Origin of the sequence: [Bacillus] caldolyticus (assembly GCF_003595605.1) — a bacterium.
Classification (GTDB): Bacteria; Bacillota; Bacilli; order Bacillales; family Anoxybacillaceae; genus Geobacillus; species Geobacillus thermoleovorans.
The window spans coordinates 2047844-2105514 of record NZ_CP025074.1 but is presented as its reverse complement, the minus strand read 5'-3'; the positions used below and the strand labels follow the sequence as shown (position 1 = coordinate 2105514).

Annotated in this window: 54 protein-coding genes and 2 pseudogenes (2 of these 56 running past the window's edge); 23 read left to right on the top strand and 33 right to left on the bottom strand. The window is 51.5% G+C overall.

Annotated elements, in window-relative coordinates:
- Positions 1-131 carry the 5' end (the start) of a phosphate acetyltransferase gene (gene pta, locus CWI35_RS10970; protein ID WP_119877728.1) on the bottom strand. The gene continues 850 nt to the left of window position 1, outside the view, so 131 of the gene's 981 nt are visible here — the first part of the coding sequence; it begins with the start codon at positions 129-131; its stop codon lies beyond the left edge, outside the window.
- Between the two features lie 257 nt (positions 132-388).
- Here pta and hemQ point away from each other — a divergent pair, with 257 nt between their 5' ends.
- From hemQ to gerQ, 3 genes are all read left to right on the top strand, one after another.
- On the top strand, positions 389-1135 hold the full coding sequence (hemQ, locus tag CWI35_RS10965; protein WP_021321327.1) for a hydrogen peroxide-dependent heme synthase: 747 nt from the start codon (positions 389-391) through the stop codon (positions 1133-1135).
- A 205-nt stretch (positions 1136-1340) separates the two neighbouring features.
- A complete protein-coding gene (locus CWI35_RS10960; RefSeq protein ID WP_011232884.1) occupies positions 1341-1787 on the top strand; it encodes a cell wall hydrolase in 447 nt (148 codons plus the stop codon).
- An 18-nt stretch (positions 1788-1805) separates the two neighbouring features.
- Positions 1806-2390: a spore coat protein GerQ gene (gerQ, locus tag CWI35_RS10955; protein ID WP_020753868.1), complete on the top strand. Its 585-nt coding sequence runs from the start codon at positions 1806-1808 to the stop codon at positions 2388-2390.
- A gap of 195 nt (positions 2391-2585) precedes the next feature.
- Here the strand turns inward: gerQ and CWI35_RS10950 are convergent, their stop codons facing one another.
- The 3 genes from CWI35_RS10950 to CWI35_RS10940 all read right to left on the bottom strand — a co-directional run bounded on the left by CWI35_RS10950 (position 2586) and on the right by CWI35_RS10940 (position 4230).
- The gene (locus tag CWI35_RS10950; RefSeq protein ID WP_015376087.1) at positions 2586-2957 is read right to left on the bottom strand and encodes a DUF423 domain-containing protein; all 372 of its coding nucleotides are present in this window, start codon (positions 2955-2957) and stop codon (positions 2586-2588) included.
- Between the two features lie 265 nt (positions 2958-3222).
- A complete protein-coding gene (locus tag CWI35_RS10945; RefSeq protein ID WP_119877727.1) occupies positions 3223-3522 on the bottom strand; it encodes a YwdI family protein in 300 nt (99 codons plus the stop codon).
- Between the two features lie 18 nt (positions 3523-3540).
- A complete protein-coding gene (locus tag CWI35_RS10940; RefSeq protein ID WP_119877726.1) occupies positions 3541-4230 on the bottom strand; it encodes a uracil-DNA glycosylase in 690 nt (229 codons plus the stop codon).
- Between the two features lie 387 nt (positions 4231-4617).
- On the opposite strand from CWI35_RS10940, the gene CWI35_RS10935 reads away from it, so the two are divergent.
- Genes CWI35_RS10935 through CWI35_RS10925 form a run of 3 tightly spaced genes read left to right on the top strand, consistent with a single transcriptional unit; the run spans position 4618 to position 6186 of the window.
- On the top strand, positions 4618-4968 hold the full coding sequence (locus tag CWI35_RS10935; protein ID WP_033011022.1) for an STAS domain-containing protein: 351 nt from the start codon (positions 4618-4620) through the stop codon (positions 4966-4968).
- Positions 4965-5453 carry an anti-sigma B factor RsbW gene (gene rsbW, locus CWI35_RS10930; RefSeq protein ID WP_011232890.1) on the top strand — a complete coding sequence of 163 codons (489 nt, stop codon included), beginning with the start codon at positions 4965-4967 and terminating at the stop codon, positions 5451-5453. Before CWI35_RS10935 ends, rsbW begins: the two co-directional genes overlap by 4 nt.
- On the top strand, positions 5413-6186 hold the full coding sequence (locus CWI35_RS10925) for a sigma-70 family RNA polymerase sigma factor (protein WP_033011024.1): 774 nt from the start codon (positions 5413-5415) through the stop codon (positions 6184-6186). Before rsbW ends, CWI35_RS10925 begins: the two co-directional genes overlap by 41 nt.
- Before the next feature lie 37 nt (positions 6187-6223).
- Here CWI35_RS10925 and CWI35_RS10920 read toward each other — a convergent pair whose 3' ends face one another.
- The 6 genes from CWI35_RS10920 to CWI35_RS10900 all read right to left on the bottom strand — a co-directional run bounded on the left by CWI35_RS10920 (position 6224) and on the right by CWI35_RS10900 (position 13441).
- On the bottom strand, positions 6224-8134 hold the full coding sequence (locus CWI35_RS10920) for a SpoIIE family protein phosphatase (RefSeq protein WP_119878012.1): 1911 nt from the start codon (positions 8132-8134) through the stop codon (positions 6224-6226).
- A 174-nt stretch (positions 8135-8308) separates the two neighbouring features.
- Complete coding sequence (locus tag CWI35_RS10915) at positions 8309-8944, bottom strand: FMN-dependent NADH-azoreductase (RefSeq protein WP_033015399.1); 636 nt, start codon at positions 8942-8944, stop codon at positions 8309-8311.
- 174 nt (positions 8945-9118) lie between these two features.
- Positions 9119-9265 (bottom strand): hypothetical protein, encoded by a 147-nt coding sequence (locus tag CWI35_RS18280; protein WP_162924016.1) that lies wholly within the window; start codon positions 9263-9265, stop codon positions 9119-9121.
- A gap of 399 nt (positions 9266-9664) precedes the next feature.
- Entirely contained in the window at positions 9665-11047 is a 1383-nt protein-coding gene (locus CWI35_RS10910) for a glycine--tRNA ligase (protein ID WP_011232897.1), read from the bottom strand.
- Positions 11048-11334: 287 nt separating this feature from the next.
- Complete coding sequence (locus CWI35_RS10905; protein ID WP_119877725.1) at positions 11335-12165, bottom strand: glycosyltransferase family 2 protein; 831 nt, start codon at positions 12163-12165, stop codon at positions 11335-11337.
- 79 nt (positions 12166-12244) lie between these two features.
- On the bottom strand, positions 12245-13441 hold the full coding sequence (locus CWI35_RS10900) for an MFS transporter (RefSeq protein WP_095860139.1): 1197 nt from the start codon (positions 13439-13441) through the stop codon (positions 12245-12247).
- A gap of 122 nt (positions 13442-13563) precedes the next feature.
- Between CWI35_RS10900 and CWI35_RS10895 the strand changes: the two genes are divergently transcribed.
- The 5 genes from CWI35_RS10895 to pstA all read left to right on the top strand — a co-directional run bounded on the left by CWI35_RS10895 (position 13564) and on the right by pstA (position 18812).
- Entirely contained in the window at positions 13564-13881 is a 318-nt protein-coding gene (locus CWI35_RS10895; protein WP_011232900.1) for a hypothetical protein, read from the top strand.
- Positions 13882-14275: 394 nt separating this feature from the next.
- Positions 14276-16033 (top strand): stalk domain-containing protein, encoded by a 1758-nt coding sequence (locus CWI35_RS10890; RefSeq protein WP_119877724.1) that lies wholly within the window; start codon positions 14276-14278, stop codon positions 16031-16033.
- 16 nt (positions 16034-16049) lie between these two features.
- Positions 16050-16910, top strand: coding sequence for a phosphate ABC transporter substrate-binding protein (locus CWI35_RS10885; RefSeq protein WP_011232902.1), 861 nt, complete (start codon positions 16050-16052; stop codon positions 16908-16910).
- Positions 16911-16983: 73 nt separating this feature from the next.
- Entirely contained in the window at positions 16984-17919 is a 936-nt protein-coding gene (gene pstC, locus CWI35_RS10880; RefSeq protein ID WP_011232903.1) for a phosphate ABC transporter permease subunit PstC, read from the top strand.
- Positions 17916-18812, top strand: coding sequence for a phosphate ABC transporter permease PstA (gene pstA / locus CWI35_RS10875; RefSeq protein ID WP_011232904.1), 897 nt, complete (start codon positions 17916-17918; stop codon positions 18810-18812). The genes pstC and pstA overlap by 4 nt, the downstream gene beginning before the upstream one ends.
- 192 nt (positions 18813-19004) lie before the next feature.
- On the opposite strand, the pseudogene CWI35_RS10870 reads toward pstA, so the two are convergent.
- From CWI35_RS10870 to CWI35_RS10845, 6 genes and pseudogenes are all read right to left on the bottom strand, one after another.
- Positions 19005-20180: pseudogene (locus CWI35_RS10870) on the bottom strand (ISL3 family transposase).
- A 264-nt stretch (positions 20181-20444) separates the two neighbouring features.
- Positions 20445-21890, bottom strand: a complete 1446-nt coding sequence (locus CWI35_RS10865) for a glycoside hydrolase family 32 protein (protein WP_011232907.1) — start codon at positions 21888-21890, stop codon at positions 20445-20447.
- A 12-nt stretch (positions 21891-21902) separates the two neighbouring features.
- The gene (locus CWI35_RS10860; RefSeq protein ID WP_119877723.1) at positions 21903-23279 is read right to left on the bottom strand and encodes a sucrose-specific PTS transporter subunit IIBC; all 1377 of its coding nucleotides are present in this window, start codon (positions 23277-23279) and stop codon (positions 21903-21905) included.
- 193 nt (positions 23280-23472) lie between these two features.
- Positions 23473-24303 (bottom strand): PRD domain-containing protein, encoded by an 831-nt coding sequence (locus CWI35_RS10855; protein ID WP_033015391.1) that lies wholly within the window; start codon positions 24301-24303, stop codon positions 23473-23475.
- Positions 24304-24321: 18 nt separating this feature from the next.
- Positions 24322-24816, bottom strand: a complete 495-nt coding sequence (locus CWI35_RS10850; protein WP_064213669.1) for a PTS sugar transporter subunit IIA — start codon at positions 24814-24816, stop codon at positions 24322-24324.
- Positions 24817-24907: 91 nt separating this feature from the next.
- Entirely contained in the window at positions 24908-25969 is a 1062-nt protein-coding gene (locus CWI35_RS10845; protein WP_063330615.1) for a tartrate dehydrogenase, read from the bottom strand.
- Between the two features lie 152 nt (positions 25970-26121).
- On the opposite strand from CWI35_RS10845, the gene CWI35_RS10840 reads away from it, so the two are divergent.
- The 5 genes from CWI35_RS10840 (at position 26122) to CWI35_RS10820 (ending at position 31292) form a co-directional block, all read left to right on the top strand.
- Positions 26122-27357 (top strand): PucR family transcriptional regulator, encoded by a 1236-nt coding sequence (locus tag CWI35_RS10840; RefSeq protein WP_119877722.1) that lies wholly within the window; start codon positions 26122-26124, stop codon positions 27355-27357.
- 117 nt (positions 27358-27474) lie between these two features.
- A complete protein-coding gene (gene ald / locus CWI35_RS10835) occupies positions 27475-28608 on the top strand; it encodes an alanine dehydrogenase (protein ID WP_094239385.1) in 1134 nt (377 codons plus the stop codon).
- Between the two features lie 208 nt (positions 28609-28816).
- Positions 28817-29416, top strand: coding sequence for a Uma2 family endonuclease (locus CWI35_RS10830; RefSeq protein ID WP_119877721.1), 600 nt, complete (start codon positions 28817-28819; stop codon positions 29414-29416).
- Between the two features lie 45 nt (positions 29417-29461).
- Complete coding sequence (pdxK, locus tag CWI35_RS10825) at positions 29462-30277, top strand: pyridoxine/pyridoxal/pyridoxamine kinase (RefSeq protein ID WP_100659932.1); 816 nt, start codon at positions 29462-29464, stop codon at positions 30275-30277.
- Positions 30278-30431: 154 nt separating this feature from the next.
- Positions 30432-31292, top strand: a complete 861-nt coding sequence (locus tag CWI35_RS10820; RefSeq protein ID WP_095860151.1) for a carbon-nitrogen hydrolase family protein — start codon at positions 30432-30434, stop codon at positions 31290-31292.
- A gap of 54 nt (positions 31293-31346) precedes the next feature.
- On the opposite strand, the gene putP is transcribed toward CWI35_RS10820, so the two are convergent.
- Positions 31347-32804: a sodium/proline symporter PutP gene (putP, locus tag CWI35_RS10815; RefSeq protein ID WP_119877720.1), complete on the bottom strand. Its 1458-nt coding sequence runs from the start codon at positions 32802-32804 to the stop codon at positions 31347-31349.
- Positions 32805-33211: 407 nt separating this feature from the next.
- On the opposite strand from putP, the gene CWI35_RS10810 reads away from it, so the two are divergent.
- The 3 genes from CWI35_RS10810 (at position 33212) to CWI35_RS10800 (ending at position 35475) form a co-directional block, all read left to right on the top strand.
- Positions 33212-34030 carry a basic amino acid ABC transporter substrate-binding protein gene (locus CWI35_RS10810; protein WP_119877719.1) on the top strand — a complete coding sequence of 273 codons (819 nt, stop codon included), beginning with the start codon at positions 33212-33214 and terminating at the stop codon, positions 34028-34030.
- 69 nt (positions 34031-34099) lie between these two features.
- On the top strand, positions 34100-34756 hold the full coding sequence (locus CWI35_RS10805) for an amino acid ABC transporter permease (protein ID WP_047819165.1): 657 nt from the start codon (positions 34100-34102) through the stop codon (positions 34754-34756).
- Positions 34753-35475 (top strand): amino acid ABC transporter ATP-binding protein, encoded by a 723-nt coding sequence (locus CWI35_RS10800; protein ID WP_033009164.1) that lies wholly within the window; start codon positions 34753-34755, stop codon positions 35473-35475. Before CWI35_RS10805 ends, CWI35_RS10800 begins: the two co-directional genes overlap by 4 nt.
- A gap of 187 nt (positions 35476-35662) precedes the next feature.
- Here CWI35_RS10800 and qoxD read toward each other — a convergent pair whose 3' ends face one another.
- The 5 genes from qoxD to CWI35_RS10770 all read right to left on the bottom strand — a co-directional run bounded on the left by qoxD (position 35663) and on the right by CWI35_RS10770 (position 40688).
- Entirely contained in the window at positions 35663-35962 is a 300-nt protein-coding gene (qoxD, locus tag CWI35_RS10795; RefSeq protein WP_011232920.1) for a cytochrome aa3 quinol oxidase subunit IV, read from the bottom strand.
- A 1-nt stretch (position 35963) separates the two neighbouring features.
- A complete protein-coding gene (gene qoxC / locus CWI35_RS10790) occupies positions 35964-36578 on the bottom strand; it encodes a cytochrome aa3 quinol oxidase subunit III (protein ID WP_015376112.1) in 615 nt (204 codons plus the stop codon).
- A 3-nt stretch (positions 36579-36581) separates the two neighbouring features.
- A complete protein-coding gene (gene qoxB / locus CWI35_RS10785) occupies positions 36582-38528 on the bottom strand; it encodes a cytochrome aa3 quinol oxidase subunit I (RefSeq protein WP_119877718.1) in 1947 nt (648 codons plus the stop codon).
- A 17-nt stretch (positions 38529-38545) separates the two neighbouring features.
- A complete protein-coding gene (qoxA, locus tag CWI35_RS10780) occupies positions 38546-39451 on the bottom strand; it encodes a cytochrome aa3 quinol oxidase subunit II (protein WP_100659936.1) in 906 nt (301 codons plus the stop codon).
- 526 nt (positions 39452-39977) lie between these two features.
- Positions 39978-40688 (bottom strand): TrmH family RNA methyltransferase, encoded by a 711-nt coding sequence (locus CWI35_RS10770; protein WP_033008879.1) that lies wholly within the window; start codon positions 40686-40688, stop codon positions 39978-39980.
- Positions 40689-40834: 146 nt separating this feature from the next.
- On the opposite strand from CWI35_RS10770, the pseudogene CWI35_RS10765 reads away from it, so the two are divergent.
- A pseudogene (locus CWI35_RS10765) lies at positions 40835-40957 on the top strand (hypothetical protein); the annotation flags it as partial.
- Positions 40958-41132: 175 nt separating this feature from the next.
- On the opposite strand, the gene CWI35_RS10760 reads toward CWI35_RS10765, so the two are convergent.
- Positions 41133-42521 (bottom strand): ATP-binding protein, encoded by a 1389-nt coding sequence (locus tag CWI35_RS10760; RefSeq protein WP_119877717.1) that lies wholly within the window; start codon positions 42519-42521, stop codon positions 41133-41135.
- 186 nt (positions 42522-42707) lie between these two features.
- Here CWI35_RS10760 and CWI35_RS10755 point away from each other — a divergent pair, with 186 nt between their 5' ends.
- Both CWI35_RS10755 and manA read left to right on the top strand, forming a co-directional pair.
- Positions 42708-44234: an FAD-dependent oxidoreductase gene (locus CWI35_RS10755; protein WP_060788909.1), complete on the top strand. Its 1527-nt coding sequence runs from the start codon at positions 42708-42710 to the stop codon at positions 44232-44234.
- 191 nt (positions 44235-44425) lie between these two features.
- Complete coding sequence (manA, locus tag CWI35_RS10750; RefSeq protein ID WP_033008876.1) at positions 44426-45388, top strand: mannose-6-phosphate isomerase, class I; 963 nt, start codon at positions 44426-44428, stop codon at positions 45386-45388.
- Positions 45389-45952: 564 nt separating this feature from the next.
- Here the strand turns inward: manA and CWI35_RS10740 are convergent.
- Positions 45953-47107 (bottom strand): glycerate kinase, encoded by a 1155-nt coding sequence (locus CWI35_RS10740; RefSeq protein ID WP_081132750.1) that lies wholly within the window; start codon positions 47105-47107, stop codon positions 45953-45955.
- 710 nt (positions 47108-47817) lie between these two features.
- Here CWI35_RS10740 and CWI35_RS10735 point away from each other — a divergent pair.
- Positions 47818-49056 (top strand): GGDEF domain-containing protein, encoded by a 1239-nt coding sequence (locus CWI35_RS10735; protein ID WP_119877716.1) that lies wholly within the window; start codon positions 47818-47820, stop codon positions 49054-49056.
- A gap of 80 nt (positions 49057-49136) precedes the next feature.
- Here the strand turns inward: CWI35_RS10735 and rlmH are convergent, their stop codons facing one another.
- The 9 genes from rlmH to CWI35_RS10690 form a co-directional block, all read right to left on the bottom strand.
- Positions 49137-49616: a 23S rRNA (pseudouridine(1915)-N(3))-methyltransferase RlmH gene (gene rlmH, locus CWI35_RS10730; protein ID WP_041468625.1), complete on the bottom strand. Its 480-nt coding sequence runs from the start codon at positions 49614-49616 to the stop codon at positions 49137-49139.
- An 84-nt stretch (positions 49617-49700) separates the two neighbouring features.
- Positions 49701-49853, bottom strand: coding sequence for a CxxH/CxxC protein (locus CWI35_RS10725; protein WP_083509335.1), 153 nt, complete (start codon positions 49851-49853; stop codon positions 49701-49703).
- Positions 49854-49914: 61 nt separating this feature from the next.
- Complete coding sequence (locus CWI35_RS10720; RefSeq protein WP_060788975.1) at positions 49915-51135, bottom strand: S1C family serine protease; 1221 nt, start codon at positions 51133-51135, stop codon at positions 49915-49917.
- Between the two features lie 101 nt (positions 51136-51236).
- Entirely contained in the window at positions 51237-52031 is a 795-nt protein-coding gene (locus CWI35_RS10715) for an MBL fold metallo-hydrolase (RefSeq protein ID WP_011232934.1), read from the bottom strand.
- 6 nt (positions 52032-52037) lie between these two features.
- On the bottom strand, positions 52038-52820 hold the full coding sequence (locus tag CWI35_RS10710; RefSeq protein ID WP_011232935.1) for a two-component system regulatory protein YycI: 783 nt from the start codon (positions 52818-52820) through the stop codon (positions 52038-52040).
- Complete coding sequence (locus CWI35_RS10705) at positions 52807-54135, bottom strand: YycH family regulatory protein (RefSeq protein WP_119877715.1); 1329 nt, start codon at positions 54133-54135, stop codon at positions 52807-52809. The genes CWI35_RS10710 and CWI35_RS10705 overlap by 14 nt, the downstream gene beginning before the upstream one ends.
- Entirely contained in the window at positions 54128-55957 is a 1830-nt protein-coding gene (walK, locus tag CWI35_RS10700) for a cell wall metabolism sensor histidine kinase WalK (RefSeq protein ID WP_011232937.1), read from the bottom strand. Before walK ends, CWI35_RS10705 begins: the two co-directional genes overlap by 8 nt.
- Positions 55958-55963: 6 nt before the next feature.
- A complete protein-coding gene (gene yycF / locus CWI35_RS10695; RefSeq protein ID WP_011232938.1) occupies positions 55964-56677 on the bottom strand; it encodes a response regulator YycF in 714 nt (237 codons plus the stop codon).
- Positions 56678-56865: 188 nt separating this feature from the next.
- A protein-coding gene (locus tag CWI35_RS10690; RefSeq protein ID WP_063193887.1) for an adenylosuccinate synthase crosses the window boundary here: on the bottom strand, positions 56866-57671 show its 3' portion. The gene runs 481 nt beyond the window's last position; only the last 806 of its 1287 coding nucleotides appear in the window; its start codon lies off the right edge, out of view — the gene reads right to left on this strand; it ends in the stop codon at positions 56866-56868.

Genomic DNA, 57671 nt, shown 5'->3' with positions numbered 1-57671 from the left:
TGAAGCACTTGCTCCGTCGCCAAACGGCTCGCCGCCGTTAAGATGCGGTCATCGGTTCCCTCGGGAAACACGATTTTTCGACCCGTACCGGTTACTTTCGCTTTTAATGCCGTAAATAAATCGGTTGTCACGATCCAATCCTCCTTATGCTAGGGCCAGCCTGCCCCGGTTAAGGCACGCCCGGCTCATTTCGGCATCCACAAGCCATTTCCACTATTAAGCATACCGCTTCTCGCCAGAAACGCAACGCAGGTAAGCCCTTACAACAAATAATTCACCTTTTGCCACAATTCAGTCTACTTCCACTTTGATGCGCTGACACCCGCTTTTTTGGCCAAACTATGATATAGTGGTACTGTACAATTGATTGAATAAAGGAGTGACGATGATGAGCGAAGCGGCCCAAACGTTGGACGGTTGGTATTGTTTGCACGATTTCCGCACGATCGACTGGAGCGCGTGGAAAACACTTCCAAACGAAGAGCGCGAGGCAGCGATCAGTGAGTTTTTAGCGCTTGTCGACCAATGGGAGACGACGGAAAGCGAGAAGCAAGGAAGCCATGCCGTCTACACGATCGTCGGGCAAAAAGCCGATATTTTGTTCATGATTTTGCGGCCGACGCTGGATGAACTGCATGAAATCGAAACAGCGCTTAACAAAACGAAACTCGCCGACTATTTATTACCTGCGTATTCGTACGTTTCGGTCGTGGAGTTGAGCAACTACTTGGCGTCCGGCAGCGAAGATCCGTACCAAATTCCAGAGGTGCGCCGCCGTTTGTATCCAATTTTGCCGAAAACGAACTACATTTGCTTCTATCCGATGGACAAGCGGCGCCAAGGCAACGACAACTGGTACATGTTGTCGATGGAACAGCGGCGCGAACTCATGCGCGCCCACGGCATGACCGGCCGAAAATACGCCGGCAAAGTGACGCAAATCATCACCGGCTCCGTCGGCTTGGATGATTTTGAATGGGGCGTCACCTTGTTTTCAGATGATGCACTCCAGTTCAAAAAGCTCGTCTATGAAATGCGCTTTGATGAAGTGAGCGCCCGCTTTGGCGAGTTTGGTTCATTTTTCGTCGGCACCCGGCTGCCAGTGGAAAAGGTGCCTTCTTTCCTCCATGTATGAAGCAAAGCCCCGAACGATACGGGGCTTTGCTTCGTTTTCGCTGCTTTTTGGACAATCATCCCGCTTTTCTGTCATATGCGGCCTGACCGCTCCATACACATAAAAACAGAAAATCTCTTCAGAAACATTCTATTCGTGTGTCACCATTTTCCTGTTCCATCAATAGCCTATTACTGTCGAAATTCACAACGACTGAGGTGACGATATGGGTCAGATCGCTCCCTCCATTGTAGCCCACACAGAAGAGGAAGTGAAGTTGTTGGCTCGGCTCATGCGAGCCGAAGCGGAAGGAGACGGGCGGCTTGGGATGCTCATGGTCGGCAACGTCGGCGTCAACCGCGTCATCGCCGACTGCCTTGACTTCCGCGGCATCCGCTCTATCCGGCAAATGGTGTTTCAAAGCCCGGGCGGCTTTGAGGCGGTGCAAAAAGGGTACTTTTACCAACGGGCGCGCGAAGTGGACATCGGCCTAGCCCGCCAAGTGCTCCGCGGTTGGCGCTACCACCCAGCGACAAACGCCCTTTGGTTTTTTAAACCACCTGAAGGCCAACCGTGCCCACCGCAATGGTTTGGCCAGTGGAACGTCGGCCGCTACAAATCGCATTGCTTTTTTGCACCGACTCCATCCGACTGCCCACGCGTCTATTCTTAATATTGAGGAGGGTTCTTTATGCCGAACAATCCAGAAAATCAATTTTATCCACCTGATGAGGAGCAACAATCATTTTATTATTCGCCGTTCGGTCAAGAACGGCAACAACCGTATGCATCCTATCCATACGGCTATCCGTATCCGCAGCCGTACTATCCGGCGGCGTACCCGTATTATTACTATCCGCAAGCGGCTGCCGCTCCAACCGTGACGCCGGCGACAGCCGCCGCTCCGACGTTCGGTTTGCAGGCGCCGACGTTTACGGCCCCGACACCGATGCCGACCACCACCGGCCCATCGATTCCAGGGATGCTGCCGATTGAAGAATCGTACATTGAAAACATTTTACGGTTAAACAAAGGAAAAGTCGCCACTATCTATGCGACGTTTGAAAACAACCGTGAGTGGAATGCCAAGGTGTTTCGCGGCGTCATTGAAGCGGCTGGACGTGACCATGTCATTTTAAGCGACCCACAAACAGGCACACGCTATTTGATCCCGATGATTTACCTCGATTACGTCACGTTTGAAGGAGAAATCGCCTACGAATATCCGTTTGCCGGTGCCTCCGCCACGCCGCTCGCCTCCTATTCGCCGCGCTGAGTGCAAGCGCAAAACCGATGTTCGATGAGCAGGCTGCCCCAGGGTAGCCTGCTTTTTTTCATCCGATGCGACGTCCATCACAAGTTGCTGACGCCCAGTTGTCTATCATGGTGGCAAACGAAACAAAAAAGGTGCCTTCTATGATTGGGACGGCGCGTGATTTCCTGTTCGGGGTACACCTTGCCCGCGCTTCGCTTACAGCCATTTCAACGCCGCATAGCCGATCATCACCCAGGCGACCAAAAAAGCGACGCCGCCAAACGGAGTGATCGCGCCAAGCGGCTTAATCTGCGTTACACTTAATACGTACAAGCTCCCGGAAAACAACACGATGCCGGCGAACATCACCCAGCCCGCCGCACCGATCAGCCCGACATTTGGCGCCTTGCCAGCGAGCAATCCGACAACAAGCAGCCCTAATGCGTGGAACATCTGATATTGGACCGCCGTTTTCCAAATCTCCAAATAACGATCCGGAATCTTCCCTTCAAGCCCGTGCGCGCCAAACGCTCCCAATGCGACGGCTAAAAACGCATTGAGCGCGCCGAGAAGGACGAATGTTTTCATAGCTGTTCCGCCTTTCTAATTAAAGATTGTTTTCCCTCATTCATTAATATAATGGGAATGTTCCCCGACAACAAATTACTAATGAATGTCAGCCACTTCACTCGACAGAACCGGTCAATCGGGAGCGCCACCGGCAAGACCCGCATCCAAGCCGGTGAACCGCTTCTTGTTTTTTGGCGCAAACAAAGGCAAGCGATTCAACGGAGTTCTGTTGATCAACATTCCCCGTGGAGAAGACCGTTTTCCACGGTGTTTCGTTGCCCCCTCAAAAATCCAACAACGACTCCCCGTTCGCCTCATCGTCAATGTCGGGAGAACGTCCTCCGACGGAAACACCCCCAAGCGAAAGCCCGCCAGCAACCGAAATCGGCCCGCCGACGGCAAGCGACTCTGTCGAGACAGACGGAACGGACGGCTGCGGCTGGCCTGTCGTTTCCAGCATCAAATCGCATAAAACGCGAATGGCGGCGACGTGTTCACGCACCCGCTGCGGGTCATGGGCCGCCTTTGCCTTGCGCAATTCGTCTTCCATTTTGGCGACAACCGCCGCCAAAGAGATCGTCATGATGTCTTCCCCCTTTCTTCATTCAGCGCGGGCGCCGATGTTCTCGATTTGCCAATCGATCGGTTCGCGTCCGTGCTTGGTTAAAAACGCGTTCGTCCGCGAAAACGGGCGATGGCCGAAAAAGCCGCGCGCGGCGGAAAACGGGCTCGGGTGCGGCGCTTCAATAATCAGATGGCGCGGATTCGTAATCCGTTCTTTTTTCTCCTGAGCGTTCCGGCCCCAAAGCAAAAAGACGACCGGATCGTCTTTTTGATTGACGAGTTCAATGACGCGGTCGGTGAATTGTTCCCACCCTTTGCCGCGGTGGGAGTTCGCCTGGCCGCGGCGGACGGTCAGCACCGTGTTTAACAATAACACCCCTTGCTCGGCCCATTTCACGAGATAGCCGTTATCTGGTATGTAGCAGCCAAGGTCATCATGCAGCTCTTTGAAGATGTTGACTAATGACGGCGGCACCGGTACGCCGGGCTTGACGGAAAAACTCAACCCGTGCGCCTGCCCCGGGCCGTGGTACGGATCTTGCCCGAGCAGCACGACTTTGACGTTTGCATACGGTGTATAATGAAGGGCGTTGAAAATATCGTGCATATCCGGATAAATCGTCCGCGTTCGGTACTCCACTTTTAAAAATTCGCGCAGCTTTAAGTAGTACGGCTTTTGAAACTCCTCTTCAAGCAGCGGAGCCCAGTCGTTTTTGAGAATCGGCATTGCGAGCAACTCCTTTGCCATCGGCTTTTTCCCTTTTATCATTGTAGCCCAAAAGACACCAGCGTCAAAGCGAAGTGAATGTTCAGATTGAGGCAACCATAGCGAAACCTGTTTCCCCAACAGGAAATGCGCCAATCCCCTGCCGCAGCCAAACCGGAACACGCCGGTCGCGGCAGGCGGAATAGAGGACAAAAATCTCCTTTTTTATTCTCTTCGCCCATTGTTTCCATCTTTCCATCATCATGTCCCCTTTTCATTCGACATTCCCTGTTTCAACAAGTATAAAATATGGGTATAGAAAGCGTAAACGCCAAAGGCCGGACAAGCTAAGCCGTCGGCGCCAACGCAACACGGGATATCCATCAAACGCACAGTGGGGTGAAAGAAATGGATCAGAAACGATTCCGTCTTGTTCATGACGAACAGCCGGATCGGCACGTTGTATACATAAAAGGCGAACTGGACCTGGCGGCAGCCGAGCAATTTCAACGCACCGTCGAACCGCTCGCCGGCGATGCGTCCAAACCGCTCGTTCTTCGTCTCGAAGATTTAACGTATATTGACAGCACCGGGATCGGCATGTTTGTAGCGCTGTTAAAAACGCGGCATCAACTCGGGGCGCCGTTTGCCATTGAAAACGTGCCGCCGAAAGTGCGGCGTCTGTTCGATTTAACTGGAGTATCCTACTTTTTTTCCGAAATGAACGATGCGTCAGAAAGGATCGGAGGCCAATCATGAAAGAGCACGAAACGATCGTACAGCTGTCGATTCCAGCCGATGCACAGTTTCTTGACATCGTGCGTTTGACGTTATACGGGCTGGCTGCCAAAATGGGATTTTCCTATGAAGAAATCGAAGATATGAAAGTCGCCGTCTCCGAAGCGTGCAACAACGTCGTGCTTCACGCCTACAACGGAAGAAGCGGCGATATTCACCTCCGTTTTGAGATGAGCGCCGATGCGCTTTCCATCGTCATTAAAGATGAGGGAAAAGGGTTTGACTACAAACGGGCGATCAAACAGGCGGCGTCGCTGTCCGGCAAGCCACTCCAAGATGTGAAAGTCGGCGGCCTCGGCCTCTTTTTAATGGAAGCGCTCATGGATGACGTCCGCGTCACGACCAAAGGCGGAACGGAAGTCCGCCTGACGAAATTCCGCCTTCACGGCGAAGGAGAGCATGCCCATGACTGTATATCCCCCTCCTCTGTCCAAGAGCAAGCTTGACGCCCTTATTTCCGCCTATCAACAAACGAAGACGGAAGAAGCGGCGACAGCGTTGCTCGTGCGTTTTGAGCCGCTCATTGCGGCCGCAGCGAAAAAAATGGCGCGCAGCCGCCCTGATTTTTACGAAGACTTGTTTCAAGTCGGCCGGCTGTCGTTTTTGCGCCTTCTTGACCATTACGACCCGAACCAAGGAACAAACTTTGAATCGTATGCGATGAAAAGCTTGATCGGCTATATGAAAAACTATTTGCGCGACAAAGCGTGGTATATCCAAGTGCCGCGCCGGGTGAAAGAGAAAGGAAGCAAAGTGCAGCAAGCCATCGACGAACTGACCGTCAAGCTCGAGCGGTCGCCGAACATAGATGAAATTGCCGCCCATTTAGGCTTATCGGTGGAAGAGACGATCGAGATTTTAGCCGGCCGCGACCATTACCAGGCGATTTCGCTCGACGCCCCGGTGCAAGACGGGGAAAAGGATGCGACGACGATCGGTGAATTCGTCGCGGATGAAGCGAACGAAATCGAGTCGCTGATCGAGCGAATGGATTTAGAGCAGGCGATCGGCAAACTGAGCGAGCAAGAACAAATCGTCATCGACGCCGTCTTCCGCCGCGGCGAGACGCAACGGTCGCTCGCTGAACGGCTTGGCGTCTCGCAAATGACGATCAGCCGCATTCAAAAGCGGGCGATCGAAAAGCTGAAACGGCAGCTGGCCGCTGCCTACCCGTCGTAACAGCCAAAAACGCCGCCGCCGGCCGGCTAGGGCGGCATCAGCGGCGGCGGAGCAACAACAACGTCTGGTCGTCTTTTTGTGCGTATTGGTGGTACGCCTTGATATGCTCGTACAAATCGCGGACGATTTGCGCTGCCGGCTGGTCCAAATTGACGCGGGCAACCATCGAGGCGAGGACGGAAAAATCATCGTCCGCCTCTTCGCCGCGTTTTTCGGTCACCCCATCGGTGTACAGCAGCACAAAATCACCCGGCTCGAGCACTACCGACTTCGTCTCAAACGAAAATTGCGGAAACAACCCGAGCGCGCACCCTTTCGCGTGAAGCGGCACGCATTGTTTCGTTTTCGCCCGGTACCAAAGCGCCGGTTCGTGCCCAGCGCACGCGTACGAGAACGTATGCGTCTTTTCGTTGTAATTGCCGACAAACATCGTGACAAACATCGACGGCTCGGTGTAGTCGTAGGCGAATCGGTTCAGCAGGTCAAGATACACGTGCGGCTGCGTTCCGTAATGAACGGTCCGGTCCAGAATAAATTTCATCAGCGTCATGAGCATTGCCGCTGGAATCCCTTTTCCCGATACATCGGCAATGCAAGCTGAGACCGATGTTTGATGGACGACAAAGTGGTAGAAATCGCCGCTCAACACTCGGGCAGGGACGCTGAGGACGCTGATGTCGACGTACGAAGGCAAATCCGCCTTCGACGATGTCTGCAAAAGCGCCCGTTGCATATTCGCGGCAAGCGACAGTTCAAAGTCGAGCTGTTCCCTCTCGCGCTCGAGCCGCTCTTTTTCTTTTTTCTCCGTCATGTCGCGCAAAACGGCGACAAGCCCTGTCAGCGCACCGTTTTCCATCACCGGCGCCAGCGTGTAGCCGACCGGCAGGCACACGCCGTCATGGCGGCGAAACGGCTCCTCCTCGACGCGAATCACCTCGCCGCTTTTCAGCTGTTTGACAACACGGCGCAGCCGCTTCCAGTCCCACGCGGACCCATCCGGCCCGGCGAGCGAGACAAAGGAAAACAGCGGCTTCCCTTTCGCTTCCTCCGGATCAAGGCCAAGCAAACGGCCCGCTTCCGGGTTCATCCATACGATCCGGCCGTCGCGGTTTAACATCATCAATCCCTCGCCAAGGGCGTTCGCCATCATTTCCAGCTGCTGTTTGTGCTGTTTCAGCTCCACGTACGGTTTTTCGACCGTCTCGACGTACATTGCACGCACGACATACAAAAATCCGGCCATTTCATACAGCTGCCCCCATAGCGCATGGCCGCCGCCAAGCATAAGCAGCCATTGGCCGAGGGCAAACCACCATAACGCCAGCAGCCAGTACAGGAAGGATCGGGAACTCCCTTGCCGCCAACGACGCCATACAAGCAAAGCGGCGCCCGCATCGAGCAAACCGGCAATCCCTTCGCCGGCCTTCCACCAGAGCGGCCAGCGGCTTGTCCCGTCTCCCGGCCAAAGTGGCGCTACCCAATGGATGAATAGCCCAACGACCGCCGCATAAGCAAAAGCGGCGAAAAACGCTTGCCACCGTTGCCCGCTCCTCCGCTCCATCACCTCATCGCGGCGCGAAAACAGAAAAAGAAGCCCCCAGGCAAGCGTCAATCGGGCCGAGAGCGAAAAAGGGGACGCTTCCACACCATCAGATGCAAAAGACAAGACAACATGCAGCGAAAACAACAAGCCTGAGGAGAAAAACAGCGCCCCCATCATCAGCCGCTCCATTGACAACGTATGCGGAAACACAGACCATCCTTGCACGGCGACAAGCCAGCAAACGACCATCACGGCGAGCCCTAAGGCAAGATGAATAGAATGATAGAATCCAGGCGAAACAGGCAGCCGGCCGGCCACAAACAGAAGCAAGCCAAACATTCCGGCCGCCAGCACGGCCATCGCGCTGTGCAGACGCACCAGGCGATATCGTTCGTATTCCTTCACCAACAAGGAACCTCCACTCTTCATTCTATATGGCTTATTATACCATACGGCTCCCCGCCAGCGTATATGAACGTCACGGCCGTTTGGTTTGTCCAATAAAAAAGGAGCCTCTCCGGATGAAGAGGCTCCCAGGCCAAGTTTGCAGCCATTTCCCGCGCAATACTCGGCCTCCCGTTAAAACGTGTGCGCCAAGTCTTTCGCCCGAGCGATGGCGTTCGCTTTAATTTCTTCCGCCTTTTCCGGCACCGCCGCATGCCCTTCGACAAACAACCCTTCAAATGACGGAACACCGAAAAATTGCATGATGACGCTTAAATACCGATGGCCCATTTCCATTTCCGCCGCCGGGCCTTCGGAGTAGAAACCGCCGCGCGCTTGAATGTGGAGCGCTTTTTTATCAGTAAGCAATCCGACCGGCCCTTGTTCCGTATATTTAAACGTCTTGCCGGCGACCGCCACGGCGTCAATGTACGCTTTCAACACAGGCGGGAACGAAAAGTTCCACATCGGCGTGACGAATACGTATTTGTCGGCGGAAATAAACTGCTCGCACAGCTCGTTCATCCGCCCGACTTTCGCTTTTTCTTCGTCAGACAGCTCTTCAAACGATTTCCCGGAGCGAAGTTTGCCCCAGCCGCTGAACACGTCGACGTCGATTTCCGGAATGTATTCCTTGTATAAGTCGAGATGAATGACTTCATGATCCGGATGCACTTGTTTGTATGTGTCGATAAACGCTTTTCCGACCGCCATGCTGTAAGACTGCGTGTCGTCGTGCGGATGGGCGGTGATGTACAATACGTTTGTCATGATGCATACTTCCTTTCGTGATGATCTCGGCACTTTAGTGTTTGCACTTTGTTCAAGCAGCATTCACTTATTTTGAATTCAAATATCTCCAACAAGAGATAATTATATAAAGATCCGACACATTTGGCAAACGATTTGACCGCAAAAAAAAAATTGCCTTTCTCCAAGGCAATGTTACTCGCTTTGTTCCACGACAAACGGGTTGCCGCTGATTTGTTTTCGTATCTCATCGGTGAGCGTAAACGGTTCGCTTTTGATAACGCTTTCGTCATCGCCAAGCGGATGGCCGCTTCCATCGTAGTAAATCGGTTTCCCTTCCATCATGGTGAACCCCCTTGATCCATGCAGAAACTCGTCTATACTCTTATTTTACCATTATATACAGCGAACATCCATCTATTTTTTTGAATTTTTTTGGCTCTTCACCACAACATGTACTTGACAAGCAATACGGTTTCCTGCCCAAAGATGTGCAAAAATCACTGATTTGTTGATTTTCCCTCACAAGCGTAAATAGAGTATGTTCAGAAAAAATCAAGTACAACTTTTGGTGAAGAGCCTTTTTTCATCGATTCTCCCATTTTTTACTTTTTTGATCAAAAGTAAAAAAAAGGACGCCGCGTATCCCCCGCCTACGCTTCGCTTAGAGGCGGGGGACTTGCGGCGTATGGGTTGTTAAAAAAACGCCGGGGTTTCGTCGCTGCCCCGGCGTTCATGGCATCAAAAGGCGATTTTTTCCTCTAAAAAGGCTTTGAGCTCCCCAATCGGCAGCCGCACTTGCTCCATCGTGTCGCGGTCGCGCACGGTCACTTGGCCGTCTTGTTCAGACTCAAAGTCGTACGTGATGCAAAACGGCGTGCCGATTTCATCTTGGCGGCGGTACCGCTTGCCGATCGAGCCGGTTTCGTCATAGTCGACCATGAAATGTTTCACCAGCTCTTCATAAATGCGGTGCGCCCCGTCCGCGAGCTTTTTCGACAGCGGCAAGACAGCCGCTTTGTACGGCGCAAGCGCCGGATGCAAGTGCATCACCGTTCTCGTCGTGCCGTCTTCCAGCTCTTCTTCGTCATAGGCGTCGATCATAAACGCCAGCGTGACGCGGTCAGCGCCAAGCGACGGCTCAATGCAGTACGGGATGTAGCGCTCGTTCGTTTCTTGGTCGAGATAATGGAAGTCCTCGCCCGAGTATTCCATATGCCGCTTCAAATCGTAATCCGTGCGCGACGCGATGCCCCACAGCTCGCCCCAGCCGAACGGGAAATGGTACTCGATGTCCGTCGTGGCGTTGCTGTAGTGGGACAACTCTTCTTTCGCATGGTCGCGCAGGCGGATGTTATCCTCCTTCATGCCGAGCGACAGCAGCCAGTCCTTGCAAAACTGTTTCCAATAGTCAAACCATTGCAGCTCCTCACCGGGCTTGCAGAAAAACTCGAGCTCCATCTGTTCGAATTCGCGCGTGCGGAACGTGAAGTTGCCCGGCGTAATCTCGTTGCGGAAGCTTTTGCCGATTTGCGCGATGCCAAACGGCAATTTTTTGCGCATCGTGCGCTGGACGTTTTTGAAGTTGACGAAAATGCCTTGCGCTGTCTCTGGACGCAAATAAATTTCGTTGGCGCTCGACTCGGTGACGCCTTGGTACGTTTTAAACATTAAGTTGAACTGGCGCACGTTCGTGAAATCGCGGCTGCCGCATTCCGGGCAGGCGATGTCGTATTCCTTGATGAGTTCATCCATCTTGGCAAGCGGCAACCCGTCAACGATCATCTCGATCCCTTTTTCCTCGAGCGCCTTCTCAATCAGCTTGTCGGCGCGGTGGCGCGCTTTGCACTGTTTGCAGTCGACCATCGGATCGTTGAAGTTGCCTAAGTGACCGGACGCTTCCCACGTTCTCGGGTTCATTAAAATGGCGGCGTCAAGCCCGACGTTGTACGGTGACTCTTGGACGAACTTTTTCCACCACGCCCGTTTGATGTTGTTTTTCAGCTCGACGCCAAGCGGGCCGTAATCCCACGTGTTCGCCAGCCCGCCGTAAATTTCCGAGCCCGGAAACACGAAGCCACGATGCTTGGCGTGGGCAACGATTTCTTCCATTGTCACAGCCATCTGTTCATCCTCCTCCATTCATCATTTGTTACCATGAAAAACGCCCTCGCCCCTAGGCCTTGTGCCTAGGGACGAGAGCGTAGCTCCCGCGGTTCCACCCTAGTTGATGCGCCAAACGCGCACCCACTTTCGTCATGTTCGCTCCGGACTGCCGTTTCATTAACCGTCTTCACCGGGCTCCCACCGCCCCCGGCTCGCTTGGGAAGAGAGGGTTAACTACTATTGATCCGTCATCGCGATCCATATATGATTTTGTCCACTATCATAGCAAACCAGAAAGACCTATGTCAATGGTCGCTCGCATTTTTTTGCGCCCAAAACCGCGACACGACGGGCTTCCCGTCCCAGATGACTTCGCTTTTCGCCCGGCGCTTCGCGACTTCCGGCTCGTCAAGCAAGAGCCAAAAATTTTTCATCGGCAAGTCCCCAAGCCCATGCTTCTCACACAGCCGCCGCAAATATTGGCGCCGCTTGTCGTTCATATGTCGCGACACGTTGTCGCCGTCCGGGCTGAACGCGTACAACACGGTCGCCGCCGCAACACGGGTGACGCGGCATACAGAGGCGGCCCGCAAAAAGAAGTCCCAGTCCCAATAATGGTGGACAGTCGTGTCAAAGCAGCCGATCTCGTCATGGAGCGATTTTCGATACACGCTTCCAGACGGGACGTACGTCGAAAACGTACGCATCGCTTCCAAATCATACTCATAGGCAAATAAAAAACGGGCGGATGGAACGCGCTGGTCGTTTTCCACCCGATACTGGACAATTTCCGCATCGGCATAGGCAAAATCGGCGTCACGAAGCGCTGTGACCATCCGCTCGAGATGGCACGGCAGCACGAGGTCATCGTCGTCGCAAAGCATGATGAGGTCGCCACGCGCCGCCTTGACGCCTTCGTTGCGGGCGGCGACATGTCCTTCGTTGTCGCGGCGGTCGATGAGACGGATGTCAAGCTCCGGGTACAAGACGACGACATCATGAACGGGGATGCCGCCGTCATTGACAATGATCACCTCAAAATGGCGGTATGTCTGCCGGCTCAACGCCTCGAGCAGCTCGGCAAGCGGATACGGGCGATTGTACGTCGGGATGACGACCGATACGAACGGGCGCAAGGAATCCACCGCCTCTCTTCATGATCCGAACAAAAAAGGGCTTACCCTTAAGGTATAGCCCTCCGTTTGATTTGTCAACTTAAGCGAGCTCTTGCTGCTTCGTCTCTTTGCCGAGGACGGCGACAGAAAGAACGGCGACAAGAACAGCGAGGCAAAACAGCGTGAAAATCATCGTCACCGACACCCCTTGGGCGACAAGCGAGCCGACCAACAGCGGGCCGAAAATGCCGCCGATGCGGCCAAACGCCGCCGCCATGCCGGCGCCTGTCGCACGGATCGATGTCGGATACTGCTCCGGTGTATAGGCATACAGCGCTCCCCAGGCGCCCAAGTTGAAAAACGACAAGAAAATGCCGGATGCCATCAGCCCAACGAGCGACTCGGCCGTGCCGAAAAAGTAGGCGCTCAATGCGGTGCCAAGCAAGTACGCAACCAAGACAAATTTCCGCCCCGCCCGCTCGATCAGCCATGCGGCGCTGAAATAGCCGGGCAATTGCGCCAGCGTCATGATGAGCACATATTCAAAGCTTTTAATTAAACTAAACCCTTTCATCACCATGACGCTCGGCAGCCATAAAAACATGCCGTAATACGAAAAGACGACGCAAAACCAAAGGAGCCAAAGCATGACCGTCTCTTTCCGATGGGGAGCGGACCATACTTTGACGATATTGCTCCACACCGTCTCCTCTTTTTGCGCGGCCGCAAACCGCGGCGAATCAGGCAGACGGAGGCGCAAATAGATCGCATACAGCGCTGGAATCGCCGCCAGCCATAACGCCGTCCGCCAGCCGTAAACTGGTATGACGAAATACGAGATGAGCGCCGCCAGCAGCCACCCGCCAGCCCAAAAGCTCTCAAGCAGCACGACAACCCGGCCGCGGTCTTTAGCCGGCACCGCCTCCGAAACGAGCGTTGACGCGACCGGCAACTCACCGCCAAGCCCCATGCCGATCAAAAAGCGGAGCGCCAAAAACGCCGCCAACGTCGTCGTCAGCGCCGACAGTCCGCTGCCGATCGAGAATAATAACAATGTGACAATGAAAACATTTTTCCGGCCAATCCGGTCGGCGAGCAGCCCGAACACGAGCGCCCCGACCGCCATGCCGATCGAGTTGACGCTGCCGATCCAGCCGACTTGGCTGGCCGTCAAATTCCAGTCTTTTTGCAAGGCCGCCATCAAAAACGACAGCATCCCGACGTCCATGGCGTCAAACAGCCAACCGAGACCGGCGATGCCTAACAGCTTGCGCTGGGAAATCGCGGTTTGGTTCATGTGTATCCTCCTGTCATTATCAATGTAAAGACATATTTATTATAAAAGAAAATCACCCACCTGTGCACCCACTTTGTTATAGTATTCATTGGAATAAACAAATCGATAAAAGGACGGTGCTTATGAACGAGGAAAGAATCAAGGATCTTGAAGCAAAATTGAGTCTAGCCACCGATGCAATTACGTTACTCTTAGATATGGTGAACAAGGAGCACAAAAGCTTTGCGATTCTGGCCTTAGCCACTGGCTTTACTGCCGACGAGTTGGAACGCCTGGAAAAGCTGTTTTATCACGCTGGCCAATCACAGTGGGACAAGGATACATTTGTGGCAGAGTTCGAGAAGCAGCTTCCCAAAAGAAGTGCAATGTTGAGAAGCATTTTGGAAGGGCTAAAGTCAGATGGAAAGTTTGTATCGTTATGCGAGAAGTATTTGGATTGACAGAAAAAACCCGTCCATGTCGAGGCGGGTTTATTTTTCTTCAAAACATCCAAATCTTCACCAAGCAATTCTGTCAATGTCAAGAGAAGTGGAGATCGCGAAACTCCAAAACCTGTCGCTGCTGGCCATCAGCATGATCCACGACGTTGAGCGGCAGCATAAGTTTGCGCGAGGCTGGAAAAGTCGTCAAAATGAATCTTGAAATTAACACAGAAAAAACAAAATATTAATACACTTTAAACAAAACAAAATATTCCTTTTACACTTTTCTCGTATAATCGTTTATGCTTAGGAAAAATTTCTTAAATCCTTTGAACGGAAAGGAGGATCACCTTCCAGCAAACCATGAAACCCGCTTCTCATGCCAAAGGAAAAATAGAAAGGAGAGGCTCTCGTGAAAAAAATCATTGCCGGAACTGTCATGGCGACAGCTTTGCTGACGGCTCTCCCCTCATCGTGGCCGGCTCTCGATGGACATGCCTATGCCGCAGCGAAAAAGAATACAGCCGCGTCTCACTATATTGTCAATGTCAACGGCAATTTGATGACGGTCCGTTCGCTCCATCGTTCAGGAACTGTTTTATTGGCGGGGAGCGATATGGCCAAGCTGTTTTCAGCCGATTATCGGTATGATCCAAAACACCAATATTACGAAATTCGACGCACATCTCCTAACATACGGATTGTGCTTCAGACGGGGAAAAAAGCGGCATTGGTGAATGGCAAATCCATTTCATTGTCTGTCGCCCCACAGCGTTTTGGTCAAGAACTATACGTCGATGCGAAGCAAATCGCCGCTCTCTTAGGTGGACAATGGAAAGCAGAGGCTGGTGTCGCCATCGTGTCGACATCCGGCAGCTTTCGCCCATTTCGCGAGACATGGCAAGTGAACGGCTCCACAGCTACGATTCACGGTCTCGTGTTAGGACAAACATCTTTTTATTCAGTCAATGATGTTGCCGCTGCTTTTGGCGCTACTGTGCACGTTGACAAAAAAACGAGCATGGTTAAGGTCAAAAAAGGAAATAGAACTATTATATTCAATCCGTTTAGTTATGTATTAAACGCCGGCGGCAAAAAAACCTCCTTGCCGACCGCGCCATTCATTCAAAATGGAGTGCCGTACATCAATCTGTCCGCCATCGTCTATGCACTAGGGGGAGAGATCGAGGAGCAAGAGCGATTTATCGCCACGTCTGGTTTCATCAAAGGAACGAGCATCCATCCACAATGGATCAATCAAAATACATTGCTCATCAGCCGACCGGATGAAGCCTCTTCACTGCTTTTGGACATTCGCTCGCGAACGGCTCTCCGTTCCATCAACGAAATGGATCTTACGTTATCACCTGATGGGAAAAAAGCGGCTTACGTCGATGAAAACGGTCATTTGTTTGTCATAGACCTCGTTTCCAATACGGTCCAACAAATCGGCGAAGACGATGAGGTCAAAACCGACCTCGTTTGGTCCAGCGATGGCCGCTCACTCTATTGCATTTACGGCAGCAACAATGAGGCGGTCGCAGTCGTTGCCTTAGACAATGGAACCATCACCAAGATTATTGATGACAAAGTGAAGTACAAAACAGATCTTCGTCTTTCTCCCGATGGAACAAAGTTATTATACACAGTAGCGAATGAAGGGAAAACGAATTACACGGACGATCAAAGAACCGATGTCGATTCCATTGATACAAGCGGAACAGATCCGCAGCTGATTCTTGTCGACCTGTCTTCACCAACAAAACAGCCAACACCACTCACTTCATCGTCAGACAATAAGGTTGACAGCGCGTTTCTATCAAACCATGACATCGTATATGTAAGCGCAACGGATGATGACATGAGTCCGCCATCATTGAAAATGATCCGGAACGGAGTAGAACAAACATTGCTTGATAAGCAGAACATCATTGACATGGCGGTGGTCAAAAGCCGTATTTACGTTGTTGTTGAAGCAAACGGCCTTTACACCATCCGCTGCTTCGATCCATCTACCAAATCATGGAAAATAATAGGAAGGACGAAACATGAAATCACCTCGATTGCGCCATCGCCATATGACGATCAAATTGCGGTAACGATGGCAACCGACGGTGGAGAAAACGTATCTCTTCTTCGCCATGGTTCATGGATGAATCTTACAAAATGAGGATGGAGGGAGATTTATGAAACGCAGCACATTATGGAAAAGAGTCATTTCTGCTGTTTTGTCATCTACCTTGTTGCTTGGAGCCGCCTTGGCCACCGAGCATCGCGCCGATGCCGCTGAAGTATCCGGAAAAATCGTGATTGCCGGCTCCACCGCTTTGTTGCCGTTAACTCAACAAGCGGCAAAAGAATTTAAAAAGAGCCATCCAAAAGTCAAAATTGTGGTTTCCGGCTCTTCTTCCATCGCCGGCCCGCAGTCAGTCACAAAAGGAGTCGCCACCATCGGAGCATGCGACTGGGATGCCACTAAAGCGGTCGGAGGGTTCCCTGCTTACAAAGGATTAAAAGCATACAAAATTGCCAAAATTCCGTTTGCTGTCATTGTCAACAAAGGCAATCCCGTCAGCAACCTGTCCGTCGAACAAATCCAAGATATCTATGAAGGGAAAATCAAAAATTGGAAACAATTAGGTGGAAAAGATGAAGAAATCGTCGTCATCAACCGAGCCAAAGGATCTGGAACACGCGTCAATTTTGAAGACAAAATCATGGACGGCCATATGATCAAAACGACAGGAGATAACTATAAAGAAGTGCAAAAATCAGGGGATATGGTGAATGCCGTTGCGTCGAATCCAAACGCGATTGGATTTGTTGATTTGGCTTATGTGAAAGGCGGAATTAAAGCCGTCAGCATCAACGGTGTCAAAGCAACCACAGCTAATGCCAAAAGCGGCAAATACATCTTTTACGGCTATGGATACTTACTGACCAAAGGGGAAGCCAAAGGTGCGGACAAAGCCTTTATCGATTATATTTTAAGCAAAAAATTCCAAAATGGCTCCTTGAAAAAATTAAAATTCATTCCTGTGAAATAACGACCTCTTTCAGCCTCTCCTTTATTGGCGGAGAGGCTGATTTTCCGTTCGATGACAGAAAGGGGAAAGGAAAATGGAAAAGCTGTCTCCTGATTGGACTGAGGCCACCCGCTTGTTGACCGCTCAACGTCAACGCTGGACCACGAAATATCGATTCGACCGTCTGTTTCGTTTTTTTTGCTTGACAAGCATCGTATTTCTAATTGTCGTATTGAGCGCCATCGTTCTATTCGTCAGCAAAACAGGCCTTCTCGTGTTTCGAGATGTATCTCCGTGGGAATTTTTCTTCTCCTCCCGATGGGATCCAGAACATCATCGATACGGAGCCGCCGTCTTTATCACCGGAACGCTATATGTAACGTTCGTGACGCTGTTGATAGCCACACCGATTTCCATTTCGACAGCCGTATTTATTGCGGAGATGGCCCCTCCCCGGCTTCAACAATGGCTTCGGACGCTGCTTGATTTGTTGGTCGGCATCCCATCCATTGTTTACGGATATTTGGGAGCCACCCTGCTCGTCCCATGGATTCGTAAGCTTACAGGCGCTCCAGTGGGAGATGGAATTCTTGCGGCAGCGATCGTGCTATCGATGATGATCTTGCCTACCATCACCCGCATTACCGACGATGCACTTTGCGCGGTTCCCAACGAATGGCGGGAGGCCAACTACGCCCTTGGAGGGACCAAAATAGAAATGATTTCCAAAATATTGCTTCCTGCCGCGAAATCTGGGATTGCCGCTGCTGTCATCCTCGGCATGGCACGCGCCATTGGCGAAACAATGGCCGTCGTCATGGTCATCGGCAACGTGGCGCAATGGGGATTTGATTTAGTCACGCCATCAAGTGTGTTGACCAGCCATATCGTGATGCAAATTTTAAACGTCGATTTTCAATCAACGACCAACCATGCCCTTTATATGATGGCGCTTTTGCTGCTTTTCATCTCCATTTCTTTCATTATGATGATTCGCCGCTTGCGTCTGAAAGGAGGACCGTCATCATGAACAATCAAGCCCCTGGCCTTCATGGAAAAATGAGTCGGCTCCGCATCCGCCGTCTCATGAATCGACTCGTACTGAGTATAATCAGCATCATTTCCGCAACCGTCTTTTTGATCATCTTATCCCTTCTTTATATGATCGTGCGAAAAGGATTGCCGGACATTGACATCCATTTCCTCATTGGACTGCCTGAAGAAATCGACGCTGGAGGAGGAGTTGGGCCGTTCTTATGGAACTCGATTTACATTCTCGTGCTATCATTGCTTTTGTCATTGCCCATCGGAATTGGAGCCGGTATTTTTTTAGCGGAATACGCCCCAAACAACCGAATCATGGAATGGGTGCGGGCGGCCATTGAAAGTTTGGCATCTGTCCCATCAATTGTGTTTGGTCTATTCGGTTACGCCTTGTTTGTGGAATACTTTCAAATCGGCGTGACCATTTTAGGAGCATCCATTACACTGGCATTGCTCAATCTCCCAGTTTTAGCCCGCGTCTCCGAAGAAGCGATCACGGCAGTTCCCTCCACTTGGAGGGAAGCCTCCTTCGCTTTAGGCGCAACGAAAGCACAGACCATTGTCAAAACAGTGCTCCCTGCCGCCATGAAAGGCATCTTGACCGGCATCAGCCTTGTCGCATGCCGAGCATTTGGCGAATCGGCCATCATTTTGCTAGTCGGTGGGACATCGTCATCTGGCGAGATGTGGGATTTTCATCTCCTTTCCGAAGGCGCGACTCTCCCGGTCCATTTGTGGTACATTCAGTCTGAAGCGCTCGTGGCCGATGCGCAGCAAATTGCCCAAAAAACATCCGCCCTCCTTGTGTTGCTAGTGCTGTTCCTTAGCTTTATCATTCGTTTTCCGCTATGGCTTAGCCAGCGGAAGAAACGATATTAGTAAAAAAGATCACCGCTCTTTCTTTTCGAAAGAGCGGTGATCTTGGCGAAAAAGATGATCTAACTAAACAGTTATTCGCAAAACATTTTTACATCCCTGATCCAACGCTACAAGATTGCGCGTGCTTCTATAATCTTTCACCATCTCTATTTAAAGTTCTTGGTTCATCACCAAAAGTTGTACTTGCACCTGTCATGAAAGTATGTTAGCTGTTTCTAGCCGAACCCGCAATGCAAAACGCTGGATATTTCTGTATCCGTATCCCCGACGTTTCATCAGCTTGATCTTGTTATTTGTTCCCTCCATTTTCCCATTTGAATAAGGGGATAAAATGCACGATATGATTTCGTCTGTTCGTTTGACGAGTGATTTTGCGATGGCGCGAACAGCAGAACAAGGACAAAACAAATACCGATGAACCCAGGCGTTCAAACGACGTTTCGCTTGTCGCTCGCTTTGGCTTTTGGATACATAACGAAAATGTTGAAGGGATTGATAGACAGCCTGCAAGGAATCGCTCTCTTTCTGCCACTCCCGCACCGTTTGGCGCTCCTCCTCGGTGAGTTTCTCGGGACACTGGGTCAATAAGCGGCAAACATACCGAACATGCCCGTGTTTCTTGTTCCCTTTTCCGAAGGATTGGCGGCATCGATCCAACGCTTCCGTAAACAATTGAATCACATGAAAATAATCGACCACATGCTTCGCTTCCGGACACACCCCTTGAATGGCTTTTTTCATCGCTGGAGCCAAATCACTCACGACATACTGAACAGAACCAGACACAGGAGCCAACACACGTCCAATGGCTTCCTCGTTCTTTCCTGCTTCAACGGCATACACTTCTCCCGTTTCGGCATCCATGACTGCCACTCCGTAATCATGTCCTTTTCGAAACGCAAACTCATCGACACAAACTGCCTTTGGTTGGATGTCATTCGATAGGAAGGAAGGGGCATGGGTATAAAACCAGCGTTCAACGGTCGTGTACGGAAGCTTGAGCATACGAGCCACCGCCTGAATGGATGTTCCGATGCAAGATTGCGCCACCCATTGCTGAAACGCATCCGTCGCTGCACTTCGAGGGGAAATTCCGGGATAAGACGTGCTGAATGTCATGCCACATGTACAACAACGTCTACGCTCCACAGGGAGTTCCACCCAAAAGATGCCGATCCGTTGAGCATACCCATGCATCCATTGCTTCTTTTTTCCTGTCATTTTGATCGTGCGTTTCAAGCAAACAGGACATAACGGGCATTGTTCGGGAAGAGAAAGTTCGAAAATCTAACGTTCTTCTTCTTTTCGCACCTTTTGAATCAAAACATCTGGTAAATCGATGAGTTCTTTGATAAACTGAGCGTACATGCGAATTTTCCTCCAATGGTTTGGTTTGGACACCTTTACCATACAGGAAAATTCGCATTTTTTGTATCCTCTATTTTCCCTATGCATACCTATCTTAAAATCTCAAGTACAACTTGTGGTGAAGAGCCCCTTTTTTGTTTCGATGTAAATTTATGTTAATGATTTTGCTCATCTACAGTTAGTAATCTAATGGATCACCGTTGTCATAAAAAGCTGCCAATACGCAAACGCTTCCTTGGCAGCTTCCTTGCACACAAACAAACCTTATAATTCCCATTTCTCGATGTCCATCTGAAGATGCCCATGAGCGCCAAAGAAAATCGTTTGGTCGTCCGGATGCGGAAAAAACCGCGCAGTGAACGTCTCTTCGCCATCATTGACGAACAGTTCGATCGATGACGTATCAAGGAAAACATGAAGCGAACGAAGACGTGGCAATCGACATTGCCGCTTCTCCGTCAGCCCGTTCACAAAGCTTTTCCGTTCAAGCGTCAATACCCCTTCGTCACTATTGTAAACAAGGCGAGCCGCATGGCGAAAGTAAATTTCCATCATGCTTCCGAACAGTTCGATATTGTCGAGGCGAAGTTCGATCGCATCTCCCTCGAGTCCCGGCCATGACCTCAGCTCATTCACCACAGTGGCGCTTGGATATGCTACTTTTTGTTTGCGCAACTGTTTCAGCTCTTCCACTGGCGTCTGTCTCAGCTTGCCGCCAGTGAGGCGAAGTTCGCGCGGCAAGGTGAGCGCGTGCACCCAGCGGTGGCTCACTGTCGGCTGACGGTCTTCATTCTGATCCGGCACACCCATCCAGCCGATGAGGATGCGCCGCCCGTTCCGGTCAAGCATCGTTTGCGGGGCGTAAAATTCAAAGCCGCGATCAAGCTCCTCAAACGTCCCGTGAAGGAATTCGGCCCGTTCGTAGTCGAAGCGGCCGACAAAATAACCTGACTGGTAGACGTTTTGGTAGCGCATGCCGTCCGGTTTTAATCCTTGCGGGCAGACGATGAGTACGTCTTGCCCATCTAATGGAAACAAGTCTGGGCATTCCCACATATAGCCAAACGGACCAAGCCCGTTCATGTTGCCGCCAGCAATTGGGCCAAGATGCTCCCAATGACAAAGATCAGCGGAACGAAACAGCACCGCTTTTCCATCGCCGCTTTCGCTTTGCGCCCCCAGGATCATATACCAATGGCCCTGATACCGCCATACTTTCGGATCGCGGAAATGGGCCGTATATCCGTCCGGAAGTGTAATGACGACGCCTTTTTTTGTAAAATGAATGCCATCTTCCGATACGGCCATGCATTGGTACGTTTGGCGGTTTCCTTGTTCATCTTTCACATTGCCAGTGTAAAACAGCACGAGTTTTCCATCGCAACTAATCGCACTGCCGGAATAGCAGCCATCTTTGTCATACCATTCGCTTGGCGCTAACGCAATCGGCGCTGCTTGCCAATGAACCAAGTCTGGGGATGTATAATGCCCCCAGAACTTGGCGCCATGGCCGGTGCGAAACGGCATCCATTGGTAGAAGACGTGATACGTTCCGTGCCAGTCGATCAGCCCGTTTGGATCGTTCATCAACCCGACAGGAGGCATGAGATGGTAGCGAAGCCGATACCGGTCACGATTGACAAGAGTCTCATATTTTTCGACTTCAGCGTATGCTTGTTCAATAAGTTTCTGTTCCCGTTCGGATTTCATCCGCTTGTCCCCTCACTCTTCTTCTTCACGGAACTTTAGAAGGAATGTCGCCACAAACGCTGAAACGACGGCAATGGCAAAACCGATTAAGTAGTGCATTAAGTTCGTGAGCCCTTCCGGCGCAACGATGGCGATCATCGGGATGCCGGTCAACCCGTAGGCATTAGCTACTACATTCGTAAATACGACGTACGCTCCGCCGAGCGCGCCGCCAATGGCCGCAGCGATAAACGGCTTCCGGTATTTTAAGTTCACCCCGAAAATGACTGGCTCGGTAATGCCTAAAAAAGCTGACAAGGCCGCCGGCAACGCAATCTCTTTTGTTTTTGTCCGCTTCGATTTGACAAATACAGCCAAACCGGCGCCGCCTTGGGCGACGTTGGCCATCGACCAAATTGGCAGTAAATAGTTGACCCCAAGTTTCGCCAACAAGTTCGCTTCAATGGCATGAAAGCTATGATGCACACCGGTAATGACGATCATCGAGTACAATCCACCAAAGATAAGGCCAGCTAACGCACCGCCATAATGGTAAACAAAGTTCAACACCTTCGTAATCCCATCGCCAATCAAATTGCCGAGCGGACCAATGGCCAAAATCGTAATAAATCCCGTCAAAATGACGGTCACAAATGGAACAACAAGCAAACTGACCGCATGGGGAACAACTTTTCGCAATCCACGCTCCACTTTGCTCATCACATACGTCGCCAGCAAAATCGGCACGACCGTCCCTTGATACCCGACCATAGCGATATCAAAGCCAAGAAAATGCATATAGTTTGGCTTGGCCTCGGCCAATCCCCACGGGTTTAATAGCGCCGGGTGAGTCATAATACCGCCGATGACCGCCCCTAAAAACGGCGTGCCTCCAAATTCTTTCGCCGCGCTAAAGCCGATTAAAATTGGCAAAATAATAAACGCCGCACTCGAAAACATATCAAGCAAAATATACAGCGGGCTGTCTGCCGCCACCCATTTGAACGCCTTCATCATCCCAAGCAAACCCATTAACAAACCGCTCGCGACAATGGCTGGGATGATTGGGACAAAAATGTTTGACAACGTCTTCGCAAAGCGGGCGAGCGGATTCATTTTTTGCTTGATGGCTTCTTGATGAGCATCAGCATCACCTTGCTGTATCCCTGCTTCCCGGACAAACGCCTCATACACTTTATTCACCACGCCGGTGCCAAAAATAATTTGAAACTGTCCGGAGCTGGAAAACGCCCCTTTAACCCCTTCAATGTTTTCAATGTCTTTCGCCTCGGCCTTTTTGTCATCTTTTAAGACGAGGCGAAGCCGTGTCGCGCAATGAGTTACGCTAATGATGTTTTCTTTCCCGCCAAGGAGCGGGATGAGTTGTTTAGCAATGTGTTCATAATTCATCGGTGAACTCCTCTCCTTCTGAATGATGGTGAAATGAAAAACAAAAAAGACCTAAAACATACAAAGGGCGATCTAGCGGCATGACTCACTTGCCGTTCCCTTCATACGTTTTAGGTCTTGCCTGCTCGAAGCAGTTACAATCCCGCAATATTTCGTTGTCTGTTTTGCATTATACGGCAACTTGCTTTTTTTGTCAACGCTTTCGCAACCGTTGGATATGGAGGACGATATAGGCGAGTTCCTCCTCCGGAAAACGGATGCCATATTCCTTCTCTGCATAGCTTGCCGCTTTTTGTGTACACGCCCATTCCCTTGCATATTTTGTCTGAATGAGCGCAAGCATCTCCTCATCCATCGAATGAATCGGCTCCCCGTTTTCGATGCGGCTTAAGGCAAAGCGCAAATGAGTGAGCAGCCGCTGGTATGAAATGCTTTCCTTATCGATCGATATGCCGAGCTCCGTTTGGATAAGGTCAACGAATTCATGAATGAGCGTCGTCTCGCGCATCGTTTTGTTCATGCTGGCGGCATCGAGTTTCGCCGTATGAATATGAAGGGCGATATGGGCCACCTCGTCATCGGGAATCTCGATGCCAAGCCGCTCTTTGATCAACTGTTTCGCCCATAGCCCAATTTCATACTCCGCCTTATATAGCACTTTAATTTCATTGAGCAATTTGTTTTGAATGCGGTAACCTTGCTTCAACCGCTCGATGGCAAACGACAAATGGTCAGTCAGCGCAATATGAATATGGTCGTTGAGCGGTGCTTGCAGTTTGCCTTCCGCATAGCTGATAATTTCTTCGGCAATATCGATATGTTCTTCTGGCAACGTGCGAAGCAATTGCTGGAACTTCTCATTTTCTTCTTCCATGACGAAAATTTTCTCAATACGGCCCGGGGGGATGAGATCGTTTTTCCGCTTTTGAAACGCAATCCCCGGGCCCATGACAATTTTCTCTTTGCCTTCATCGAGCACGACAACGGCGTTGTTGTTTAAAATCTTATGGATGCGAAACGCCATATGTCCTCCCTGCCGCCCTTATTTCATTTTCACATGAAATAAGACCGTCTCGCCTTTTTTGGCTGATGCCTCGGCCTTTCTCTCAAGGCTTTTGAGGGCATCCCCGTTCGTAATGATGATGGGCGTCACCGCGCTTTTCGCTTTCTCGCGCACAAGCGGCAAGTCGACAGAAAGAAGCCGATCGCCCCGTTTCACTCGGTCGCCGGCTTTGACATAGGCGGTAAACCCTTCCCCGTTCATCGACACGGTGTCGATGCCGACATGGATGAGCAGCTCCACACCCGCTTCCGAACGCAAGCCGATAGCATGCTTCGTCGGAAAGAGTTGGACGATTTCCCCGTCCACCGGAGCGACGACATCCCCATCCGCCGGGTCGATGGCGATGCCATCGCCCATCATGTTTTGCGCAAACACCGGATCCGGCACGTCTTCAAGCGGCACAATCGTTCCGTCAAGCGGTGCGGTGATCGTCTCTTCCTTCGGCTGTTGCTTGCCAAACCATTTTTTGAACAACGGGCGTCATCCTTTCTATTCGGTTTGTCTGACAACCAGTATACCGAAAACGGAAGGACAGTGCCAACCGCGCCGCCCCAATCGGTCTTCATCAGCCTCGTTTGCGCAGCCGCCGGCAAATTTCTTCCGTCACTTCCTTTGTCGTCGCCGTGCCGCCGAGATCGGGCGTTTTGATGCCGTCAGCGGTGACATCCTCAATCGTTTGCAACAAAAGGGCGCCGAGCTCTTCTTCGCCGAAATGGTCAAGCATCAGTTTCGCCGTCCAAATTTGCCCGATCGGGTTGGCGATGCCTTTGCCGTAAATGTCCGGCGCCGAGCCGTGCACCGGCTCAAACATGGACGGGTACTTGCCGTTGACGTTGATGTTCGCCGCCGGGGCGATGCCGATGCTGCCCATAATAGCGCCGCCAAGGTCCGTCAAAATGTCGCCAAACAAGTTGCTCGCGACAACGACGTCAAACGTATGCGGCCTTGTCACGAAAAAGGCGGCCAATGCATCAATATGGTACGACGCGGTCGCGACATCCGGGTAGTCGCGCTTGACGTCGGCGAACACTTCATCCCAAAACGGCATCGTATGGAAAATGCCGTTCGATTTCGTCGCGCTCGTCACATGCCGTTTCCGCTTCCGCGCCAGCTCGAACGCATAACGCATCGCCCGCTCCGTCCCTTTGCGGGTAAAGACAGCGTTTTGAATGGCGATTTCGTCTTCCCCGCGGTGGATGCGCCCGCCGACTTCGCTATATTCCCCTTCGCTGTTTTCGCGGACGACGATGAAATCAAACTCGCGCGGCTCGGCCAGGGGCGAGGATAAGCCGCGGAAATATTTTGCCGGGCGAATGTTGATCACTTGTTCAAATTCACGGCGAATTTTCAGAAGCAATCCCCATAATGAAATATGGTCAGGGACAAGCTTCGGATTGCCGACCGCTCCAAGGAAAATGGCGTCAAAGTTCCGCAACGTCTCCAGCCCATCATCCGGCATCATTTTTCCATGCTCCATATAATAGTCGCAGCTCCACGGAAATTCAGTGAAAGAAAAAGAAATCCCTCCATGGACGTCCGCAACCGCTTTCAACACATCCAACGCCGCTGGTACAACTTCCTTGCCAATGCCGTCGCCAGGGATGACGGCGATTTCCCATTTTTTCACAACAGTCTCCTCCCTGATGAAACATTTCCTTATCCATATGTTCAACAGAAAGCGCACCTAATCCTCTCCATCTATTATAGAATACACGATGGCAACCCTTATTTGTGGTAAAATCAAACTACAATCTGATGAACGATGCGGGGGAAACAAATATGTCTCACTATACCGACCCGTTCCGCGGCGAATTTGACAGCCTTGAAGAGTTTGCCGACCGCGTCAGCGACGTGCTGAAATGCCCGGTGACGATCGAAGATGCGAACCATCGGCTCATCGCCTACAGCGCCCATGACGATTACACCGATCCGGCGCGGACGGCGACGATCATCAGCCGGCGCGTCCCGGAAAAAGTGATCAACAGCTTATGGAAACAAGGCGCCATCCCGGCGCTGCTCAAAAGCCGTGAGCCGGTGCGCGTGCCGCCGATTCATGACGTCGGCCTCGGCAGCCGCGTCGCTGTGTCGATCTGGAAAAACGATGAGGTGATCGGTTTCATCTGGGTGCTGGAAACGAACCGGACGCTGTCGCCTGAGGAGATGGAATGGCTCAAACTCGCCGCCAAGGCAGCGAAAAACAAAGTGTTGCAGCTGTATATGCGCAAAAACAAAAAAGAAGAGCGGGTGCAGGAGCTGTTTTGGAAGTTGCTGACGAGCCATATCGCGGCCGAAGACGAGATTCGCGCTCATCTCGCCGCGATGCAAATCCCGACCGCACCGCAGTTTGCCGTTGTCGTCTTCCGCTTTGCCGCTGATTTGACCGCCGAAATGGAGCGGCAAATTTCTTATCTCTTGCAGACGACTCAGCAAATCCCGATTCTTCTTTATACGACCGACGGCCGCGATGTGATTTTGCTTGGGGCGCCCAAAACTGACCAGCCGCTGAAAGAGCTGAGTGCATTCATCGAATCGTTCGCCGCCAAAATGAAAGAACGATTTCACATCCACGATGTGCAGTGCGGGTTTGGCGGCGTGTACGGTGCCTATCGCCTCATTGAAAAAAGCTACCGCGAAGCGCTCGCCGTCCTGGCGCTGAAAGAAAAGCTCGGCGATGAAATCAAGTCGGTTTACGGCTATGCCCAGCTTGGCATTTACCAATTTTTTGATTTTTTGCTTGAACAAAAGCGGCAAGGGGAATGGACCAACCCAGCGTTAACGAAGCTGCAGTCGTACGACCAGAAACACCACAGCGACTTGGTGAAAACGTTTGAAACATTTTTTGACCATAACGAAAATGTGCAAGAAACCGCCGACGTCCTCAACGTTCACCCGAACACGCTTGCTTATCGGCTCAAGCGGATTGCCGACATCGCCGAGCTTGATCTCAATGACATGAATCAAAAAATCAAATTATACATCGATATTAAATTAGCGAAATACGAAGCGCGCGGTTGAATTTGTGGAAATCCACAAAACCCACGCGCTTCTTTCTCTTTTTTGAACAATGCCCGGCCCGTTCCGTCTCTTTTATACTATAAGTAAGGCCACTTTTGATGAGGAGGAACCATATTCATGATTATTGGGGTGCCAAAGGAAATTAAAAATAACGAAAACCGTGTCGCCATTACGCCGGCTGGCGTATTGTCGTTCGTTCAGGCAGGACATACGGTGCTCATTGAGAAAGAGGCAGGGGTTGGGAGCGGTTTCAACGACAGCGATTACGCCCGTGCCGGAGCACAAATCATCGAGCGAGCGGAAGATGTGTGGGCGCAAGCAGATATGGTGATGAAAGTGAAAGAGCCGCTGCCAAGCGAATACCGCTTCTTCCGTCCGGGGCTTGTGCTGTTCACCTACTTGCATTTGGCCGCCGACCCAGAGTTGACGCGCGTGTTAAAAGAAAGCGGCGTTATCGCCATCGCCTATGAAACTGTGCAAGTCGGCCGCACGCTGCCGCTGTTGACGCCGATGAGCGAAGTCGCCGGGCGGATGGCGGCGCAAATCGGGGCGCAATTTTTGGAAAAGCCGTACGGCGGCAAAGGCATTTTGCTTGGCGGCGTCCCTGGCGTCGCCCGCGGCAAAGTAGTCATCATCGGCGGCGGGGTCGTCGGCACGAATGCGGCAAAAGTCGCGGTCGGCCTCGGGGCAGATGTCACGATCATCGACTTGAACGCGGATCGCCTGCGCGAGCTTGACGACATTTTCGGCAACCAAATTACGACGCTCATGTCCAACCCGATGAACATCGCCGAAGCGGTCGCAGAGGCCGACCTTGTCATCGGCGCCGTCCTCATCCCGGGAGCGCGGGCGCCGAAGCTCGTCACCGAGGACATGGTGAAAGCGATGAAACCGGGGTCGGTCATCGTCGATGTCGCCATCGACCAAGGTGGCATCGTCGAAACAAGCGACCACGTCACGACGCACGACGACCCGACGTACGTCAAACACGGCGTCGTCCATTATGCGGTCGCCAACATGCCGGGTGCTGTCCCGCGCACCTCGACGATCGCCTTGACGAACGTCACGATCCCATACGCCTTGCAAATCGCCAATAAAGGCGTCATGCAAGCCATTACGGACAACCCGGCGCTCGAGCTTGGCGTCAACGTCGCCAACGGCGAAATCACGTACGAAGCCGTCGCCCGCGACCTCGGCTATCGCTACGTCCCGGCCCGCGAAGCGCTCGGGAAAACGTTGGCCGCCAACTAACCATGATGGACGCGGCCGACAACGCGCGCTGCCGGCCGCCTGTTCATCATTGTCCATTCCCATGATCGCCCGCTCATAGCGGGCGGCTTTTTTTTATCATCCTAAACCGACAAGGCCGCCATTTCTGCAAGTGAGCGTAGGCGGCGGGAGTATATCACCCGTTGCGTTATGCCAAATCATTTTCGTTCGACAAAGCGGCCAGTGTATAATGAAAATAGAAAGCGGGAAAGAAGGTGATTTCGTGAACGTTCCGGGAAAACAGGCGGTATCGCTTGAAGAATTTTATCGCATGCGGGAAACAACCGACCGCGTTTTAGAATACATTGATGGCGCTGTGTTGATGTCTCCCTCCCCTTCGACCCAGCACCAACGCATATCGGGACGGCTGCACGTCCAACTGTTCCATTTTTTAGAAGGAAAGCCGTGTGAAGTGTTTCATGCCCCGTTTGATATCGAACTAAAGAACGAACGAATCGAAGGCAAGAAAATTGTCGTCCCTGATTTAACCGTGATCTGTGATCGAAGTGGATTAACGGATACAAAATTTGTCGGCGTCCCAACGCTGATCATCGAGATTTTAAGCCCTTCCAACCAGGCGTACGATCTCGTGTTCAAATTGAATTTGTATATGCAATACGGAGTCGGTGAATATTGGATCGTGAACCCGATGCACTCTGTTGTGCAAATCTACTCGCTCAATGACGACGAACAATATGAACAAGCCGGCGTCTGGAAAGAAACCGGCATGGCCTATTCGCGCGCGCTTGACGGTTTTTCTGTTGATGTAGAACAACTATTTCGTCCTTGAGGGCGGCTTCATGATATAATGTTATGAAGCAAAGGAGTGATGATGATGACGATGCCAAAAGCGTTAACGATCGCCGGCTCGGACAGCAGCGGCGGCGCCGGGCTGCAGGCGGACTTAAAAACGTTCCAAGAGCTTGGCGTTTACGGCATGACGGCGATCACGACCATCGTCGCCATGGACCCGCACAACCGGTGGGCGCACCAAGTGTTCCCCGTTGACCTAGCAACGATCGAAGCCCAGCTTGAGACGATCATCGTCGGCGTCGGGATTGATGCCTTAAAAACAGGCATGCTTCCGACAACTGATATCATTGAATTAGCGGCGCGGACGATTGAAAAGCATGGTTTGAAAAATGCGGTCGTCGATCCAGTTATGGTGTGCAAAGGGGCGGATGAGCCGCTCCATCCGGAAAATACAGTGTGCTACCGGGAAACGCTTGTACCAAAAGCAACGGTCGTGACGCCAAACTTGTTCGAAGCAGCGCAGCTTTCCGGCTTGCCGCGCATTGAAACGATCCAGGACATGAAGGAAGCGGCCGGGCGCATTCATGAACTCGGGGCCCAATATGTCATCGTCAAAGGCGGGCGGAAAATTCCGCATGACTATGCGGTTGACGTCCTTTACGACGGCAAAACGTTTGAACTCCTCGAATCGGAGCGGATTGACACGACGTATACGCACGGAGCAGGCTGCACGTTCTCAGCCGCCATCGCCGCCGAACTGGCAAAAGGCCGGCCGGTGAAAGACGCCATTGCCACCGCCAAGGCGTTCATCACCGCCGCCATTCGCCATTCGTTCCCGTTAAACGAATACGTCGGCCCGACGCATCACGGCGCGTACCGACGCTACGGCGAACAATAATAGACAAGACCTCGTCCTTGTCTTTTTCCGCAACTCCCCTCCTTGAAATAGGAAGGGAGCGGGGCCTGCGCATATTGAAAAATCAAATGCCTCGAAACGGTTTGCATGGTGCTAAAATAGATGCCATATGGAAATAGAAAGGAAGGTGCCGCCATTGCGCGTATCCGCTGTCCAATATCATTTGCATACGATCCGTTCGTTTGACGAGTTTGCCGCGCAAGTGACGCATTACGTCAAAACAGCGCAAGAGTTTGACGCCGAGTTTGTCTTGTTCCCAGAATTTTTCACGACCCAATTGCTTTCCATTCCACTTGATGACGGACGTCAAGCAGCGATCGACGACTTGCCGGACTACACGGAGCCGTATTGCGGGCTGTTTACGTCGCTCGCCAAAGACACGGGCATGTATTTGATCGGCGGTACGCATGTCATCCGCGAAAACGGCAAGCTGTACAATGTCGCCCACTTGTTTGCGCCGGACGGAACGATCCATCGCCAAGCGAAGCTGCACATCACCCCGACCGAGGCCAACGAATGGAACATCGCCCCGGGTGACGGACTGCACGTCTTTGAAACGGACAAAGCGACGATCGCCATTTTGACGTGCTATGACATCGAGTTTCCGGAAATCGTTCGCCTGGCGCGCGCCAAAGGGGCGGACGTCATCTTCTGTCCGTCGTGCACCGACGATCGGCACGGGTTTTACCGTGTACGGTATTGCTGCCACGCGCGGGCCATCGAAAACGAAGTGTATGTCGTCACGACCGGCACGATCGGCTCGCTTCCGACGGTCGACTTTATGCGCGCCAACTTCGGCCAGGCGGCCGTCATCACGCCAAACGACATCCCGTTCCCGCAAGGCGGCGTCCTTGCGGCGGGCGAGATCAACAGCGACATGGTCATTACCGCTGACCTTGACTTGTCGCTCCTTCGCAAAGTGCGGGAAAAAGGATCGGTCGCGACATGGCGCGACCGGCGCATCGACTTGTACCCGGATTGGAATCAAGTGAAATAGTCCTAAACGACAAAAAGGGTGCCCCTGCGCAAGGGGACACCCTTTTGCCTATTTTTAGGACAGCAACTGCTTGAATCGATCAAATTGTTCAGCTACTTTCCCTTCTGGCTCCTTCGTCAGCAAGCTGACGATCACAATCGCTGCCAAGCTGGCGGCAAAACCGGGGATCATTTCATACAACAGCCCTTTCAAATACTCCGACTGCGTCCACAAAATGACCGTTGCCGCCCCGGCGACCATGCCGGCGAGCGCCCCCCATTTCGTCATCCGCCGCCAGCATAAGCTAAGCAAAATGACGGGGCCAAACGATGCGCCAAATCCAGCCCACGCATAGCCGACCAAGTTTAAAATGGTGTCGTTTTTCGTGTACGCCAGCGCTGTCGCGACAATGGCGACAAGGAGCACCGACAAACGCCCGACGAAGACAAGCTCCTTATCCGAAGCCGCGCGGCGGAACACGACTTTATACAAGTCTTCGGTCAGCGAGCTCGACGTGACGAGCAACTGTGACGAGATCGTGCTCATAATCGCCGCTAAAATCGCCGCCAGCAAAAACCCGGTAATAATCGGATGGAACAAAATGTGTCCGAGTTGAATAAACACCGTTTCCGGATCATCAAGCTTCATGCCGCGCTGCGAAAAATAAGCGATTCCAAAAAGACCCGTCAACATCGCTCCGACAACGGAGAAAATCATCCAGCCCATGCCGATGCGGCGGGCGCTTTTCATTTCTTTCACCGACTTAATGGCCATAAAGCGGACGATAATGTGCGGCTGGCCGAAATACCCGAGCCCCCAGGCGAATAATGAAATGATGCCAAGAAAACTTGTTCCTTTCCATATATTCAACAAGTTGGGATCGATGTCGCGAATCGTCTCCATCGTATCCACCGGCCCGCCTGTATGGAACAGCGTCACGACCGGCACTAAAATCAACGCGATGAACATAATCGTCCCTTGGACAAAGTCCGTCCAGCTGACGGCCAAAAAGCCGCCAAACAGCGTGTAGGCGACAACAACACCGCCAACGATCCACAATCCCGTATGGTAGCTAACACCAAATGAGTTTTCAAACAGAACACCCCCCGAAACGAGGCCGGACGAGACATAAAACGTAAAAAAGACCATAATGACAAGCCCAGATGCCATCCGCAACAATTTCGTGGCATCCCCGAATCGGTTTTCCAAAAACTCCGGAATCGTAATCGAGTCGTTCGCTACTTCCGTATAGACGCGCAAGCGCGGCGCGACAAACAACCAGTTTGCATAAGCGCCAAGCGTCAAGCCGATGACGATCCAGGCGGCGCTCACCCCATCGACATACATCGCCCCCGGCAGCCCCATGAGCAGCCAGCCGCTCATGTCGGAAGCCCCGGCGCTGAGCGCCGTCACCGCCGGTCCGAGCGTCCGGCCGCCAAGCATATAATCAGACAAATTGGACGTCCGTTTATACGCCCAATAGCCAATCCAAAGCATGCCGACTAAATACACAATGACGGAAAATAAAACCATATGGGCTCTCCTTCCTCTACTGTCTTGTCACCACTTTCATCATAACGAAATTGATAGTATTTACACAATAGTATTTATTTTTCCATACCGCTATAATAAACAAATTGACAAAACCTTTGCCAACTCTACCCTCTTTCTGGTATAATATTCTGTAAATTCAAAATCAATCGTTTATGTCTTTTTATACATAAAAAATTATTTTATAAAAATGCACACGAAATGATATTAGCCATATGCCCTTCAGTTAATTTGGCGAAAAACATTGAAAAATGCGCCTTTTCCCCATTTATACGGCAGTGCCAAAATGTTCAAACAATTATTTTTATAAAACCTATTGCATAATAACAAAAATATTGATAGTATGATAATCGTTCATCGACAATGATTCCAAAGGGGGATTTTATAGGATGTTAAAAATGAAGAAAGGTTTGATCGTAGCGGTCGTTGCTGTGTTGTTTATGGCGCTCGCCGCTTGTGGCAAGTCGACAGAAACAAGCTCTCCGTCAGGCGCTGAAAAAGAAGGGAAGCAAAAAATCACCGTCGGGACGGACGCGGCGTTTGCGCCATTTGAATATATGCAAAAAGGAAAAATTGTTGGGTTTGACGCCGACCTTTTGGATGCGGTGATGAAAGAAGCCGGCTTGGATTATGAATTAAAAAACATCGGCTGGGATCCGCTGTTCGCTTCGCTGCAAAGCAAAGAAATCGACATGGGCATTTCCGGCATTACGATTACGGACGAGCGGAAACAATCTTATGATTTCTCAGCTCCGTACTTTGAAGCAACACAAGTCATCTTAGTCAAACAAGGCAGCCCGGTGAAAAACGCCCTTGACTTAAAAGGGAAAACGATCGGCGTTCAAAACGCGACAACCGGTCAAAAAGCTGCGGAGAAGCTATTTGGCAAAGGCGATCATATTAAAAAATTCGAAACGAGTGTTGTTGCCATTATGGAACTGCTAAACGGCGGTGTTGATGCTGTCATCACGGACAACGCGGTGGCAAACGAATACGTGAAAAACAATCCGGACAAAAAATTGCAAGTCATTGAAGATCCACAAAACTTCGCTTCGGAATACTACGGCATGATCTTCCCGAAAGACAGCGAATTGAAAGCCAAAGTGGACGAAGCATTGCAAAAAGTGATCGACAGCGGCAAATATACAGAGATTTACAAAAAATGGTTTGGCAAAGAACCGAATATGGAAGGCTTAAAACAACAATAAGCGCACGAACATAGAAAAATGCGTAACTGCTAGCAAGTTACGCATTTTTCTTAGAGAAAGGTGAGATCGATGGATTTTCGTTTTGATATTATTGTTGAATACGCCCCTTACTTTTGGCAAGGGCTGCTCGTAACGATCGGCGTATCATTAGCCGGCATCGTGTTCGGCCTCATTCTCGGCCTGTTCATCGGCCTTGGCAAAATGTCGTCCAACCCGATTATTCGTTTGCCGTTTTCGTGGTACATTCACTTTTTCCGCGGTACGCCGCTTGTCGTGCAAATTTTGCTCGTCCATTTCGGCGCCATGCCGCTCTTTTTCGCCCAGCCAAATGCCGTCGCTTCCCTGGCCGTCTCGCTGTCGCTCAACTCGGCCGCGTATGTGGCCGAGATTTTCCGCGCCGGCATCCAGTCGATCGACAAAGGGCAAATGGAAGCGGCCCGCTCGCTTGGGATGACGCATGCGCAGGCGATGCGCTACATTATTTTGCCGCAGGCGTTAAAGCGAATGATTCCGCCGTTTGCGAACGAGTTTATCGTCTTAATTAAAGATTCGTCGCTTGGGATGGTCATCGCCGCCCCGGAAATCATGTATTGGGGGAAAGCGGCCGCGGGTGAGTATTACCGCGTTTGGGAGCCGTATTTAACAGTGGCGTTCATCTATTTGCTCTTAACGCTTTCGTTAAGCAAACTGTCACACTATCTTGAAAGGAAGTATTCGACCCAATGATTGACGTACGCCAGCTGAAAAAATCGTTCGGTTCGCTCCAAGTTTTAAAAGGAATCGATGTCCATATTCGCGAAGGAGAAGTCGTGGTCGTCATCGGCCCATCGGGGTCGGGAAAATCGACGTTTTTACGCTGCTTAAACTTGCTTGAGGATTTCGATGAAGGTGAAATTATTATTGACGGCATTAATTTAAAGGCGAAAGACACGAACTTAAATAAAGTGCGGGAAGAAGTCGGAATGGTGTTCCAGCGCTTTAACTTGTTTCCGCATATGACGGTGCTGAACAATATCACGCTGGCACCGATGAAAGTGCGGAAATGGCCGCGTGAAAAAGCGGAAGCGAAGGCGATGGAGCTGCTCGCCAAAGTCGGGCTGCAAGACAAAGCGCACGTCTACCCGGACTCCCTCTCCGGTGGACAGGCGCAGCGCGTCGCCATCGCCCGGGCGCTCGCCATGGAACCGAAAATCATGCTGTTTGACGAGCCGACGTCAGCGCTTGACCCGGAAATGGTCGGGGAAGTGCTCTCGGTCATAAAGCAGCTGGCCAATGAAGGGATGACGATGGTCGTCGTCACCCACGAGATGGGCTTTGCCCGTGAAGTCGGCGACCGCGTCCTGTTTATGGACGGCGGCTACATTGTCGAGGAAGGGAAGCCGGAAGACTTGTTCGACCACCCGCAGCATGAGCGGACGAAAGCGTTTTTATCAAAAGTGCTGTAAAACGTCGTCTTGCCTGTTTGAGGCAAGACGACTTTTTTTAGGCACATATCATGCCCCCTATAATGCAACCACGTTGCCTCTCCATCTCTTCAATGTTCCGTCAACGGCTCCCCCATTTCAGGCATCTATGACACCACAAAAGCCCTTCTGAACATAAAAAGCCGGCCGAACCCCGGCCAGCCTCGCTTTACAACACAAACTGCATCACCCAAATCGAACCGGCGACAACGACAACAGCAATAAAGAAGCTGTATACCATGTTGAACGTTTGCACTTTGCCGCTGTCGCTTTCGTTGACGTGCATGAATAGAAACAGCTGCAAGCTCGCTTGGATGATCGCGAACAAGACGATGATGACGATCACGGCTTTAAGCGGCAGCCCAGACGAGAGCGCCACCCAAAGAGCCGCAAACGTCAAGACGAGCGACAACAAAAACCCAATGATATGTTTCCACGGAAATGATTCGCGATGGCTGTTTGCGCCCATGTTAGATCACCATCCCTAACAAATAGACGAGCGTGAAGATGAAAATCCAAACGACGTCCAAAAAGTGCCAATACAAACTGACGATAAACACTTTGCGCGCTGTTTTCGGCGTAAAGCCGCGCTGGAGGAGCTGGATGATGATCAAAATCATCCAGCCAATCCCTACACTGACGTGGGCGCCGTGCGTGCCGACGAGCACGAAAAAGCTTGATAAAAATGCGCTCGTCTGCATCGTCGCTCCTTCATGGACGTAATGGATGAACTCGCGAATTTCAACCGTAATAAACCCCACCCCAAGCAGAAGCGTCACGAGCAGCCAAGCGATCAGCCCGCTCATGCGGCCGCGGCGCATTTCAAAAATGGCCAACCCACATGTGAAACTGCTCGTCAACAGCAACAACGTTTCGATCAAAACGTCTTTTACCTCAAACAGCTCCGCTGCCGTCGGCCCCGAGCCGGTCCGTTGGAACAAGACGAGATACGTCGCAAACAGCGTCGCAAACAGCGCGACTTCCGCCCCGAGGAAAATCCAGAAACCCAATATGTTCAACCGACTTTCTTGCGTCCGATACTCCAGCGGCACCGTTTCCTCATAGCGATGTGCAGCTTCTCCCATTCGTCACGCCCCCTTCCGCGCCGCTCGTTCCATCCGTTTGATTTCGTCAACCGGAATATGGTAGCCATCATCGTCTTCAAATGAGCGGAGAATCAATCCAAGCACAATGAACAACGCACCAACGATAGCCAACGCAAACCACTTGAACACAAGGCCGAACCCGGCGACGAAAAACGCCACCGACATCCAAAACGGGCGTCCTGAGTTGCTTGGCATATGGATCGGCTTCAAGTCTTCTTCTTTCACGTGGAAGCCGCCATACTTTTTCTTCATCACCCAATACGCGTCCACATCTTCGACAACCGGCGTCACCGGGAAATTGTAATGCACCGGCGGCGACGCGGTCGCCCACTCAAGCGTCCGTCCGTTCCACGGGTCGCCGGTCATGTCGCGCTCGCCGTAGCGGGCGCTGTAATAAATGTTGTAACAAAGCACGATAAACCCGATGCCCATCAACACCGCCCCGACCGTCGCGACGACGTTGAGCGGCGTCCAGCCGAGACCAGCCGAGTACGTGTACATGCGGCGCGTCATCCCCATCAACCCGAGGAAATACATCGGGAAGAAGCAGATGTTAAAGCCGATCATAAACAGCCAAAACGTCCATTTGCCGAGCCGCTCGTTTAAAATATGGCCAAACATTTTTGGATACCAATAATGCAAACCGGCAAAGCAGGCGAACACCGTACCCGCGATCAACACGTAATGGAAATGGGCAATCAGAAAATAGCTGTTATGGTATTGATAATCGGCCGCGGCCATTGCCAGCATCACGCCTGTCACGCCGCCGATGACAAAGTTCGGAATGAACGCCAGCGACCAAAGCATCGCGGTTGTAAAACGAATTTTCCCTTTTCGGATCGTAAACAGCCAGTTGAAAATTTTCACCCCGGTCGGAATGGCGATCGCCATCGTCGTGATCGAGAAGGCAGAGTTCACGGCCGGCCCTGCGCCCATCGTAAAGAAGTGGTGCACCCAGACGATAAAGCTTAAAAACGCAATGCCCACGATCGAACCGACCATCGCCTTATAACCGAACAGCCGTTTCTGCGCAAACGTGCTGACCACTTCCGAGAAAATGCCGAACGCCGGCAAAATGACGATATACACTTCCGGATGGCCCCAAATCCAGAACAAGTTCGCCCAGAGCATCGACATGCCGCCGTTGGCCATCGTGAAAAATTGCGTGCCAAATACGCGGTCGAACGTCATTAATGCCAAGGCGACCGTCAACACCGGGAAGGCGAAAATAATGAGCACGCATGTGATGAGAATCGTCCACGTAAACATCGGCATGCGCATCAACGTCATGCCCGGCGCACGCATTTTTAAAATCGTGACAAGGAAGTTGATCCCGGTCATCAATGTTCCGATCCCGGAAATTTGTAAAGCGACAGCGTAATAGTTGTTGCCGACGCCATGGCTGAACTCATTCCCCGCGAGCGGGAAATACGCCGTCCAACCGGCGTCCGGCGATCCGCCGATGACAAAGGAAATGTTAAACAGCAACGCACCGAAGAAAAAGAGCCAAAAGCTTAACGCATTCAAATATGGAAACGCGACGTCGCGCGCCCCAATTTGCAGCGGAACGACGATGTTCATCAAGCCGATGATGAACGGCATCGCCATAAACAAAATCATAATCGTCCCGTGCGTCGTAAAAATTTCATTGTAGTGCTGGGCATCAAGAAATTTCATATTCGGAGCCGTCAGCTGCGCCCGCATCAAAAGCGCATCAACGCCGCCGCGGAAGAGCATCAAAACTGCGCAAATAATGTACATGACGCCGATTTTTTTATGGTCGACGGTAGTGAGCCATTCGTTCCACAGCCATTTCCATTTTTTAAAATACGTCAAGACGAACACAATGCCGATTATCGTTAAAACGATCGCGACATCAGCCGCGTAAATGAGCGGCTCTCCGGTTACGAAAAACTCGCTCCATTTCATCTTTCGCTCCTCCTTTCCTACTCCCCATGATGGTGACCGTTTGTCATCGTTTCATCATGTTGATCGTCATTTTTCATTGGCTTTCCATCTCCATGATGGCTGTTCTGTTTCGCATGGTCAATCCATTGCAAGTGGGTGTTCGAAAACGTCATTCGCCCAACAAGCCCCGGTTTTAAAATTTGTGTGTATTTTTCCTTATCGAGCTTCGGGGCGGTTTGTTTCACTTCATTTATCCATTTGCGGAAGTCCGTTCCCGTTTGGGCGACAACCTCAAATTCCATATGGGCGAACTTTTCCCCGGAAAAGTTGGCGCTCCGCCCCATATACGATCCTGGTTTATCAGCTTGTAAAATCAGCTCTGTCTCCATGCCGTCCATCGCATATTTTTGTCCGCCTAGCTCCGGCACCCAAAACGAATTCATCGGTCCGACGGACGTGAGCTTGAATTTGACCGGCACACCGGCCGGAATATGGACGTAGTTGACCGTTTCAATGTTTTCTTCCGGATAGCTGAAAATCCATTTCCAGTTCGCCGCCGTCACATGAATCGTGATCGGTTTCACGTTCTCGGTCGGCGGCTTTTCCAATGCAAACGTCGCCTTCACTGTTGGAACAGCGAGCGCAGCGACAATCAAAATCGGAATGGCCGTCCAGACGACTTCAAGCAACGTGTTTCCTTCCTCATCCGGCGGCTCATAGCCGGCATTTTCCGGCTTCTCGCGATAACGAATGAGAAAAACGGCAAACAACGTAAATACAACAACAATAATGAACAACATAAAGCCGACAGACCACATGATCAAATCATACTGCATGCGCGCCACCGGCCCTTGCGGATTTAACACCGCTGTGCGCTCGACGCAACCACCAAGCAAAAGCAAAAACGGCAAGGCTAACATGACGCGCCATATCGCCTGTTTCATCGCTCTGTATCCCCCTTTATCCGTCCCCGATATCCAGGGCGTCTTCCATCCAATATTTCTTTGTTTTCTACCATATCAAAATTGAAAATATTTGAAACCAACACACGCAAAAGTTCATAAATCAGCAAAACATTTGTCACAAACTGTTCAATCATTGTTCAAGAAATCGCCAATTGTTTTCCTCGTTCAGGGAAATATTGATGGGAAAAGGGATTGAAGGAAGGAAAGGACATCAAAAAAAACGGCCGGATCCCTACGTTCCAAAAAAATCCGGCCGTTTCTTGTATGTGAACTACCCACCACCTACGCTTCGCTTAGAGGCGGGGGCTTCAAGCGACTTGTGTGTGTTCGCTGAACGGTAAGCCACACACAAGAACCCTTTACGCTTCCCTTCGTTCCGAAGGTGTCCGTTCTAGCCATATTCTATCCTATTCGTTGGCTAACGCCAACCGACATTCATCTCCCACTTTCACTGGTGCTGGCGCACCTTCACGTTTAGAAGTAGAAGACTTCTTTCGGAGGGAAGTTAAATGGTATACCCTTGCAGCTCAAGCTGTTTGCGGATGCGCGGATTCAACGTTTGCCACATCCATTGTTGGTAGAGCGCTTTTTTCTCATTCGACGATAAATAATAGCGCGTTCCGGCTTGGCGGCGCGCGCGCTCAGTCACATCGTACAGCGCCAGCGCCGCGGCAACGGAAATGTTAAAGCTTTGGACGAAGCCGTACATCGGGATGACGAACGTCCCGTCTGCGAGTTTCAGCGCCTCATCGGATACGCCGCTATGTTCGTTGCCAAATAAAAGCGCCGTCGGTTTGGATACATCGATGTCGGAAAGAGGAATCGTCCCCTCGCCAAGATAGCTGGCATACACTTGATACCCTTGCTGTTTTAAGTCGTTGATGGCGGTTTCGATATCAGGCTGCCGGTGAAGCGTCAGCCATTGGTCAGCATGGCGCGTCACGAGCCGGTTTGGCGAAAATGGCGCTTTTCCCGTGACGATATGGATGTCTTGAACGCCGAACGCCTCGGCTGTCCGCAGCACCGCTGCCTGATTGTGCGGGTCGTCGACCGCTTCAATCAAAACCGTAATATAACGGGTGCGCTCGTTAAGAACGTCATACATTCGTTTTAATCGTTTCGGCAAAATCATTTCCCAAACCGGACGCGTCTGCTCGGTCAGCAGCCCTTCTTGCTGCAGCTGGGCAAGAAACGTCTTCATGTCCCGTTCTTCCATGTCGATCACCTTCGCTCCGTTCCTCTTCGCCTGTGCTTTCCTATTGTACAAAATAGGATGCCGCTGGGCAATCTCGATCATTCCCTGAACTATTCAAACTATTCTATAAATAATATTTTGGAAACATTGTTCATTTACAAACTATCATTCATGCGGCTGCCGGAATCATTAACTTCGTCGTCTTGACTGCGGCTTTATCGTCATGCAACAGCGGCATTTTCAGCACGAGCCGGATAATGGCGAAGCAAAACGGGGCTGACCCAAAAGAGCGGTAATGCTCCTATCTGGGGCGACATAGAAAAATAGACCAACACGAAAAACCCGGTAAAACCGAGGATTTCAGAGGTGGTCTCTTTCACATACTTCGGTTACATTTCATCAAAAAGGGACTTTTGAGTCAGCTCCGTTTCCTTTTCATTTGTTGGCAACTGCACAACCCGTCCCTCATCTTTCTTTGACGCCGATGTACGCCTGGCGCGGGTGGTTCGGCTGATCCGGATATTTCAATCGGATTTTCCCTTCGTCGACCAGCTTCCCTAAGTAGTTGGTGCGCAGCCCATCCGGCGTCCGTTCCAACAGCGTCGCCAACTCTTTCAGCCGCAACGGTCGCTCGCAGCACAGGCGGACGATCATCTCTTCCATAACCGCCGGAGCCAACCGCTTTTTTCGACGTGCTAGTTCTGCCATCTCCCACAGCCGCTCATCGATCGACTCGTTTCTCTCTTCTTCCTCCCTTTCATCAACAGATATAGCATTATTTACGGAGTTTGGTGTTTTATTAACGGAGTTTTCACCTTTATTAACGGAGCATGACGGGATATTTACGGAGTCAACCTCGTTTTTTACGGAGTTCGCCTCCCTATTCAAGGAGTTCGTCGAGTTGTTTACGGAGTTTTGTTCGATAATAACGGAGTTGAGCTCCTTATTTACGTAGTTGGTCTCGTTACTTCCGAAGTCCACGTCATGTTGATCCGCACCGTGTTCTATCCATGCTTGTTCTTGCTGTTGCAATGATTCATTGATTTCTGTTTCAATTGTCGCCCCCGCCTCAGCTGGAAACAACAATGGGCATAACGTCACGATCGTGCGGTCTGGATTCATTTGCTGCAAAATATCGACCGGCTGGACAAGCGCCCGTTCCTGCCAATCATGCATGCGCTTCAAACCGGATCCTGCGCGTTTGCATACATCGATCAACAAAAACATTTTAAAGATGTTCGGATTGCGCAGATTGCTCATTTGTCCAGCCATAGCGGCTTCAATTGGCAGGCGGAACCGGCCCGGGTTGGCAAATCGAAACGCCCCGTCCTCTTTTTCAACGGTAATGCCGCCTTCTTCCCCGTAATCGGCATGAACGATGGCATTAGCGAGCGCCTCGGCGAGCAGAGCACGCCCTTCCTCAAGCCAAACGTGGCGCTCCAACTCCGCCAACACGCGGAAATAAAAATCATAGGCGTTGCCGGACCACGTTCCATCCTGCGATGTGAACCGCTTCGCCCATCCTGCCGCCTTTGCACCGTCATATTCCCGGTATTCTAAAAAATATTGCGGCAGCACCTCGGTAATGATCCGCTCTTCGCTGAACATCACGAGTCCGGCGAGCGTCAGTCCTTCTTTGCTGCTGTCGCGCAGCTTGCCCCAAGCGCCGATTTTGTATAAAAACTCTTTCGTCTCAAGACTGTTCCATGGATGCCCCGGTTTGGCGCGGGCAAACTGCTCCCGGTAATGGCTGACGGTCTCAAAATTGAGCTCGCTCAAGCTGTAATGCTCTAAAATGAAGCTGTCTGCCAACCCATTGGCGCGTTCATGAAACGAATGTGTATATTTATTCACTCTTGATCTTCCTTTAACATTATTTTTGCAAAACAGTCTTGACCTCTTTTTTTCTATTGTACCATCTTTTATTCTCCTTGCGGACGATTGCCAAAAAAAGAAAAGGGTTGTGGATATGTGGAATAACGGTCCATGGCAAAGAGCAAACTATGGAAAACCACTATTGACAGGCAAGGAGGCATCCGTATGTCATCCCTCCCTTCGGTCATAGAGCCGTATTGGCGTGATTCCGTGCCGCTTCCGTCCTTCCCGAAGCTCGAAGAAGACGTTTCGGTCGACGTCGTGGTTGTAGGCGGCGGCATTTCCGGCATTACAACCGCTTATTTACTGGCGACGCAAGGTGTGCGCGTCGCCCTTCTCGAAGCGGACCGGCTGTTGAACGGAACGACCGGCCATACAACGGCGAAGCTGACTGCCCAGCACGATTTGGTGTACGATGAATTCCTAAACCACTTTGGGGCGGAAAAGGCGCGCCTATATTATGACGCTTGCATGGACGCACTTGGCTTCGTCCGCCGCACGATCGAGCAGCACGGGATCGACTGCGATTTTTGCGAACAAGACGCCTACATATATACGACGTCTTCTTCATCATTACAAAAATTAGTAAAAGAATGGCAAGCGTACGAGCGTCTAGGAATTGACGGCGCTTTTGTCGAATCGATTCCGCTCCCGCTGCCGGTCACAGCGGCCGTCGTGATGAGGAAGCAAGCGCAGTTTCATCCGCTCAAATATTTGGTCAGACTGGTCGAAGCCATCAAACAGGCCGGCAGCATCATTTACGAGCACACGCCGGTCGCCGACATTGAACAAGGAGAGCGGCTGTCCGTCGTGACGCGCAGCAAACGGCGGGTCACATGCGACCACGTCGCCGTCTGTTCCCACTTTCCGTTTTATGACGGCGGATTTTATGTTTCCCGCATGTATGCCGAGCGCTCGTATGTCATTGCCATCACAGCTGCAGAGCCATACCCGGGAGGCATGTACTTGAGCGCCGACAACCCGAAGCGCTCGGTCCGTTCCGCAGCGGCAAATGGCGAGACGCTTATTCTCATCGGCGGGGAAAACCATAAGACCGGCCAAGGGGTGCCGACAATGCGCCATTATGAGGCGTTGTCCTCGTTCGCCTCGCAGTTGTTTACGGTAAAAGACATTCGTTACCGTTGGTCGGCCCAAGACTTGACGACGCTTGATAAAGTGCCATATATCGGCCCGATGACGGCAGGGACGCCAAACATTTATGTCGCGACAGGGTACCGGAAGTGGGGGATGACAAACGGCACAGCGGCGGGGATGATGTTGTCCGACCTCATTCTCGGCCGCGACAACCGGTATCGCGACTTGTACTCTCCGTCGCGCTTTTACGCCGACCCGAGCGTGCGGCAATTTTTCACGACAAACCTCGATGTCGCCAAACACTTGATCGTTGGAAAAATCGAACTAGCTGTTCGCCAGCCGCAAGATTTGGCGCGCGGAGAAGGGGCGGTCGTCTCGGTCAACGGGAAACGGGCGGGCGCCTATAAGGACGAGGCGGGAACGCTTCATGTCGTTGATACGACGTGCACCCATATGGGCTGCGAGCTGGAGTGGAACAGCGGCGACAAGACGTGGGACTGTCCATGCCATGGCTCGCGCTTCTCGATCGATGGCGATGTGATCGAAGGACCGGCGAAACAGCCGCTCGCGTGCATTGAACTTGATGACGCGAAGTGACGCGCTGACGCGAGACGGCGGCGCATGCAGAACATCGTTGCAGTGGACATGTCGACCTTGAATTCCAATGGGGGTTGGGAGCGTATGTTCCTAACCCCCTTATCGTTTTCATTTGCTGATCGCGCATTTCGTGATAAGATGAAAATGAGAGTGGACTGTACGTTGCATGATGTTTTCGGGAGGGATGACGCATGGACTTTGAACCGATTTTTCTCACCCCTGTCTTCCAAGAACGGATTTGGGGCGGCACGAAGCTCGCCGAACGATTCGGCTACGACATTCCGTCTTCGCAAACAGGGGAATGCTGGGCGGTGTCCGCCCATCCGCACGGACAGACAGTCGTCGCCCGTGGACCGTTTGCCGGGATGACGCTTGGTCAATTATGGGAGGAACGCCGCGATTTGTTCGGCCACTTCCCGTCTGATCGCTTTCCGCTGTTGACGAAAATTTTGGACGCCAACGCCGACTTGTCCGTCCAAGTCCACCCGGACGATGAATACGCCAAAACGCATGAAGGCGGAGAGCTCGGCAAAACGGAATGTTGGTACATCATCGATTGCAAGCCGGGCGCTGAGCTCATTTACGGCCATTACGCCGAGACGAAGGAGCAGCTGCGCGCCATGATGGAGGCGGGGGAGTGGGAGCGCTTGCTCCGGAAAGTGCCGATCCGCCCGGGCGACTTCTTCTATGTCCCAAGCGGCACGATCCACGCCCTTTGCGAAGGAACGCTCGTCCTCGAGACGCAGCAAAGCTCGGACACGACATACCGCGTCTACGACTACGACCGTGTCGACAGCCAAGGGCGCAGGCGGGAGCTTCATCTTGACAAAGCAATAGATGTCACGACTGTCCCGCACCGCGACATCGACATCCGCCCCCATGTTGCCGAATTCCCGGGCGCGACTGTGACGACATTCGTGGAAGGCGACTACTTCGGCGTCCAAAAATGGGACGTCCGTGGCGCGTTCGAATCAGAGCAGGCAAAACCGTTTCTCATCGTCAGCATCCTCGAAGGCGAAGGCGAGCTTGTCCGCAAAGGACAGACATACTTGCTTCGCCGGGGCGACCATTTCATTTTGCCGCATCAATTCGGCCGTTTCACCATTCGCGGCTCCCTCCAGGCGATCGCGTCGTGGCCGCGGACAGGCAAATAAACGACTGACTTCCTCAACCAATGGGTTGCAACATACAAAAAAGGTGTCCTCTTGCCTTTGGGACACCTTTTTCTATTGTCCACCCGAGAAGGGGACGGCTGAACAGAACATGCCGTTCAACAATAGGATTTCACCCGTCAACTACCCCCACTTCGCTAACGCTTGAAGTGGGGGCTTGCAACTCCCCAGAAGTACAAGCGGACTTCGTCCTCCTTCCTTGACTTGGGGTTGCATCAGGGCAGGTTGACAACTACCCAACGACGCAGGTCATGCCTGCATCGTTACCGATTCTCTCGGTGTGTCTGTTGGCAGTACTTGGCTTCCACACACAACAGACGGATCTACGCTCGATGTTTTACGGTTACAACGTTTCCTGTAACCAACTCCATACATCGAGTAGCCGTGATTGGAGTGCCTTTATTAAACGGTTTTCTCCACGCCTTTATTATATCATACACAAAAGAAAAGGGGAACGCGCATTCCTCTCCCACTTACTCCCTTTGGTCGTTGAAGTGGGAGTCTCCTGCGCGAAATAGGATGAAGAAATCCCATCATCTTCCTCGCTTAGGAGAAAGATGTCCCTTTCATTTGACCGAGACGATACACAGAGGCAATATGCCGCGCCGTTTGTGTCACATAATGTTCTGCCTGCTCCAACGCTTTTTCAAGCGGCACGACGCCGGGCACGATCGTAAACAGCGCGTCGATGCCATGATCCAACACGACGGCGCTGTCGTCGCCCAACGACCCGGCGATGCCGATGACGGGGACGCCGAACTGTTTCGCTGTCTTGGCGACGCCGATCGGCGTTTTGCCGAACACCGTCTGTCCGTCAATCCGCCCTTCGCCGGTGATGACCAAGTCAGCGTCTTTGACGCGCTCCGCGAGCTGAACCGTCTCGATCACAATCTCTACGCCGCGCTTTAGCTCGGCCGGGAGAAACGCGAGCAGTCCCGCCCCCAACCCGCCGGCCGCACCCGCTCCCGGGATGTCGCCGACTTGTTTGCCGAGATCGCGTCGGATGACATCTGCGTAATGCGCCAAATTCCGGTCGAGAACAGCGACCATGTCCGGTGTCGCCCCCTTTTGCGGACCGAAAATGGCCGACGCTCCGTTCGGACCGGTAAGCGGGTTGTCGACGTCGCACGCCACGTCAATGCGGACTCCCCCAAGACGCGGGTCGAGACCGGAAAGGTCAATCGCATGCAAATCGGCCAGCGCGCCGCCGCCCGGACCGATGTCGCAGCCGTCTTCGTCCAAAAGCCTTCCCCCGAGCGCCTGCACCATGCCGGCCCCACCGTCGTTCGTCGCGCTGCCGCCAATGCCGATGATGAGGTGGGTGGCGCCGGCATCCAGCGCTGCAAGGATCAACTCCCCTGTCCCTCGCGTCGTCGTCACCAATGGGTTGCGCCGGTCGCGCGGGACAAGGTGCAGCCCTGAGGCGGCGGCCATCTCAATCACCGCCGTCTTCCCATCGCCAAGCAAACCAAAAAACGCCCGCACCGGCTCGCCGAGCGGCCCGGTCACTTCCGTTTCGACGATGCGGCCGCCGGTCGCATCAACGAGCGACCGCACCGTCCCTTCCCCGCCGTCGGCCATCGGCACCTTAACGTATTCCGCCTCCGGAAACACCGTGCGAAACCCACGCTCGACCGCCTCGGCGACTTTGAGCGCAGAAAGACTTTCTTTAAATGAATCAGGGGCAATAACGATTTTCATTCTTTTTCCCTCCTCTTTTGTCTCCATCCAAACATTGGAAACGAAAAGTCATCGGAAACGGCTGTCTTGGCACAAACGATGACAATAGCCTCCACTATAAGTTGTTCGCCAACCGAAGCGCTGCTTCCTTTGAGCGCAAACAAATCGCCAACATACTTACGCCACGAACAAGTCATGGCTGCTCGTAGCCGCCATAAGCGGGAAAAGAGAAGCGCCAAACACCTCAGCCGCCGCAATCGTATTCGGATTCGGCGATATGATATTTCCGTCCTTTCCGTCGCCGACAACGCCGCAATCGCGCTAGCTGTACTGGAAGAACCACCTATGCTTTATCTGCTTCCCTTTTCATTCAGCGAAACAAGCACGATCCAGCTGTATAGTTCACGAAAGAATCGGCATCGATTGGAACCAACTTTCACTCAATATGTGTCAAATTTTGTGGAAAAAAGGCGAAAAACAATGCCATTTCGTCTATTTTCACAATTGTGTATATAGTACTATAATAGATGTAACCATATGTTCGTTTGTTCCAATTGGGAACATCTTGATTCTATAAAAAAGACGGTTTCCAAATTCACCGTTCGCCATCGGCGGCTATAATCCGTATTTTTGCTGAAAGCCACTGGCATGTGAGCGGCCTTCCTCTTTTTGGAATCACTTCATCAACGCCGAAGTTGTCAGAGGTCAGATTTATAGGAGAGAGAGCTGTGATGTTACTCCGAGCACGACCGATGATTTTTGCTGTTTTTTCCGCGTCCATTGCTGTTGTGTTTGTGTCAAAGCCGCCTTTCTTCGATCGCACCTATGTCATCGCTTTGCTGTTTTATTGGCTGTTTTCCAGCTTGTATTCACACTTGCGCGTCATAGACAAAACGAAAAACAATATTCCCGTTGATTACGGCATTAACTACAGTTTATCCTTCTGCTTATTTGCCGGCCCGTTCGGGCTGTTTATCTTTGAAGCGTTGTTTCGCTTGACTGAACATATAGCCAAAAAATATTTGAAAACAGCGGAACCCGATGAATGGCTGCACACATTGTACAACATTGGTTCGTTTGTGACGTTCAATTCGCTCGCGTTTGCCTTATACGATCTCCTTGGTCCGCTGTTTCAGTCTATTCCGTTCATTGGCTTCTGGCTGCTTTTATTCCTGCTCGTCATCGTCGTTTCCTTTTTGACTGACTGTTGCCTGATCATCATTTTTTATATAACCGGCGACATTCAGACACAGCGCGAGGCGTTGGATTTTATTAAGACGAGAAGCTGGATGGACATGGGAAAAACGGCGCTGACAAACGGTCTGTTATTTCTCTTTTTGCAAGAACAGCGGTGGGATATGCTTTTGAGCTTATTTTTGCTGAATTACTTCGTCAGCCGCTCGTTTTTTTCCAAATCGCAAAGCATCCAGCATAAACTAGAACGCGACCACTTCGAAAAAATGGCCTACACCGACTTTTTGACCGGCATCCATAACCGCGCCTACATGGATCAAACGATCGCCAAGCTAAACGGATCCGGTGAATGGATTGGCGTCGTCGTCGCCGATATCGACAATTTTAAAACGATCAACGACACGTATAACCATGCCGTCGGCGACGAGGTGATCCGCCATTTCGCCTCAACCTTGAAACAGTTTCTCAAAGAGGGCGATTTTTTGTTCCGCAGCGGCGGTGAAGAATTTACGATGTTTTTGCGTAATCGCACGTTTGAAGAGAGCGTCCGGCTTGTCGAGGAGATTCGAGAAGCAGTGCGCCGCAGCACCGTGTTGGTCGATTATATGGCGGCGAAACGTCCCATTGCCTATACGTCGTCGTTCGGTCTTTACTTTTGTCAAGCAGAAGGAACGATGTCAATTGAAAAAGCGTACATTTATGCCGACCATTTATTGCTCCGTTCGAAAGAAAGCGGCAAAAATAAAGTATCAGCCCAATGCGGGGGAGTTGCATAAATTAGGCGGCTCTCCCTTGACTTTTCCTTAGCGCAACCTAAGGTGAAGCAGTTCAATTAGTAAATAAACGGAAATTTCCCTTACTTATGATACGGTTCCCCGCGGTTAATGCGAAACGCACGATAAATCTGCTCGAGCAAAATGAGGCGCATCAGCTGGTGTGGAAACGTCATTTTCGAAAACGACAGCGTCTCATCGGCGCGCGCCATCACTTGTTTGCTTAAGCCAAGCGAGCCGCCGATGACGAACACCACTTTGCTTTTGCCGTAGGTGGCGAGCTCATCGAGACGGGCGGCGAATTGCTCGGACGATTTCATCTTCCCTTCAATCGCGAGCGCGATGACGTGGGCGTCATGCGGAATTTTCGCCAGCAGCCGTCCTCCCTCGCGCTCTTTGATTTGTTCCTCCTCAAGTTCGCTCGCCCGCTCCGGCGTTTTTTCATCAGCGACTTCGATGATGTCGATTTTGGCGTATGCGGACAGACGCTTTGTATATTCATTAATTCCAGCGATTAAATATTTTTCCTTCAATTTACCCACAGCGACAATGGAAATATGCACAAACAACCCCTGCCTTATAAACAGCTTATCAACAAGATTTATCCACATATACACAACACATATCCACATGTTGTGAAAAAACTGTTATCCTCCTACGACATATACAGCTTGTTTCGAGCAAAAACAGCACTGTTTTTCGCTGTTGTCCACAGGCAGGAGATCCGGCGCCTGTTCCGTTTCATCTACATATTGATCAATGGCGATGTCGACATGTTCTTCACATGTGAATATCATCATTCTCGCCCCTTTCCTTGTGGAAAAAAGAAGGAGCGTTTCCGCTCCCTCCATCCGCTTTCGTTTAATACGACTCGCGCGCCAGCTTCATCGTGACCGTGCGTTTTTTCCCATCACGATAAAACGTGACTTCCATCCGGTCACCGATCGATTTTTTCGTATACAAATATTTGCGCAAATCAAGCACGTTGCGGATTTTTTGGCCGTCAAGCGCCACGATGACATCAAACTGTTTTAAGCCCGCCTGTGCGGCCGGCGACATCGGCACGACTTGAATGACCGCCGCTCCTTCCGTTACGTTCGGCGGCAAATGGAGCGTCGCCTGCAAATGGTACGATGGGATGTCGCTCAGCGAGCGAAGTTCAACGCCCATGTACGGACGGCGCACTTGTCCGTATTTTTCCAAGTCCGAAATGATCGGAATGGCCGTGTTGATCGGGATCGCGAACCCGATGCCTTCAACCGCCTCTTGGGCGATTTTCATCGAGTTGATGCCGATGACTTGCCCTTTGATATTGACAAGAGCGCCGCCGCTGTTGCCCGGGTTGATCGCCGCATCTGTCTGCAATACTTCTGCGTTCCAGTCTGGAGCGCCGTCTTGGTCCAAATCGACTTCGACCGTCCGGTTCGTTCCGGAAATAATGCCTTGTGTCACCGAGCCGGCAAACTGCAAACCGAGCGGGTTGCCGATGGCAATGACTGGCTCGCCTGGCTTCACCGTATCGGAGTTGCCGAACTGGGCGACTTTTTTCACATGCTTCGCGTCAATTTCCAAGACGGCTAAATCCATAAGCACATCACTGCCGAGCAGCTTCGCCGGCACTCTCGTCCCATCTTTGAGGCTCACTTCGAGCTGACTGGCGTTTTCAACAACATGATGGTTCGTGACGATAAACGCCCGGCCTCCCGCTTTCTTGTAAATGACGCCCGATCCGACGCCAGCCTCGCCTCCTTGCGACCAGAAGCTGGCTTCTTGAATGTTGACAACGCCGACAACCGCATCCGACACTTGGTCGATCGCCTTTGTCACCGCCGTCGTCACATCTACGGAAACACTCTGCCGAATCGGTGGAGTTCCATTTTCCTCTGTTTTTGGCTCTTCCTCTGCTCTTTGATTCGGCACAACATCATACGGGAGGATATCCCAACGGGAAAGCGCCGGAATGGACATGAGGACGAGCAGCCCTCCTAACACGGCGCCGACAAGCGCGGAAACAAACGATCCGCTGCGCCGCTTCCTCCTCGTTTGTTCGTACGGCTCATAATGGTCGTCGTAGTATCCCATGCTCACCCTCCTTTCCACATTCGTCTCCATCCCTCATTATAATCATGAACAGGAGAAAAAATCCAACAAATGTGTCTCCCTCAGTTTCGGCAAAACGGGCTTTATACATACGCTAGTGCCGTCGCCCGACGCGGATCGGTATCATACAAACGAAAGCGGGCGCCGACCGCTAAGCCTTTCTGTTCCAACACTTGCGTCACGGTCATGCGCGCCAGCTCTTTCATATTGTTATCTTGGCTCAAATGGGCCAAATAAATTTGCTTTGTCCGGTCGCCGATCACGTCAGCAAGCGCCAAACCCGCTTCCTCATTCGAAATATGGCCGACATCGCTTAAAATGCGGCGCTTGACGCTCCATGGATATCTCCCCATCCGCAGCATGCCGACGTCATGATTGCTTTCAAACACGAACACATCCGCGTTTTCAATCGTCTTTTTGATCCGCTCGCTCACATAGCCGGTATCGGTGAGCAACGCAAGCTTTTTCCCTTCATAGTGGAAAACGTAAAACATCGGCTCGGCGGCGTCGTGAGAGACGCCGAACGATTCGACGTCAACATCGCCGAACGTCCTTACCGCGCCGAGCGGAAAGACAAATTTTTGCTCGGGCGGAATGTCGCCGACCGTTTGTTCCATCGCCCGCCACGTTTTTTCATTGGCATACACCGGCAGCCGATACTTGCGGGCAAGCACCCCGAGCCCTTTAATATGGTCGCTATGTTCATGGGTGACAAGCAGCGCATCAAGCTGCTTTGGATGGCGGCCGATCTCAGCAAACAACTCCTCAAGCTGCTTGCCGCTCAAACCGGCGTCAACAAGCAGGCGCTGGCGGTCTGTCTCAATGTAAAAGGCGTTGCCGGTGCTGCCGCTGGCCAGCACACTAAATCGCATCGTCATGTTCTTTCACTCCAGCACATTTCCTTGATCATTGATCACTTGCCCTTCAAACGCATTGACGAAATAGTCTTCCTTCCGATTGACAACAATATGCCAAGTTGGAGTCAACACTTGGGATGCAGTAAATTGAACAAGCCCGTAATAGCCAAGCTCCACTTTCGTGACGCGGTCGCCCGGCTGCAAATGCCCTTTTCGGTACAACGTCTCAATGGCTTTAATCGCCGGGACGATATCTTGCTTCCGCTCGTACTTTTCCAAGTCGCTGAGCATCGTCTGTTCATACGACAGCGCTTCCCGTCTCCCGTTGACATGGATGACGAGCTTGCTGTTTTCATTGCCGTAAATCATCTTGCCGTCATACATTTGGTAGCAGGTCAAGATTCCTTGTTTTTCATCAAACGACCAAAAGGCATATTGCCCGCCGCCGATGATGTAGCGCTGCAAAAACTCACGCAGCTGGTATGGATCGTCAATCGGCAGCGCAACCGGATCGATGAACGTCCCTTTGACTTTCGTTTCTCCTTCGATTTTCACTTTTTGCCCGGGCAGCTTTTTTACATCCGCCATGGTGAATGAGCGGCTTTTGCCGCTGACATACGCCGCTTTCGTCACTTCTTTAGGCAGATCCACATACGTAATGCCGTTCGCCTCAAGCTGCTCTTCAATCGTCGTTTCCAAAATGACATCGAGCTGGCTGCTGTTTCGTTTTTCCATAAACTGATAGCCTAAAAAGCAGTCGAGGATGAGGAACACGATAATAAAAATCGTCTTCGTTTTACTCCAGTCCATTTGTTCCCCCTCCTCCCGCCTCATCGCCCATGTTTACCTTTTTCCACGTTTGTCCGTACAAGTAGAACCATGCCGGTTCAAGGCGGATGACTTTTTCCCGCTCGGGATCTTTGATGAGCTCATAGCCGATGGCGATATCTTTGATGAGCGATTTGCGAACGCCTTTCGTCTGTTCGAACCAGTTGACGACCTCATGGCCGGACGGCAGCGTTTTTGGTGTGCGGTTGCGATCCGCGATTTCAAGGCGGAAGAGCGGACGCTGGTATTTCATCAAATCGGACGCTCCCCACGTCTCCACGATTTCTGACATGCCGTATTCATTAAAGACTGGATAGCCGTTGACGACAAGCCGGAACGTGACTTTTCGATCCTCCTCGCTCCAGCGGGCGAAATGATACAGATCCGTCCAACCGCCATGCTCATTGACGAAATCAATGCTTTTTTGGATGATATGGGTTTCTTGCTCTGTTTGTCCCATATTCGAGACGCGCGCCGCTGGATTCACATACAGCAGCATCCGTTGAAGAAAATCGACGTCCATCAGCCGCGAACCGTCTGTATATTCTTCGCCAAACGGAATCAAATCTTTTTTGACAAAGCTTGGATCGCTAAAGAGCGCTTCTTTAAACTTGTCTGCGTCCAGCTCGTCGGTATAATATTGCAGACTGCTGAGCACCACTTCTTTTTCCGGCAAATACAACTGCTTCGTTTCGCTGACCGGATAAGCGAAATAACGCGGAAAATGGCTCGTTTCTTTCGCCAGCCGGCCGATCGCCGATAAGGAGGCATCGCTGGCAATCGCTTTGTAAATTTTGCGCTTGTCGGTCGCGATGAAGTAGATGGGGAACTCGTCCTTCCCGCCGAGCGGGACGAGCAGGCGGTCAAACGCCAAGCCGTCGAGCCCCCTGTCATCGATCGTGAAAATCAATCGGTATATGTCGATCGGCACCTCATCGGGGTAAATGATCTCAAGCCGCTCTTTGCCATTTAAAAACGATAAAAACTTCCCTTGCGGAACAGAAGACGAAACATCTTCGAAATCGTCAAGCGTCCATCTTCTCATTTCTTTCAGCACTTCATTTTTCTCTTCGTCTTTCGTCACAGCATAGGGGACGCCGTTTTTATGAATGAGAATCTGCTTTGGCTGCACGACCATCGCTGTATCCACTTGCGTATTGCTCACGGAGACGTGTTGAATGTATTCGTCGTTTTGCAACACGTCGTATTTCGGATGATATGTCCATAAGGCAAACGTTAAGGTAATGCTGATGAGCACAAGCAACGTCAACACGATGGTTTTGATCGTTTCATACATCGCACCAGTCATCCTTTTGCTCGCGTTCTAGCGGCAGCGTAAAATAAATCGTCGTTCCTTTATGCTCCTTGCTTTCTGCCCAAATCGTCCCGCCATGGGCAAGAACGACTTCTTTGGCAATGGCCAGCCCAAGCCCCGTACCGCCCAATTTGCGCGACCTGGCCTTGTCGACCCGGTAAAACCGTTCGAAAATTTTTGCCAAGTCGGCTTTCGGAATGCCGACTCCTTCGTCGCTGACGCTGACAATAATTTCATCAGCAAGTTTGCGGACGCGAAATGTAATCGTCCCTCCTTGCGGAGAGTACTTCAAAGCGTTCGAAATAATGTTGTCTAACACTTGCGTAATTTTATCTTCATCAACTTCAATAAAAATCGCCTCGCGCGGAATTTTGCGAACGAACCGGATGTTGTCGCTTTTCGTCAACTCAAATCGGTCAATAACTTTATGGAAATAGGCTGAAAAATTGATCCACGTTTTCTTCAGCTTGTAGTCTTTGCTGTCGAGCTTGGACAGATGGAGCAAGTCGTTGACAAGCCGAATCATCCGTTCCGTTTCATTTTGCACGACTTGAATGAACCTCGGCGCGATGTCTTTATCTTGCCAAGCGCCGTCAGCGAGCGCTTCTAAGTAGCTTTTCATCGTGGTGAGCGGCGTGCGCAATTCATGCGACACATTGGCGACAAACTGCCGCCGCTCGCGGTCGATTTTTTCCTGTTCGGTAATGTCGTGCAAAACGACGATCAACCCGTTGACAAATCCGCCCTCTTTTTGAATCACCGACAACGACGCGCGCAAAATATACAGTTCCTCATCCGTGCTGAAATCTAAAATGAGCGAATCGCGCTCCTCAAGCAGCGTTTCAAACGTATACTGGTCGGCAATGCCAAGCACGTCGACGATCGAACTCGACAGCACTGTTTCACGTGAAACATTCAAAATGTTTAACGCTGCATCGTTAATGAGAATGACGCGCCCGCGACGGTCGGTCGCAATGACGCCATCAGTCATATGCGTCAAGACGGACTCGAGCTTGCGCCGTTCCCCTTCCGTCGTCGCCTGCGCTTCCTGCAGTTTTTTGGTCAGATTATTGAACGTCATCGCCAATTGGCCGATTTCATCATAGCCGTACACTTTGACCTTGCGGGAGAAATCTCCCCTCGTCATCGCCAGCGCTTGCCGGCGCATATCGGAAATCGGCCGGGTGATCGTGCGGGACAAAAAAATGCCGAGCACGGCGGTAATGGCGAGAGCGATCCCCGTCCCGGTCGCCAAAATCATATTGATTTGCCGCATTTGCGAAAAGACGTTTTCCATCGAGGCGATGACGTAAATGACACCTTTGATTTCGCCGCTCGTTTTGATCGGAGTCGACGAAATGTACATGCGATGACCTGTTTTCGAATCGAGTAGCATCCGGTCGACGATTTCGCCGGTGACGAGGGAACGTTTTACATAAATCTCGGTCGTCCGCTTTCCGACGATGTTTTGCATATACGGATTGGATGTCGCAAGCACTTTCCCTTTCTCATCGATGACGCGCACTTCGGAAATGTCTTGGGAAACGAAATCATGAAGAAGCGAACGGATGTCTTCTTCCAATGTCGGGCTTTTTTCATCGCGCTCCCGATTCATCGCCTGCTCGACGTTATAGGCGAGCAAGGTCACCCGTTCGTTTAATGAGTTTTTAAAGTTCTGCACAAGCTCCGTTTCCAGCTTGCGAACGAAGTACACGCCGATGATTTGCATGGCGACGAGAATCAGTAATACATAAATGATGACAAACTTAAAATGAATCGAACGGAATGGACCTACTTTTTTCATGCTGGCTCATGACTCCTGTTCCGGATTGCGCAAGTAATAGCCGACTCCCCGTCTTGTGACGATCCAATTCGGGTGGGAAGGGTTGTCCTCAATTTTTTCACGCAGACGTCTTACCGTCACGTCCACGGTGCGCACATCGCCATAGTAATCGTAGCCCCAGACGGTTTGCAGCAAATGCTCGCGCGTCATCACTTGGCCGATATGCTTCGCTAAGTAATGAAGCAGTTCAAATTCGCGGTGGGTCAGTTCAATTGTTTCCCCCCGCTTTTGCACGACATACGCGTCCGGACGGATGACGAGCGGGCCAATGACGATTTCATTTGTTTCGTTTTCTCCTTCTTCTTGGTTGGCCGTTTGCGCATGGCGGCGCAAGTTTGCCTTCACCCGCGCCAGGAGCTCGCGCGTGCTGAACGGCTTTGTCACATAATCGTCCGCACCAAGCTCCAACCCAAGCACTTTATCAATCTCGGAATCTTTCGCTGTCAGCATAATGATCGGCATATCATACTTTTTCCGCACTTCACGGCATACTTCCATGCCATCTTTTAACGGCAACATAATATCCAATAAAATCAAGTCCGGCATCGTTTCTTCAACTTTTTGCAGCGCTTCTTCGCCGTCGTAGGCGCAAATGACTTCATATCCTTCTTTTTGCAAATTAAATTGCAAAATATCGGCAATCGGTTTTTCATCATCAACGACTAAAATGCGTTTTTCCATCTCGCTCACATCCTTCCTTTTGCGATGGAATCCTATCATTACTAATTTACCATGTTATGAACATGAAATCATCCTTTGCCGATTGCCATTTTGAGGAGCCGATCAAAGAAAAAAGCATAGACGCGCGCGCATCTATGCCTGTCGTTTGCATTGTTTATACGCTGCCTGCCACCGTCCACTGTTGCCGCTTACGCGTAGACGCTGCGGACGACGTTCGTTTGCGAACGGTCCGGTCCGACGGAGAAAATCGAAAGAGGGATGCCGGTGAGCTGGGAAATGCGCTCGACGTAATGGCGGGCGTTCGCCGGTAGCTCGTCTAGACTTTTCACCCCGGTGATATCTTCCGTCCAGCCAGGAAGTTCTTCATAGATCGGCTCGCATTCGGCCAACACTTTTAAGCTGGCTGGAAATTCTTCGAGCACTTGGCCGCGGTAGCGATAGGCGACGCAAATTTTCAACGTTTCAATGCCGGTCAACACGTCGATCGAGTTAAGCGACAAGTCCGTAATGCCGCTCACCCGGCGGGCATGACGGACAACAACACTGTCAAACCAACCGACGCGGCGCGGACGGCCGGTCGTCGTCCCATACTCGCGGCCGACTTCGCGAATGCGGTCGCCGATTTCATCGTGCAGCTCTGTCGGGAACGGCCCGTCGCCGACGCGCGTCGTATAGGCTTTCGCCACCCCGACGACATGCTTGATTTTCGTCGGCCCGACACCGGCGCCGATCGTGACCCCGCCAGCGACTGGATTCGACGACGTGACAAACGGATACGTTCCTTGGTCAATGTCAAGCATGACGCCTTGCGCTCCTTCGAACAAGACGCGGCGCCCTTCATCGAGCGCATTGTTCAATACGACCGATGTGTCGCAGACGTATTGGGCGATTTGCTGGCCGTACTCGTAATACTCCTCAAAAATGTCCTCCAATCGGAAGCCTTCGACCCCGTACACTTTTTCAAGCAGCGTATTTTTCTCCCTCAAGTTGCGCT

Bases quoted from the DNA above. Each gene is read 5' to 3' on its own strand.
- CWI35_RS10830 (WP_119877721.1), top strand. From the start codon at position 28,817: ATGAAAATAGAAAGCGGGAAAGAAGGTGATTTCGTGAACGTTCCGGGA.
- CWI35_RS10945 (WP_119877727.1), bottom strand. From the start codon at position 3,522: ATGACGATCTCTTTGGCGGCGGTTGTCGCCAAAATGGAAGACGAATTG.
- CWI35_RS10720 (WP_060788975.1), bottom strand. From the start codon at position 51,135: ATGGGATACTACGACGACCATTATGAGCCGTACGAACAAACGAGGAGG.
- CWI35_RS10940 (WP_119877726.1), bottom strand. From the start codon at position 4,230: ATGCCGATTCTCAAAAACGACTGGGCTCCGCTGCTTGAAGAGGAGTTT.
- CWI35_RS10935 (WP_033011022.1), top strand. From the start codon at position 4,618: ATGGATCAGAAACGATTCCGTCTTGTTCATGACGAACAGCCGGATCGG.
- CWI35_RS10810 (WP_119877719.1), top strand. From the start codon at position 33,212: ATGTTAAAAATGAAGAAAGGTTTGATCGTAGCGGTCGTTGCTGTGTTG.
- qoxD (WP_011232920.1), bottom strand. From the start codon at position 35,962: ATGGGCGCAAACAGCCATCGCGAATCATTTCCGTGGAAACATATCATT.
- CWI35_RS10865 (WP_011232907.1), bottom strand. From the start codon at position 21,890: ATGAAATCCGAACGGGAACAGAAACTTATTGAACAAGCATACGCTGAA.
- pstA (WP_011232904.1), top strand. From the start codon at position 17,916: ATGAACAATCAAGCCCCTGGCCTTCATGGAAAAATGAGTCGGCTCCGC.
- putP (WP_119877720.1), bottom strand. From the start codon at position 32,804: ATGGTTTTATTTTCCGTCATTGTGTATTTAGTCGGCATGCTTTGGATT.
- hemQ (WP_021321327.1), top strand. From the start codon at position 389: ATGAGCGAAGCGGCCCAAACGTTGGACGGTTGGTATTGTTTGCACGAT.
- CWI35_RS10710 (WP_011232935.1), bottom strand. From the start codon at position 52,820: ATGGACTGGAGTAAAACGAAGACGATTTTTATTATCGTGTTCCTCATC.
- CWI35_RS10855 (WP_033015391.1), bottom strand. From the start codon at position 24,303: ATGGCGTTTCGCATCCATAAGATTTTAAACAACAACGCCGTTGTCGTG.
- walK (WP_011232937.1), bottom strand. From the start codon at position 55,957: ATGAAAAAAGTAGGTCCATTCCGTTCGATTCATTTTAAGTTTGTCATC.
- CWI35_RS10735 (WP_119877716.1), top strand. From the start codon at position 47,818: ATGTTACTCCGAGCACGACCGATGATTTTTGCTGTTTTTTCCGCGTCC.
- CWI35_RS10925 (WP_033011024.1), top strand. From the start codon at position 5,413: ATGACTGTATATCCCCCTCCTCTGTCCAAGAGCAAGCTTGACGCCCTT.
- CWI35_RS10860 (WP_119877723.1), bottom strand. From the start codon at position 23,279: ATGAATTATGAACACATTGCTAAACAACTCATCCCGCTCCTTGGCGGG.
- CWI35_RS10800 (WP_033009164.1), top strand. From the start codon at position 34,753: ATGATTGACGTACGCCAGCTGAAAAAATCGTTCGGTTCGCTCCAAGTT.
- CWI35_RS10915 (WP_033015399.1), bottom strand. From the start codon at position 8,944: ATGACAAACGTATTGTACATCACCGCCCATCCGCACGACGACACGCAG.
- CWI35_RS10755 (WP_060788909.1), top strand. From the start codon at position 42,708: ATGTCATCCCTCCCTTCGGTCATAGAGCCGTATTGGCGTGATTCCGTG.
- yycF (WP_011232938.1), bottom strand. From the start codon at position 56,677: ATGGAAAAACGCATTTTAGTCGTTGATGATGAAAAACCGATTGCCGAT.
- qoxA (WP_100659936.1), bottom strand. From the start codon at position 39,451: ATGAAACAGGCGATATGGCGCGTCATGTTAGCCTTGCCGTTTTTGCTT.
- CWI35_RS10885 (WP_011232902.1), top strand. From the start codon at position 16,050: ATGAAACGCAGCACATTATGGAAAAGAGTCATTTCTGCTGTTTTGTCA.
- rsbW (WP_011232890.1), top strand. From the start codon at position 4,965: ATGAAAGAGCACGAAACGATCGTACAGCTGTCGATTCCAGCCGATGCA.
- qoxB (WP_119877718.1), bottom strand. From the start codon at position 38,528: ATGAAATGGAGCGAGTTTTTCGTAACCGGAGAGCCGCTCATTTACGCG.
- qoxC (WP_015376112.1), bottom strand. From the start codon at position 36,578: ATGGGAGAAGCTGCACATCGCTATGAGGAAACGGTGCCGCTGGAGTAT.
- CWI35_RS10900 (WP_095860139.1), bottom strand. From the start codon at position 13,441: ATGAACCAAACCGCGATTTCCCAGCGCAAGCTGTTAGGCATCGCCGGT.
- CWI35_RS10960 (WP_011232884.1), top strand. From the start codon at position 1,341: ATGGGTCAGATCGCTCCCTCCATTGTAGCCCACACAGAAGAGGAAGTG.
- CWI35_RS18280 (WP_162924016.1), bottom strand. From the start codon at position 9,265: ATGGAAGGGAAACCGATTTACTACGATGGAAGCGGCCATCCGCTTGGC.
- gerQ (WP_020753868.1), top strand. From the start codon at position 1,806: ATGCCGAACAATCCAGAAAATCAATTTTATCCACCTGATGAGGAGCAA.
- pstC (WP_011232903.1), top strand. From the start codon at position 16,984: ATGGAAAAGCTGTCTCCTGATTGGACTGAGGCCACCCGCTTGTTGACC.
- CWI35_RS10770 (WP_033008879.1), bottom strand. From the start codon at position 40,688: ATGGAAGAACGGGACATGAAGACGTTTCTTGCCCAGCTGCAGCAAGAA.
- CWI35_RS10840 (WP_119877722.1), top strand. From the start codon at position 26,122: ATGTCTCACTATACCGACCCGTTCCGCGGCGAATTTGACAGCCTTGAA.
- CWI35_RS10740 (WP_081132750.1), bottom strand. From the start codon at position 47,107: ATGAAAATCGTTATTGCCCCTGATTCATTTAAAGAAAGTCTTTCTGCG.
- CWI35_RS10950 (WP_015376087.1), bottom strand. From the start codon at position 2,957: ATGAAAACATTCGTCCTTCTCGGCGCGCTCAATGCGTTTTTAGCCGTC.
- pdxK (WP_100659932.1), top strand. From the start codon at position 29,462: ATGACGATGCCAAAAGCGTTAACGATCGCCGGCTCGGACAGCAGCGGC.
- ald (WP_094239385.1), top strand. From the start codon at position 27,475: ATGATTATTGGGGTGCCAAAGGAAATTAAAAATAACGAAAACCGTGTC.
- CWI35_RS10910 (WP_011232897.1), bottom strand. From the start codon at position 11,047: ATGGCTGTGACAATGGAAGAAATCGTTGCCCACGCCAAGCATCGTGGC.
- manA (WP_033008876.1), top strand. From the start codon at position 44,426: ATGGACTTTGAACCGATTTTTCTCACCCCTGTCTTCCAAGAACGGATT.
- CWI35_RS10705 (WP_119877715.1), bottom strand. From the start codon at position 54,135: ATGTATGAAACGATCAAAACCATCGTGTTGACGTTGCTTGTGCTCATC.
- CWI35_RS10725 (WP_083509335.1), bottom strand. From the start codon at position 49,853: ATGATGATATTCACATGTGAAGAACATGTCGACATCGCCATTGATCAA.
- CWI35_RS10895 (WP_011232900.1), top strand. From the start codon at position 13,564: ATGAACGAGGAAAGAATCAAGGATCTTGAAGCAAAATTGAGTCTAGCC.
- CWI35_RS10805 (WP_047819165.1), top strand. From the start codon at position 34,100: ATGGATTTTCGTTTTGATATTATTGTTGAATACGCCCCTTACTTTTGG.
- CWI35_RS10715 (WP_011232934.1), bottom strand. From the start codon at position 52,031: ATGACGATGCGATTTAGTGTGCTGGCCAGCGGCAGCACCGGCAACGCC.